Annotated in this window: 53 protein-coding genes (2 of these 53 running past the window's edge); 32 read left to right on the top strand and 21 right to left on the bottom strand. The window is 55.1% G+C overall.

What is annotated here, in order from left to right; genetic code table 11:
• Positions 1-888, bottom strand: the 5' portion of a protein-coding gene (gene leuA, locus EC836_RS22405) for a 2-isopropylmalate synthase (RefSeq protein ID WP_123337264.1). 681 nt of this gene lie to the left of the window's left edge; only the first 888 of its 1,569 coding nucleotides appear in the window; the start codon lies at positions 886-888; the stop codon falls past the left edge of the window.
• A gap of 94 nt (positions 889-982) precedes the next feature.
• A complete protein-coding gene (gene leuL, locus EC836_RS25170) occupies positions 983-1,066 on the bottom strand; it encodes a leu operon leader peptide (protein ID WP_105595400.1) in 84 nt (27 codons plus the stop codon).
• A gap of 725 nt (positions 1,067-1,791) precedes the next feature.
• On the opposite strand from leuL, the gene ilvI reads away from it, so the two are divergent.
• The 19 genes from ilvI (at position 1,792) to lpxC (ending at position 23,581) form a co-directional block, all read left to right on the top strand.
• Positions 1,792-3,516 (top strand): acetolactate synthase 3 large subunit, encoded by a 1,725-nt coding sequence (gene ilvI / locus EC836_RS22395; protein ID WP_123337262.1) that lies wholly within the window; start codon positions 1,792-1,794, stop codon positions 3,514-3,516.
• Positions 3,517-3,518: 2 nt separating this feature from the next.
• A complete protein-coding gene (gene ilvN / locus EC836_RS22390) occupies positions 3,519-4,010 on the top strand; it encodes an acetolactate synthase small subunit (protein WP_123337260.1) in 492 nt (163 codons plus the stop codon).
• A 197-nt stretch (positions 4,011-4,207) separates the two neighbouring features.
• Positions 4,208-5,218 carry a catabolite repressor/activator gene (cra, locus tag EC836_RS22385; protein ID WP_123337258.1) on the top strand — a complete coding sequence of 337 codons (1,011 nt, stop codon included), beginning with the start codon at positions 4,208-4,210 and terminating at the stop codon, positions 5,216-5,218.
• A 563-nt stretch (positions 5,219-5,781) separates the two neighbouring features.
• Complete coding sequence (gene mraZ / locus EC836_RS22375; protein ID WP_123337254.1) at positions 5,782-6,240, top strand: division/cell wall cluster transcriptional repressor MraZ; 459 nt, start codon at positions 5,782-5,784, stop codon at positions 6,238-6,240.
• 2 nt (positions 6,241-6,242) lie between these two features.
• Positions 6,243-7,184: a 16S rRNA (cytosine(1402)-N(4))-methyltransferase RsmH gene (gene rsmH / locus EC836_RS22370; protein WP_123337252.1), complete on the top strand. Its 942-nt coding sequence runs from the start codon at positions 6,243-6,245 to the stop codon at positions 7,182-7,184.
• Positions 7,181-7,501 carry a cell division protein FtsL gene (gene ftsL / locus EC836_RS22365; RefSeq protein ID WP_105595345.1) on the top strand — a complete coding sequence of 107 codons (321 nt, stop codon included), beginning with the start codon at positions 7,181-7,183 and terminating at the stop codon, positions 7,499-7,501. Before rsmH ends, ftsL begins: the two co-directional genes overlap by 4 nt.
• Before the next feature lie 15 nt (positions 7,502-7,516).
• Positions 7,517-9,283 (top strand): peptidoglycan glycosyltransferase FtsI, encoded by a 1,767-nt coding sequence (locus EC836_RS22360; RefSeq protein WP_123337250.1) that lies wholly within the window; start codon positions 7,517-7,519, stop codon positions 9,281-9,283.
• Positions 9,270-10,757 carry a UDP-N-acetylmuramoyl-L-alanyl-D-glutamate--2,6-diaminopimelate ligase gene (gene murE, locus EC836_RS22355; RefSeq protein WP_123337248.1) on the top strand — a complete coding sequence of 496 codons (1,488 nt, stop codon included), beginning with the start codon at positions 9,270-9,272 and terminating at the stop codon, positions 10,755-10,757. Before EC836_RS22360 ends, murE begins: the two co-directional genes overlap by 14 nt.
• Positions 10,754-12,115 carry a UDP-N-acetylmuramoyl-tripeptide--D-alanyl-D-alanine ligase gene (gene murF, locus EC836_RS22350; RefSeq protein WP_123337246.1) on the top strand — a complete coding sequence of 454 codons (1,362 nt, stop codon included), beginning with the start codon at positions 10,754-10,756 and terminating at the stop codon, positions 12,113-12,115. Before murE ends, murF begins: the two co-directional genes overlap by 4 nt.
• Positions 12,109-13,191 carry a phospho-N-acetylmuramoyl-pentapeptide-transferase gene (gene mraY, locus EC836_RS22345; protein WP_123337244.1) on the top strand — a complete coding sequence of 361 codons (1,083 nt, stop codon included), beginning with the start codon at positions 12,109-12,111 and terminating at the stop codon, positions 13,189-13,191. Before murF ends, mraY begins: the two co-directional genes overlap by 7 nt.
• 2 nt (positions 13,192-13,193) lie before the next feature.
• Entirely contained in the window at positions 13,194-14,510 is a 1,317-nt protein-coding gene (gene murD / locus EC836_RS22340) for a UDP-N-acetylmuramoyl-L-alanine--D-glutamate ligase (RefSeq protein ID WP_123337242.1), read from the top strand.
• On the top strand, positions 14,510-15,718 hold the full coding sequence (ftsW, locus tag EC836_RS22335; RefSeq protein ID WP_123337239.1) for a cell division protein FtsW: 1,209 nt from the start codon (positions 14,510-14,512) through the stop codon (positions 15,716-15,718). The genes murD and ftsW overlap by 1 nt, the downstream gene beginning before the upstream one ends.
• A 3-nt stretch (positions 15,719-15,721) precedes the next feature.
• Positions 15,722-16,780, top strand: coding sequence for an undecaprenyldiphospho-muramoylpentapeptide beta-N-acetylglucosaminyltransferase (murG, locus tag EC836_RS22330; protein WP_123337237.1), 1,059 nt, complete (start codon positions 15,722-15,724; stop codon positions 16,778-16,780).
• Between the two features lie 60 nt (positions 16,781-16,840).
• Positions 16,841-18,319 (top strand): UDP-N-acetylmuramate--L-alanine ligase, encoded by a 1,479-nt coding sequence (gene murC / locus EC836_RS22325; protein WP_123337235.1) that lies wholly within the window; start codon positions 16,841-16,843, stop codon positions 18,317-18,319.
• Positions 18,312-19,232 carry a D-alanine--D-alanine ligase gene (locus EC836_RS22320; RefSeq protein ID WP_123337233.1) on the top strand — a complete coding sequence of 307 codons (921 nt, stop codon included), beginning with the start codon at positions 18,312-18,314 and terminating at the stop codon, positions 19,230-19,232. The genes murC and EC836_RS22320 overlap by 8 nt, the downstream gene beginning before the upstream one ends.
• Position 19,233: 1 nt before the next feature.
• Positions 19,234-20,076, top strand: a complete 843-nt coding sequence (gene ftsQ, locus EC836_RS22315; RefSeq protein WP_123337231.1) for a cell division protein FtsQ — start codon at positions 19,234-19,236, stop codon at positions 20,074-20,076.
• On the top strand, positions 20,073-21,329 hold the full coding sequence (gene ftsA / locus EC836_RS22310; protein WP_105595356.1) for a cell division protein FtsA: 1,257 nt from the start codon (positions 20,073-20,075) through the stop codon (positions 21,327-21,329). The genes ftsQ and ftsA overlap by 4 nt, the downstream gene beginning before the upstream one ends.
• A gap of 78 nt (positions 21,330-21,407) precedes the next feature.
• Positions 21,408-22,562 (top strand): cell division protein FtsZ, encoded by a 1,155-nt coding sequence (gene ftsZ, locus EC836_RS22305; protein ID WP_105595357.1) that lies wholly within the window; start codon positions 21,408-21,410, stop codon positions 22,560-22,562.
• A 101-nt stretch (positions 22,563-22,663) separates the two neighbouring features.
• On the top strand, positions 22,664-23,581 hold the full coding sequence (gene lpxC, locus EC836_RS22300; RefSeq protein ID WP_105595358.1) for a UDP-3-O-acyl-N-acetylglucosamine deacetylase: 918 nt from the start codon (positions 22,664-22,666) through the stop codon (positions 23,579-23,581).
• A gap of 12 nt (positions 23,582-23,593) precedes the next feature.
• Here lpxC and EC836_RS22295 read toward each other — a convergent pair whose 3' ends face one another.
• Entirely contained in the window at positions 23,594-24,103 is a 510-nt protein-coding gene (locus EC836_RS22295) for a DUF721 domain-containing protein (RefSeq protein ID WP_123337229.1), read from the bottom strand.
• A gap of 21 nt (positions 24,104-24,124) precedes the next feature.
• Between EC836_RS22295 and secM the strand changes: the two genes are divergently transcribed.
• Together secM and secA are read left to right on the top strand one after the other, a co-directional pair.
• Positions 24,125-24,628 (top strand): secA translation cis-regulator SecM, encoded by a 504-nt coding sequence (gene secM, locus EC836_RS22290; protein WP_123337227.1) that lies wholly within the window; start codon positions 24,125-24,127, stop codon positions 24,626-24,628.
• A gap of 74 nt (positions 24,629-24,702) precedes the next feature.
• Entirely contained in the window at positions 24,703-27,408 is a 2,706-nt protein-coding gene (gene secA, locus EC836_RS22285) for a preprotein translocase subunit SecA (protein ID WP_123337225.1), read from the top strand.
• Between the two features lie 119 nt (positions 27,409-27,527).
• Here the strand turns inward: secA and EC836_RS22280 are convergent, their stop codons facing one another.
• Entirely contained in the window at positions 27,528-28,304 is a 777-nt protein-coding gene (locus EC836_RS22280) for an A24 family peptidase (protein WP_370348397.1), read from the bottom strand.
• A gap of 206 nt (positions 28,305-28,510) precedes the next feature.
• Positions 28,511-29,101, bottom strand: coding sequence for a hypothetical protein (locus EC836_RS22275; RefSeq protein WP_123337220.1), 591 nt, complete (start codon positions 29,099-29,101; stop codon positions 28,511-28,513).
• 412 nt (positions 29,102-29,513) lie between these two features.
• On the opposite strand from EC836_RS22275, the gene mutT reads away from it, so the two are divergent.
• Positions 29,514-29,906 (top strand): 8-oxo-dGTP diphosphatase MutT, encoded by a 393-nt coding sequence (gene mutT / locus EC836_RS22270; RefSeq protein WP_123337218.1) that lies wholly within the window; start codon positions 29,514-29,516, stop codon positions 29,904-29,906.
• A 36-nt stretch (positions 29,907-29,942) separates the two neighbouring features.
• On the opposite strand, the gene yacG is transcribed toward mutT, so the two are convergent.
• From yacG to coaE, 3 genes are read right to left on the bottom strand one after another with little or no spacing between them, the layout of a single operon-like run.
• Positions 29,943-30,146, bottom strand: a complete 204-nt coding sequence (yacG, locus tag EC836_RS22265; RefSeq protein WP_123337216.1) for a DNA gyrase inhibitor YacG — start codon at positions 30,144-30,146, stop codon at positions 29,943-29,945.
• Positions 30,147-30,155: 9 nt separating this feature from the next.
• Positions 30,156-30,899 carry a cell division protein ZapD gene (zapD, locus tag EC836_RS22260; RefSeq protein WP_123337214.1) on the bottom strand — a complete coding sequence of 248 codons (744 nt, stop codon included), beginning with the start codon at positions 30,897-30,899 and terminating at the stop codon, positions 30,156-30,158.
• A gap of 4 nt (positions 30,900-30,903) precedes the next feature.
• Positions 30,904-31,515: a dephospho-CoA kinase gene (coaE, locus tag EC836_RS22255; protein ID WP_123337212.1), complete on the bottom strand. Its 612-nt coding sequence runs from the start codon at positions 31,513-31,515 to the stop codon at positions 30,904-30,906.
• 272 nt (positions 31,516-31,787) lie between these two features.
• On the opposite strand from coaE, the gene EC836_RS22250 reads away from it, so the two are divergent.
• Entirely contained in the window at positions 31,788-32,828 is a 1,041-nt protein-coding gene (locus EC836_RS22250; protein WP_123337211.1) for a GMP reductase, read from the top strand.
• A gap of 40 nt (positions 32,829-32,868) precedes the next feature.
• On the opposite strand, the gene hofC is transcribed toward EC836_RS22250, so the two are convergent.
• The 7 genes from hofC to EC836_RS22215 form a co-directional block, all read right to left on the bottom strand.
• Positions 32,869-34,068, bottom strand: a complete 1,200-nt coding sequence (gene hofC / locus EC836_RS22245) for a protein transport protein HofC (protein WP_123337209.1) — start codon at positions 34,066-34,068, stop codon at positions 32,869-32,871.
• Positions 34,065-35,468, bottom strand: coding sequence for a type II secretion system protein GspE (gspE, locus tag EC836_RS22240; protein ID WP_123337207.1), 1,404 nt, complete (start codon positions 35,466-35,468; stop codon positions 34,065-34,067). Before gspE ends, hofC begins: the two co-directional genes overlap by 4 nt.
• Complete coding sequence (ppdD, locus tag EC836_RS22235; RefSeq protein ID WP_123337205.1) at positions 35,468-35,908, bottom strand: prepilin peptidase-dependent pilin; 441 nt, start codon at positions 35,906-35,908, stop codon at positions 35,468-35,470. The genes gspE and ppdD overlap by 1 nt, the downstream gene beginning before the upstream one ends.
• A gap of 309 nt (positions 35,909-36,217) precedes the next feature.
• Positions 36,218-37,108 carry a carboxylating nicotinate-nucleotide diphosphorylase gene (gene nadC / locus EC836_RS22230; protein ID WP_123337203.1) on the bottom strand — a complete coding sequence of 297 codons (891 nt, stop codon included), beginning with the start codon at positions 37,106-37,108 and terminating at the stop codon, positions 36,218-36,220.
• Positions 37,109-37,251: 143 nt separating this feature from the next.
• Positions 37,252-37,791, bottom strand: coding sequence for a DUF4865 family protein (locus EC836_RS22225; RefSeq protein ID WP_123337201.1), 540 nt, complete (start codon positions 37,789-37,791; stop codon positions 37,252-37,254).
• Positions 37,788-38,186 (bottom strand): tautomerase family protein, encoded by a 399-nt coding sequence (locus EC836_RS22220; RefSeq protein ID WP_123337199.1) that lies wholly within the window; start codon positions 38,184-38,186, stop codon positions 37,788-37,790. Before EC836_RS22220 ends, EC836_RS22225 begins: the two co-directional genes overlap by 4 nt.
• Before the next feature lie 2 nt (positions 38,187-38,188).
• Positions 38,189-38,497: a carboxymuconolactone decarboxylase family protein gene (locus EC836_RS22215; protein ID WP_123337197.1), complete on the bottom strand. Its 309-nt coding sequence runs from the start codon at positions 38,495-38,497 to the stop codon at positions 38,189-38,191.
• Between the two features lie 105 nt (positions 38,498-38,602).
• Here EC836_RS22215 and EC836_RS22210 point away from each other — a divergent pair, with 105 nt between their 5' ends.
• Positions 38,603-39,520 (top strand): LysR substrate-binding domain-containing protein, encoded by a 918-nt coding sequence (locus EC836_RS22210; RefSeq protein ID WP_123337341.1) that lies wholly within the window; start codon positions 38,603-38,605, stop codon positions 39,518-39,520.
• Here EC836_RS22210 and EC836_RS22205 read toward each other — a convergent pair.
• From EC836_RS22205 to EC836_RS22195, 3 genes are all read right to left on the bottom strand, one after another.
• Positions 39,495-40,199, bottom strand: coding sequence for an anti-sigma factor domain-containing protein (locus tag EC836_RS22205; protein WP_123337195.1), 705 nt, complete (start codon positions 40,197-40,199; stop codon positions 39,495-39,497). The two genes, EC836_RS22210 and EC836_RS22205, sit on opposite strands and share 26 nt — an antisense overlap.
• Positions 40,196-40,741, bottom strand: coding sequence for an RNA polymerase sigma factor (locus tag EC836_RS22200; RefSeq protein WP_123337193.1), 546 nt, complete (start codon positions 40,739-40,741; stop codon positions 40,196-40,198). Before EC836_RS22200 ends, EC836_RS22205 begins: the two co-directional genes overlap by 4 nt.
• Positions 40,742-40,811: 70 nt before the next feature.
• Entirely contained in the window at positions 40,812-41,369 is a 558-nt protein-coding gene (locus tag EC836_RS22195) for a fasciclin domain-containing protein (RefSeq protein WP_123337191.1), read from the bottom strand.
• 181 nt (positions 41,370-41,550) lie between these two features.
• Between EC836_RS22195 and ampD the strand changes: the two genes are divergently transcribed.
• Positions 41,551-42,120, top strand: coding sequence for a 1,6-anhydro-N-acetylmuramyl-L-alanine amidase AmpD (ampD, locus tag EC836_RS22190; RefSeq protein ID WP_123337189.1), 570 nt, complete (start codon positions 41,551-41,553; stop codon positions 42,118-42,120).
• 3 nt (positions 42,121-42,123) lie between these two features.
• Positions 42,124-42,978: a beta-lactamase regulator AmpE gene (gene ampE, locus EC836_RS22185; protein WP_123337187.1), complete on the top strand. Its 855-nt coding sequence runs from the start codon at positions 42,124-42,126 to the stop codon at positions 42,976-42,978.
• An 83-nt stretch (positions 42,979-43,061) separates the two neighbouring features.
• Here ampE and aroP (EC836_RS22180) read toward each other — a convergent pair whose 3' ends face one another.
• On the bottom strand, positions 43,062-44,417 hold the full coding sequence (gene aroP, locus EC836_RS22180) for an aromatic amino acid transporter AroP (RefSeq protein ID WP_123337185.1): 1,356 nt from the start codon (positions 44,415-44,417) through the stop codon (positions 43,062-43,064).
• A 1,310-nt stretch (positions 44,418-45,727) separates the two neighbouring features.
• Complete coding sequence (gene aroP, locus EC836_RS22175) at positions 45,728-47,083, bottom strand: aromatic amino acid transporter AroP (protein WP_123337183.1); 1,356 nt, start codon at positions 47,081-47,083, stop codon at positions 45,728-45,730.
• Between the two features lie 501 nt (positions 47,084-47,584).
• Here aroP (EC836_RS22175) and pdhR point away from each other — a divergent pair.
• The 4 genes from pdhR (at position 47,585) to lpdA (ending at position 54,554) form a co-directional block, all read left to right on the top strand.
• Positions 47,585-48,349 (top strand): pyruvate dehydrogenase complex transcriptional repressor PdhR, encoded by a 765-nt coding sequence (gene pdhR / locus EC836_RS22170; protein WP_123337181.1) that lies wholly within the window; start codon positions 47,585-47,587, stop codon positions 48,347-48,349.
• A 190-nt stretch (positions 48,350-48,539) separates the two neighbouring features.
• The gene (aceE, locus tag EC836_RS22165) at positions 48,540-51,203 is read left to right on the top strand and encodes a pyruvate dehydrogenase (acetyl-transferring), homodimeric type (protein WP_123337180.1); all 2,664 of its coding nucleotides are present in this window, start codon (positions 48,540-48,542) and stop codon (positions 51,201-51,203) included.
• Positions 51,204-51,216: 13 nt separating this feature from the next.
• Positions 51,217-52,827 carry a pyruvate dehydrogenase complex dihydrolipoyllysine-residue acetyltransferase gene (gene aceF / locus EC836_RS22160; protein ID WP_123337178.1) on the top strand — a complete coding sequence of 537 codons (1,611 nt, stop codon included), beginning with the start codon at positions 51,217-51,219 and terminating at the stop codon, positions 52,825-52,827.
• A 299-nt stretch (positions 52,828-53,126) separates the two neighbouring features.
• Entirely contained in the window at positions 53,127-54,554 is a 1,428-nt protein-coding gene (gene lpdA, locus EC836_RS22155) for a dihydrolipoyl dehydrogenase (protein ID WP_123337176.1), read from the top strand.
• A gap of 76 nt (positions 54,555-54,630) precedes the next feature.
• On the opposite strand, the gene EC836_RS22150 is transcribed toward lpdA, so the two are convergent.
• Positions 54,631-56,121 carry a UbiD family decarboxylase gene (locus EC836_RS22150; RefSeq protein WP_158612809.1) on the bottom strand — a complete coding sequence of 497 codons (1,491 nt, stop codon included), beginning with the start codon at positions 56,119-56,121 and terminating at the stop codon, positions 54,631-54,633.
• 458 nt (positions 56,122-56,579) lie between these two features.
• Between EC836_RS22150 and EC836_RS22145 the strand changes: the two genes are divergently transcribed.
• Positions 56,580-57,284, top strand: a complete 705-nt coding sequence (locus EC836_RS22145; protein WP_123337172.1) for an SDR family oxidoreductase — start codon at positions 56,580-56,582, stop codon at positions 57,282-57,284.
• Between the two features lie 13 nt (positions 57,285-57,297).
• A protein-coding gene (locus EC836_RS22140; RefSeq protein WP_123337170.1) for an energy-coupling factor ABC transporter ATP-binding protein crosses the window boundary here: on the top strand, positions 57,298-57,671 show its 5' portion. 301 nt of this gene lie beyond the right edge of the window; the window shows 374 of its 675 coding nt (coding positions 1-374); the start codon lies at positions 57,298-57,300; the stop codon falls past the right edge of the window.

The following is a 57,671-nucleotide window of genomic DNA, read 5'->3' as shown; positions in this document are numbered from 1 at the left end:
GGAGTGAGCGAAGGCATTGGAACCGATTACCGCTTTATGCGCCGGGATGGGCATGTTGCAAATCTGGCTGACGGTCTGGCAGGTGCGATAGATTTCCTGGTGGTTAATGCGGGTATGCACGTTCATCAACTGGCCGCGGGTTTTAATCGCCATGATGGTCTCTTCCAGCGCGCAGTTACCGGCACGTTCGCCTAAACCGTTCATTGCGCCTTCAATCTGGCGCGCGCCGGCATTGACGGCGGCCAGCGCGTTGCCGACGGCCATGCCCAAATCGTCATGGGTGTGTACGGACAGGATCGCTTTGTCGATATTCGGCACGCGCTCGCGCAGCTGGGTGAAGATGTTGGCGTATTCGTAAGGCAGGGTATAACCGACGGTGTCCGGGATGTTGATGGTGGTGGCTCCGGCGTTAATCGCGGCTTCCACCACACGGCACAAATCGTCGATTGGCGTACGTCCGCCGTCTTCGCAGGAGAACTCAACATCATCGGTATAGTTACGCGCACGCTTAACCATCTTCACCGCGCGCTCAATCACTTCCGGCAGGGTGCTGCGCAGTTTCGTGGCGATGTGCATAGGCGAGGTCGCCAGGAAGGTGTGAATACGATAGGCCTCTGCCACGCGCAGCGCTTCGTAGGCTGCGTCGATATCTTTTTCCACACAGCGTGCCAGACCACACACGCGGCTGTTCTTGATCTGACGGGCAATCGTCTGGACGGATTCAAAATCACCGGGTGAAGAAACCGGGAAGCCGACCTCCATCACATCCACGCCCATACGCTCCAGTGCCAGGGCAATTTGCAGTTTTTCTTTCACACTCAGGCTGGCCTGTAATGCCTGCTCACCATCGCGCAGAGTGGTATCGAAAATAATGACTTGTTGGCTCATGGGTTAATTCCTTGTCTTGATTACGTCGGGCCTGGCCGCGAGCATAAAAAAACCCGCGCATTGGCGCGGGTTTCTTAGGTCTTGCAGGCCTGAATCAGTGATTGATTCCGCCCACTCGTCTACCGCGCAACGAAGATGCGTTTAGTAGTAGACCGAGTAGGCGGATGGAACGAATCATTGACTCAAACCTCATAAATTCAAAGTGACATTATTGATACCTGATAAGGGGGCGGGCTGTCAACTTTCTCGTTGGGGTTATTCGCGCGCGCCGCACGGCGGCCTAAGGAAAATATTCTGGCGGCTGGCAGCACGTCAGAAGAATAGCCAGCTGAAAGACACTTTCAACCGTGAAATGACGGGGTTAGCGATGGTTTACTGCGTTATTTTAATTTTTATGATTTTGATTTATAAGATGTTTGTTTGTTTTTGTTGGACGTGCGGGCACGATGAAGGTTTCGATTTTTTTGGATTAAAATATTATCTTTAGTTTAAAACTTAGTAGATATAACTAAAAAAACCGAACAGTCAGTGCGGCCCTCCGTGTTTTTTATCCTACCCCGATTTAATAACAAAACGATCGCGCTGATAATTAACTTAACCGCAGTACATTCCGCTTTTATAACGCTTTATGTTCAGTGTTATTGTCGATAGCAGAGGCCAGGGGGCAGAGCCTTAATCATCCCTTTCCGCACCCTGTGTGTGGTTTGTCGTTTGCCTGCCAGGTTTTCTACGGTTATGGTAATCGGCATAACCTCAAACCAAAAAAATGACCGGGGCTCTGCCCTGTACCTGGATTTTGGAAATGACTTCCAATTTTCTAAGCATAAAACACGGGTGTTGAACCTATCCGGCAGAGAGCTTACCTGCTGGATAACTCTGTACCTTGAAAGCCTGGAGGCAAAGATGGAGATGTTGTCAGGAGCCGAGATGGTGGTCCGATCGTTAATCGATCAGGGCGTAAAACATGTATTCGGCTACCCCGGAGGAGCGGTCCTTGATATTTATGACGCTCTGCAAACCGTTGGTGGTGTTGACCATATCCTGGTCCGCCACGAGCAGGGCGCAGTGCATATGGCGGATGGTTATGCGCGCGCAACCGGCGATGTCGGTGTGGTGCTGGTCACCTCCGGTCCCGGCGCAACCAACGCGATTACCGGTATCGCGACGGCCTATATGGATTCCATTCCTATGGTCGTCCTTTCCGGCCAGGTGATGTCCTCGCTGATTGGCTACGATGCCTTCCAGGAGTGCGACATGGTGGGGATTTCGCGTCCTGTCGTGAAGCACAGCTTTATGGTGAAAAGCGTCGAAGAGATCCCGACCATCATGAAGAAGGCGTTCTGGCTGGCGGCGAGCGGTCGTCCGGGCCCGGTCGTTGTCGATCTGCCAAAAGATATGATGAACCCGGCGAATAAACTGCCTTATGTCTGGCCGGAAGAGGTCAGCATGCGTTCTTATAACCCGACAACTCAGGGTCATAAAGGGCAGATTAAACGCGCGCTGCAAACGCTGTTAGCGGCGAAGCAGCCGGTAATTTACGCGGGTGGTGGCGTGATTAACGCCGCCTGTCATGATGAGCTGCGTCAGCTGGCGGAAAAACTTAATGTGCCGGTGACGACGTCGCTGATGGGACTCGGTGCCTTCCCGGGCACGCATCGTCAGTGCGTGGGCATGCTGGGCATGCACGGCACCTACGAAGCGAACATGACCATGCACCATTCCGACGTGATCTTTGCCGTCGGCGTGCGCTTCGATGACCGTACCACCAATAACCTGGCGAAATACTGCCCGAATGCCACCGTGCTGCACATTGATATCGATCCGACTTCAATTTCCAAAACCGTGGCGGCGGACGTGCCGATTGTGGGCGATGCGAAACTGGTCCTGCAGCAGATGCTGGAACTGCTGGCGCAAAGCGACGCGCAGCAGAACTATGACAGCCTGCGCGACTGGTGGCAGCAGGTTGAACAGTGGCGTGCGCGTCACTGTCTCGAATTCGATCGCACCAGCGATAAAATCAAGCCGCAGGCGGTTATCGAAACTATTTGTCGCCTGACGAAAGGCGATGCTTACGTCACCTCCGACGTGGGCCAGCATCAGATGTTCGCTGCGCTTTACTACCAGTTCGACAAACCGCGTCGCTGGATCAACTCAGGCGGTCTGGGCACGATGGGCTTCGGCCTGCCTGCCGCGCTGGGCGTGAAGCTCGCGCTGCCGCAGGAAACCGTGGTGTGTGTGACCGGTGACGGCAGCATCCAGATGAACATTCAGGAGCTGTCAACCGCGTTACAGTACGGCATTCCGGTGCTGGTGCTGAACCTTAACAACCGTTTCCTCGGCATGGTGAAACAGTGGCAGGATATGATTTATTCTGGCCGCCACTCACAGTCATACATGGAATCGCTACCTGATTTCGTCCGTCTGGCGGAAGCTTACGGCCACGTGGGCATCTCCATCAACCGTCCGGAAGAGCTGGAGTCGAAGCTGGCCGAGGCGCTGGAGCAGGTGCGCAATGAGCGTCTGGTGTTTGTGGATGTGAATGTGGATGGCACCGAGCACGTCTACCCGATGCATATTCGCGGTGGCGCTATGGATGAAATGTGGCTGAGCAAAACGGAGAGGACATAATTATGCGTCGTGTATTATCGGTTCTGCTGGAAAACGAATCCGGCGCATTGTCCCGCGTGGTGGGTCTGTTTTCCCAGCGCGGCTACAACATTGAAAGCCTGACCGTTGCCCCTACGGACGATCCAACCCTTTCTCGTATGACGATCCAAACCGTCGGCGACCAAAAAGTGCTGGAGCAGATTGAGAAGCAGCTGCACAAACTGGTGGATGTACTGCGCGTCAGCGAGCTGGGTCAGGGCGCGTTTGTTGAGCGCGAGATCATGCTGGTGAAAATCCAGGCGACCGGCTACGGCCGCGAAGAGGTTAAACGCAGCGCGGAAATATTCCGTGGCCAAATCGTGGATGTGACACCTTCGCTTTACACGGTTCAGCTTGCCGGCACCAGCGATAAGCTCGACGCCTTCCTCAGCACCGTACGCGAAGTTGCGGAAATTGTTGAAGTTGCGCGTTCAGGTATCGTTGGCGTGGCACGCGGCGAGCGCATCATGCGCTAGTCGTCGCTGATGATTTTACAGACAGTCTGCTAACCCGGCGTAATGCCGGGTTTTTTTATTTTTTGTTCAATTCCCCCCGCCGCTGATGAAAAGCTGTTGCCCACTAAACTATTCTGCGGTTAGATGTTATAAACGACTTATCCATAGATGTACTGTGGCTATTGGCCGCAGATACGCGACAGAAGTGTGGGGTTATTGTGAAACTGGATGAAATTGCGCGCCTGGCCGGTGTATCACGCACGACAGCAAGCTATGTCATCAACGGCAAAGCAAAGCAGTATCGTGTCAGCGATAAAACCGTTGAGAAGGTGATGGCGGTGGTGCGTGAGCATAATTACCATCCGAATGCGGTGGCGGCGGGGCTTCGAGCCGGTCGTACCCGATCAATAGGACTGGTTATTCCTGATTTGGAGAATACCAGCTATACCCGAATAGCGAATTACCTGGAACGCCAGGCGCGTCAGCGCGGCTACCAGCTGCTGATTGCCTGTTCTGAAGACCAGCCCGATAACGAGATGCGCTGCGTTGAGCACCTGCTTCAGCGGCAGGTTGACGCGATTATAGTCTCCACGTCGCTGCCGCCGGAGCATCCGTTCTATCAGCGCTGGATCAACGATCCGTTACCGATTATTGCCCTGGACCGCGCCCTGGACCGCGAGCACTTTACCAGCGTGGTAGGTGCCGACCAGGATGATGCCCAGGCGCTGGCGGCGGAACTGCGCAAGCTGCCTGTTAACTCGGTGTTGTTCCTCGGTGCATTGCCGGAGCTGTCGGTTAGCTTCCTGCGAGAGCTGGGATTCCGCGATGCGTGGAAGGGCGATGAACGACAGATTGACTACGTTTATGCCAACAGTTTTGAACGTCACGCCGCCGCGGCGCTGTTTGAAAAGTACCTCGAAACGCACGACATGCCGGAGGCGCTGTTCACCACCTCCTTCGGTCTGTTGCAGGGGGTGATGGACGTGACGCTGAAATCTGAAGGGCGGCTGCCGCAGGATCTGGCGATCGCCACATTCGGTGACCACGAACTGCTCGATTTCCTGGAATGCCCGGTACTGGCCGTGGGCCAGCGGCATCGTGACGTTGCGGAGCGGGTTCTGGAACTGGTATTAGCCAGCCTTGATGAGCCGCGTAAACCGAAACCCGGACTGACGCGTATTCGGCGTAATCTTTATCGCCGTGGGCGCTTAAATCGTAAAACTCTCTAACTATTCAGATTGGATAAGGCAGCCCCGGCTGCCTTTTTCATATCCCTGCATTTACTCTGCGTTACTCTGTTTACATGTCACATTCGCTGGCAAAAATTATCTTGTATTTGAGATTCATCTTATAGGTATTGAGTAAATATAAGTAAAAGGGCCTAAAAATGTTGCGCCGCTGATTATATAAGCTAGCGAATAATAATAACCCTGTGAACCTGTCGCGTTAAGAGTCCCTGTATCGCCGCATCGTGCTGGGAAAACCCTCGGAAATGCCCTAAAATGCAGCCCGCGTCGCAAAGCTGAGCACTTATTTTCTTTGACCTTAAAGTGGTATATTTTTGAGCAATTGAACGGTCCGAGCCAATTTCCTGCCACTATTCATTAGTTTATTCTCTGCATATCTCTTCAGGTAGTTTGTTTTTAAGTTCTCCGCTTTTTATTCCTCCAAGAAATAATGCCTTTCTGCCATGACTGCGGCTTGACAATGTTTTCCTTCGCTCCGTAAACTCTTTTAGTGGGAATTTGTGGTGTAAAGTGGTGTTTTGGGGAATCTGGAGGGGCAGACTGGCATGTTCCGCGGGGCAACGTTGGTTAATCTCGACAGCAAAGGGCGGCTTGCCGTACCAACGCGATATCGCGATACGCTGATCGAAGAGTCTCAGGGGCAAATGGTTTGTACCATTGACCTCCACCAGCCATGCCTGCTGCTTTACACGCTGCCCGAATGGGAAATTATCGAACAAAAGCTGTCTCGGTTATCCAGTATGATCCCGGCAGAGCGGCGCGTGCAGCGCCTGTTGTTGGGGCATGCCAGTGAATGCCAGATGGACAGTGCAGGCCGTTTACTGTTGGCGAATACCCTTCGTCAGCATGCGGCACTGACTAAAGAAGTGATGCTGGTTGGACAGTTCAACAAGTTTGAGCTGTGGGATGAACAGACCTGGTATCAACAAGTCAAGGAAGATATAGACGCAGAGCATGCCTCTCAGGAGCCTTTGTCTGAGCGGTTGCAGGATTTGTCGTTATAGCTATGCAGGATACTTTTAATCACACCACGGTGCTGTTGGATGAGGCGGTTAACGGCCTCAATATTAAATCTGACGGCATCTACATTGATGGCACCTTCGGGCGCGGCGGGCACTCACGCCTGATCCTCTCCCATCTGGGTGAGCAGGGACGTTTGTATGCCATCGACCGCGATCCGCAAGCTATTGCAGCCGCTGCTGAGATTACCGATCCGCGTTTCAGCATTATTCATGGTCCATTTTCAGCGCTGGCGGAGTACATGGCCGAGCGCGGTCTGAGCGGTAAGATCGATGGGATTTTACTCGATCTTGGCGTGTCGTCCCCGCAGCTGGATGATGCGGAGCGCGGTTTTTCGTTTATGCGTGACGGGCCGCTGGATATGCGTATGGACCCAACGCGCGGTCAGTCAGCGGCAGAATGGCTGCTGCAGGCTGACGAGAGCGATATCGCCTTCGTGCTGAAGACCTTTGGTGAAGAGCGCTTTGCCAAACGCATCGCCCGGGCGATTGTTGAACGTAACCGCCTTGAACCGATGACCCGAACCAAAGAGCTGGCCGATGTGATTTATGCCGCCACGCCGGTGAAAGACAAATTCAAACATCCGGCAACGCGCAGTTTCCAGGCCATCCGTATCTGGGTTAACAGCGAGCTGGAAGAGATTGAACAGGCGCTGAAAGGGGCGCTCAGCGCGCTGGCACCGGGCGGTCGTCTGTCGATTATCAGCTTCCATTCGCTGGAAGATCGTATCGTGAAGCGCTTTATGCGCGAGCAGAGTCGCGGACCTCAGGTGCCACACGGCCTGCCAATGACCGAAGCGCAGCTCAGCAGCCTTGGCGGACGTCAGTTGAAGGCGCTGGGGAAAATGATGCCGGGTGACGCGGAAACCGCTGAAAACCCACGCGCGCGCAGTTCCGTTCTGCGTATTGCGGAGAGAACAGCGTCATGATCGGCAATGAGCGCCACAGTTTACCCGGCGTTATCGGCGGTGACCTGTTACGCCACGGTAAGATCCCGCTGATCCTGCTGATTTCGGTGCTGGTTTCATCGGTTCTGGTCGTCACGACCGCACACAAAACGCGTCTGCTGACCGCTCAGCGCGAGCAGCTGGTGCTGGAGCGTGACGCGCTGGATATTGAATGGCGCAACCTGATCCTTGAAGAGAATGCGCTGGGCGATCACAGTCGTGTGGAGCGGATAGCAACAGAGAAACTTCAACTGCAGCACGTTGATCCTTCTCAAGAAAACATTGTGGTACAGCAATAAGGAAACACGGACTCAATGAGAGCCGCAGGCAAAACGCAGAAACTGAAACGCACGGAAGATAAGGCCAGCTTCGTTAGCTGGCGTTTTGCGTTGCTGTGCGGCGGTATTTTCCTGGCGTTAGTCGGACTGCTGCTGCGTGTTGCCTATCTGCAGGTGATCAATCCTGACCGGCTGGTGCGTGAAGGGGATATGCGTTCCTTGCGCGTGCAGGCGATCCCCACCTCCCGTGGCATGATCAGCGATCGCGCCGGCCGCCCACTGGCGGTGAGCGTGCCGGTTAATGCGATCTGGGCCGATCCGAAAGAACTGCACGACAAGGGCGGCATCACCCTCGACAGCCGCTGGAAAGCGCTTTCCGATGCGTTATCCATTCCTCTTGACCAGATGGCCACACGCGTTAACGCCAATCCTAACGGGCGCTTTGTTTATCTGGCGCGCCAGGTGAATCCGGCGATTGGCGACTACATCAAAAAACTCAAGCTGCCGGGTATTTATCTGCGCGAAGAATCCCGCCGTTACTACCCGGCAGGGCAGGTGACCTCCCATCTGATTGGCTTTACCAACATTGATGGCCAGGGCATTGAGGGCGTTGAAAAAAGCTTTGATAAGTGGCTGACCGGCCAGCCCGGTGAGCGAACGGTGCGTAAAGATCGTAAGGGCCGGGTGATTGAGGATATTTCCTCTGTGGACAGTCAGGCGGCCCATAATCTGGCGCTGAGTATTGACGAACGTCTTCAGGCACTTGTGTACCGCGAGCTGAACAACGCGGTGGCGTTTAACAAGGCCGAATCGGGTACGGCGGTACTGGTCGATGTGAACACCGGTGAAGTGCTGGCGATGGCCAACAGCCCGGCGTACAACCCGAATAATCTTGCCGGTACGACCAAAGATGTGATGCGTAACCGGGCGATTACCGACATCTTCGAACCGGGCTCCACCGTGAAACCGATGGTGGTGATGACCGCGCTGCAGCGTGGCGTGGTGCGCGAAAACAGCGTACTGAATACCATACCTTATCGAATTAACGGCCACGAAATCAAAGATGTGGCGCGTTACAGTGAACTCACCCTGACCGGGGTGCTCCAGAAATCGTCTAACGTCGGGGTTTCTCGCCTGGCGCTGGCGATGCCATCCAATGCGCTGGTAGACACTTACGCGCGCTTTGGTTTTGGCAAAGCGACCAATTTGGGGTTGGTCGGAGAAAGCAGTGGCTTATATCCTCAAAAACAACGGTGGTCTGACATAGAGAGGGCCACCTTCTCTTACGGCTATGGGCTAATGGTAACGCCGTTACAGTTAGCGCGAGTCTATGCAACCATCGGCAGCTATGGCGTATATCGCCCGCTGTCGATCACCAAAGTTGACCCGCCAGTCGCGGGTCAACGCGTCTTCCCTGAAGCGACCGTGCGCACCGTGGTGCATATGATGGAGAGCGTGGCTCTGCCGGGCGGCGGCGGGGTGAAGGCGGCCATCAAAGGCTATCGTATTGCGATTAAAACCGGTACGGCGAAAAAAGTCGGCCCGGATGGCAAATACGTCAATAAATACATTGCTTATACCGCTGGTGTTGCACCGGCAAGCAACCCTCGTTTTGCGCTGGTGGTGGTGATTAACGATCCGCAGGCCGGCAAATATTACGGTGGTGCGGTTTCTGCACCGGTATTTGGCGCGATTATGGGTGGCGTACTGCGCACCATGAACGTTGAGCCGGATGCGCTGCCGACCAGTGACAAAAGCGAGATGGTAACTAATAAGAGTGAGGGATCGCGTGACCGATCGTAATCTGCACGACTTACTGGCGCCCTGGGTTGCTGGTTTGCCTGCGCGCACGCTGAATGAAATGACACTGGATAGCCGCGTCGCGGCTTCCGGCGATCTCTTTGTTGCGATTAAAGGACATGCGGCAGATGGCCGTCGTTTTATCCCCCAGGCGATTGCCCAGGGTGTGGCGGCGGTGATTGCTGACGCGGATGGTGAAGCGGAAGACGGCAGCGTAGTGGAAATGCACGGCGTGCCGGTAATTTACCTGTCGCAGCTTTCCCAGCGCCTGTCCGCGCTGGCCGGGCGCTTCTATCAGCAGCCCGGTGAGAAACTGAAGCTTATCGGCGTAACCGGGACCAACGGTAAAACCACCACCACCCAGCTGCTGGCACAGTGGGCACAGCTGCTGGGCGAAACCGGTGCGGTGATGGGGACCGTCGGTAACGGCCTTTACGGCCAACTGGCCGCCGCTGAAAACACCACGGGTTCGGCGGTTGACGTTCAGCATCAGCTGGCGTCGCTGCTGGAAAAAGGCGCGACGCTGGCGGCTATGGAAATTTCTTCTCACGGTCTGGTGCAGCACCGCGTTGCCGCACTGCCGTTTGCCGCAGCGGCATTTACCAACCTCAGTCGCGATCACCTCGACTATCACGGAGATATGGCGCGCTACGAAGCGGCAAAATGGCTGCTTTTCTCCGAGCATCAGGTTGGTCAGGCGATCATCAACGCTGACGATGAAGTTGGCCGCCGCTGGCTGCAGCAGCTTCCCGACGCCGTTGCCGTGACCATGGAAAACAATCTGCAGTCTGACTGCCACGGGCGCTGGCTAAAAGCGACCGACGTGAACTATCACGACGGCGGCGCGAGCGTGAAGTTTGCCTCCAGCTGGGGCAACGGTGAGTTTGAAAGCCGCCTGATGGGCGCCTTTAACGTCAGCAACCTGCTGGTGGCGCTGGCAACGCTGCTGTCGCTGGATTATCCGCTGGCTGTGCTGACCGCAACGGCAAACCAACTGCTGCCGGTGACCGGACGTATGGAAGTGTTTACCGCGCCGGGCAAACCGACGGTGGTGGTGGATTACGCCCACACCCCGGATGCGCTGGAAAAAGCGCTGGCTGCGGCGCGCCTGCACTGTAAAGGCAAACTGTGGTGCGTGTTCGGCTGCGGCGGCGACCGCGATAAAGGCAAGCGTCCGCTGATGGGAGCCATTGCTGAGCAGTTTGCCGATGTGGTGGTGATTACCGACGACAACCCGCGCAGTGAAGATCCGGCGGCGATTGTGGCCGATGTACTGACCGGCCTGCTGGATCCGAGCCGTGCCCGCGTTGTTCTCGGGCGTGCGCAAGCGGTCACTAACGCCGTAATGCAGGCGCAGGAAGGCGATATCGTGCTGGTGGCGGGGAAAGGCCATGAAGATTATCAAATCATTGGTCAGCAGCGCTTTGATTATTCCGACCGGGTCACCGTCGCGCGTCTGCTGGGGGTGGTGGCATGATCGCCTTTACCCTGAAACAGCTGGCGGACATCACCGGTGGAACGCTGTTCGGTAACGATGCCACCATCGATGCCGTCACCACCGACACCCGTAAGATTACCGCCGGTTGCCTGTTCATTGCCCTGAAGGGTGAGCGCTTCGACGCGCATGACTTCGCGGAGGAGGCAGTTAAAGTCGGTTCTTCGGCACTGTTGGTGAGTAAGCGCTTACCAGTAGAAGTCGCCCAGGTGGTGGTTGAAGACACGCGTATCGCGCTTGGCCGCATTGCTGGCTGGGTGCGCCAGCAGTCTTCGGCCCGCGTAGTGGCGCTGACCGGCTCCTCCGGTAAAACTTCCGTGAAAGAGATGACCGCCGCGATCCTGCGCGCGTGTGGTGAAACGCTGTACACCGCAGGCAATTTGAATAATGACATCGGCGTGCCGCTGACGCTGCTGCGCCTGACGGCGGAACATCAGTATGCGGTCATTGAACTGGGCGCAAACCACCAGGGTGAGATCGCTTACACCACCGAATTAACCCGCCCGGAAGCGGCGCTGGTCAATAATCTGGCGGCGGCGCATCTGGAAGGCTTTGGCTCCCTGGCCGGGGTAGCGAAAGCCAAAGGCGAAATCTTTAACGGGCTGCCGCTGCACGGCACCGCCATTATCAATAGTGACAGTAACGACTGGCCGCACTGGCAGGCATCGCTTCAGGGCAAAACCGTCTGGCGCTTTTCGCCGGAGCCGCAGGCCGACAGCGACTTCTATGCCAGCAACATCAGCTTCAGCACCCGTGGAACGCTCTTCGTGCTGCATACGCCGCAGGGCGAGATTGATATCACCCTGCCGCTGCCGGGCCGCCACAATATTGCCAATGCGCTGGCCGCCTCGGCACTTGCGTTGTCGGTAGGCGCACCGCTCAGTGCCATCCGTCAGGGGCTGAGTTCGCTGCAGGCCGTTCCGGGCCGCCTGTTCCCCATTGTGCTTGATGAGGATCGGCTGCTGCTGGACGACAGCTACAACGCCAACGTCGGATCCATGACCGCGGCCGCACAGGTGCTGGGTGAAATGCCGGGCTACCGCGTGATGATCGTCGGTGATATGGGCGAACTGGGGGCGGAAGCCGCCGAATGCCATCGTCAGGTCGGTGAAGCGATTCGCATGGCCGGGATCGATAAAGTATTAAGTACAGGCAACCTCAGCCATGACATCAGCGATGCCAGCGGCGTAGGGGAGCATTTTAGTGATAAGGCATTACTTAGCGCTCGCGCGCTGGCGCTGCTTTCTGAACATCAAAAGATAACCGTATTAGTCAAAGGATCGCGTAGTTCTGCAATGGAGCAGGTCGTACGCGCCTTACAGGAGAAAAGCGCATGTTAGTCTGGCTGGCCGAGCATTTGGTCTCTTTATATTCTGGCTTTAACGTCTTTTCGTATCTGACGTTTCGCGCCATTGTCAGCCTGCTGACCGCGCTGTTTATCTCGCTGTGGATGGGTCCCCGGATGATTGCCCGTCTGCAGGAAATGTCATTTGGCCAGGTGGTGCGTAACGATGGCCCGGAGTCGCACTTCAGCAAGCGCGGCACGCCGACCATGGGCGGGATTATGATCCTGACCTCGATCACCATTTCCGTTCTGCTATGGGCGTATCCTTCGAACCCGTACGTCTGGTGCGTGCTGTTTGTGCTGGTAGGCTACGGCGCCGTTGGTTTCGTCGATGATTACCGCAAGGTGGTGCGTAAAGACACTAAGGGCCTGATCGCCCGCTGGAAGTACTTCTGGCAGTCGGTTATTGCCCTGGCCGTGGCCTTTGCGATGTATGCGATTGGTAAAGACACGCCTGCGACTCAGCTGGTGGTGCCGTTCTTTAAAGACGTGATGCCACAGCTGGGCCTGCTCTATCTGCTGCTGACCTACTTCGTCATCGTCGGCACCAGCAACGCCGTCAACCTGACCGATGGTCTGGACGGGCTGGCGATTATGCCAACGGTGTTTGTTGCCGCAGGCTTTGCCCTGGTCGCATGGGCCACCGGTAACGTGAAATTTGCTGAATATCTGCATATTCCTTATCTGCGCCACGCCGGTGAGCTGGTGGTTGTCTGTACCGCTATTGTCGGTGCCGGTCTTGGCTTCCTGTGGTTTAACACCTATCCGGCCCAGGTCTTCATGGGCGATGTCGGTTCTCTGGCCCTCGGTGGTGCGCTCGGTACAATCGCCGTACTGCTGCGTCAGGAGTTCCTGCTGGTGATTATGGGCGGCGTGTTCGTGGTCGAAACCCTGTCCGTTATCCTGCAGGTCGGCTCGTTTAAATTACGCGGCCAGCGTATTTTCCGCATGGCGCCGATTCATCACCACTACGAACTGAAAGGCTGGCCGGAACCACGCGTGATCGTGCGCTTCTGGATTATTTCACTGATGCTGGTGCTGATTGGCCTGGCAACGCTGAAGGTACGTTAATCATGGCTGACTATCAGGGTAAAAAAGTCGTCATCATCGGGTTGGGCCTGACCGGTCTTTCCTGCGTTGATTTCTTTTTAGCGCGCGGCGTCACGCCGCGCGTGATGGATACCCGCGTCGTACCGCCAGGGCTGGAAAAACTCCCGGCGGAAGTTGAGCGCTGGCTGGGATCGCTGAACGACCGCTGGCTTCTGGACGCTGACCTGATAGTCGCCAGCCCGGGTATGGCACTGGCGCATCCGGCACTGATGGATGCGGCGGAAGCGGGCGTTGAGATTGTTGGCGATATCGAATTGTTCTGCCGCGAGGCGCAGGCACCGATCGTCGCCATTACCGGCTCTAACGGTAAAAGCACCGTCACCACGCTGGTGGGTGAAATGGCACAGGCCGCCGGCTGGCAGGTGGGCGTCGGTGGCAATATCGGCCTTCCGGCGCTGATGCTGCTGGATAAACCAGCGCAGCTGTACGTGCTGGAGCTTTCCAGCTTCCAGCTGGAGACAACCAGCAGCCTGCACGCGGCGGCGGCCACGATCCTCAACGTCACTGAAGATCACATGGACCGCTACCCGCTCGGCATGCAGCAGTATCGTGCCGCTAAGTTACGGATTTATGAAAACGCGGCGGTTTGCGTGGTCAACGCGGATGACGCCATGACTATGCCGGTACGCGGCGCTGACCAGCGCTGCGTCAGCTTTGGCGTGGACGTGGGTGACTATCATCTTAATCGCCAGCAGGGCAACACCTGGCTGCGGGTTAAAGGTGAGAAGGTGCTGAACACCGCTGAAATGAATCTGACGGGCCAGCATAACTACAGCAATGCGCTGGCCGCGCTGGCGCTGGCGGATGCCGTAGGCCTGCCACGCGCAACCAGCCTGAAAGCCCTGACCACCTTTGCTGGCCTGGCGCATCGCTTCCAACTGGTGCATGACAATAACGGCGTGCGCTGGATTAACGATTCCAAAGCCACCAACGTCGGCAGCACCGAGGCGGCGCTGAATGGTTTACAGGTTGCCGGTACGCTGTGGCTGCTGTTGGGCGGCGACGGTAAATCAGCCGATTTCAGCTCGCTGACCCGCTACCTGCAGGGCGACAACATTCGCGTTTACTGCTTTGGCCGCGACGGTGAGGAACTGGCGGCACTGCGGCCGGACATTTCCGTGCAAACGGACACAATGGCTGAAGCGATGGTGCAGATTGCCGCTCAGGTTAAATCGGGCGATATGGTGCTGCTGTCACCCGCCTGCGCCAGCCTCGACCAGTTTAAAAACTTTGAGCAGCGCGGCGACCTGTTTGCCCAGCTGGCACAGGAGATGGGCTGATGCGTTTACCCGGTCTGAGCCTTGCCGGTGGCATTTCCGATCGCCTGAAGGGCTGGGTGATGGGATCGCGCGAAAGCGATACCAACTCGATGGTGCTGTACGACCGGATGCTGCTGTGGCTGACCTTTGGCCTGGCGATTATCGGTTTTGTGATGGTAACGTCGGCATCGATGCCGGTGGGGCAGCGCCTCTCGGACGATCCGTTTTATTTCGCCAAGCGTGATGCGTTCTATATTGCGCTGGCGTTCGGTATGTCGCTGGTCACGCTGCGGGTGCCGATGGCCGTCTGGCAGCGCTACAGCAACATCATGCTGATGGTCACGATTGTGATGCTGCTGGTGGTACTGGTCGTCGGCAGCTCGGTTAACGGTGCGTCGCGCTGGATTGCCCTCGGGCCGCTGCGCATTCAGCCGGCGGAACTGTCAAAGCTGGCCCTGTTTTGCTATCTGGCCAGCTATCTGGTGCGCAAGGTTGAAGAGGTCCGCCATAACTTCTGGGGCTTCTGTAAGCCGATGGGCGTGATGGTGGTGCTGGCCGTGCTGCTGCTGGCGCAGCCCGACCTCGGAACCGTGGTGGTACTGTTTGTGACCACGCTGGCGATGCTGTTTCTTGCCGGGGCGAAATTATGGCAGTTCCTGGCGATTATCGGCTCTGGAATCTTTGCCGTTTGCCTGCTGATTGTGGCGGAACCGTATCGTATGCGACGCGTCACGTCGTTCTGGAATCCGTGGGAAGATCCGTTCGGCAGCGGCTACCAGTTGACCCAGTCGCTGATGGCCTTTGGTCGCGGTGAATTCTGGGGCCAGGGCCTTGGGAACTCGGTGCAAAAACTGGAGTATTTACCCGAGGCACATACCGATTTTATCTTCTCGATTATTGGGGAAGAACTGGGTTATATCGGTGTGGTTTTCGCGTTGTTAATGGTATTCTTCGTCGCTTTTCGCGCGATGTCCATCGGGCGCAAGGCGTTAGAGATCGATCAGCGATTTTCGGGCTTTCTGGCGTGCTCAATTGGCGTCTGGTTCAGCTTCCAGGCTCTGGTTAACGTTGGCGCTGCGGCGGGCATGTTACCGACCAAGGGTCTGACGCTGCCGCTGATCAGTTACGGTGGATCGAGTCTGATTATTATGTCGACCGCTATCGTGCTGTTGTTACGTATTGATTATGAAACGCGTCTGGCAAAAGCCCAGGCGTTTACGCGAGGTTAGTCGATGAGTGGAAAGCGACTGATGGTGATGGCCGGTGGAACCGGAGGGCACGTTTTCCCCGGGCTGGCAGTTGCGCACCATCTTATGGCACAGGGCTGGCAGGTACGCTGGCTGGGAACCGCAGATCGGATGGAAGCGGACCTGGTGCCAAAGCACGGAATCGACATCGAGTTTATCCGCATTAGCGGACTGCGCGGTAAAGGCATCAAGGCACAGCTGGCGGCACCGCTGCGTATCTTCAACGCCTGGCGCCAGGCCCGGGCGATTATGAAGCGCTGGCAGCCGGATGTGGTGCTGGGAATGGGCGGCTATGTTTCCGGCCCCGGCGGCCTGGCCGCGTGGAGCTGCGGTATTCCGGTCGTGCTGCATGAACAAAACGGTATTGCCGGGCTGACCAACAAATGGCTGGCAAAAATTGCCAAAAAAGTGATGCAGGCGTTCCCGGGCGCGTTTCCGAATGCGGAAGTGGTCGGCAACCCGGTGCGAACCGACGTGCTGGCGCTGCCGTTACCGGCAGAACGTCTGACCGGACGCGAAGGCCCGGTTCGCGTACTGGTCATTGGCGGCAGCCAGGGCGCGCGCGTGCTGAATCAGACTTTGCCAGAAGTGGCCGCGATCCTCGGCGATCGCATTACGCTGTGGCATCAGGTGGGGAAGGGCGCGCTGGACAGCGTTAATCAGGCTTATGCTCAGGTCGGGCAGACCCAGCATAAAGTCGCAGAATTTATTGATGATATGGCGGCAGCCTATGCCTGGGCGGACGTTGTGGTATGTCGTTCCGGCGCACTGACCGTCAGCGAAGTCGCGGCGGCGGGATTACCGGCGATTTTCGTACCATTCCAACATAAAGATCGCCAGCAGTACTGGAACGCGCTGCCGCTGGAACAGGCAGGTGCCGCAAAAATTTATGAGCAGCCGCAGTTTACCGCTGAAACGGTGGCTTCAACGCTGGCAGGCTGGGACCGTGCAACGCTGCTGCAGATGGCCGAAAAGGCCCGCGCCGTTGCTATCCCGGATGCAACAGAGCGCGTCGCTGCTGAAGTCAGCAAAGCGGCGCGGTAAACACTATTTGCTGAAGTGGGCGTACCCGCTTCATAGAAACACAGGTGTGGCAAAGAAGAGATGAATACACAACAACTGGCAAAACTGCGTTCTATCGTGCCCGAGATGCGTCGCGTCCGGCACATCCACTTTGTTGGCATCGGTGGTGCCGGCATGGGCGGTATTGCCGAAGTGTTGGCGAATGAAGGTTATGAAATCAGCGGCTCTGACCTGGCACCGAACGCGGTGACTCAGCATCTGAGCGGGCTGGGCGCAACGATCTATTTCAACCATCGCCCGGAAAACGTCAGCGACGCCAGCGTGGTCGTGGTTTCGACGGCGGTGGCGCAGGATAATCCGGAAGTGCTGGCCGCACGTGAGGCGCGTATCCCGGTGATCCGTCGCGCGGAAATGCTGGCCGAACTGATGCGCTTCCGCCACGGTATTGCGATTGCCGGCACGCACGGGAAAACCACCACCACGGCGATGGTGTCCAGCATTTATGCCGAAGGCGGGCTGGATCCAACGTTCGTGAACGGAGGCCTGGTTAAGGCTGCGGGCACCCATGCGCGCCTGGGCAGCAGCCGTTATCTGATTGCTGAAGCGGATGAGAGTGATGCGTCATTCCTCCATCTGCAGCCGATGGTGGCGATTGTCACCAACATTGAAGCCGACCATATGGACACGTACCAGGGCGACTTTGAGAACTTAAAGCAGACGTTTATTAACTTCCTGCACAACCTGCCGTTTTACGGCCGTGCGGTGCTGTGTATTGATGACGCGGTGATCCGCGATCTGCTGCCGCGCGTCGGGCGCCAGATTACCACTTACGGCTTCAGTGAAGACGCCGATGTGCGGGTTGAGAATTACGAACAGCGCGGCGCGCAGGGCCTGTTTACGCTGGTGCGCCACGACAAGCCGTTAATGCATGTGACGCTGAACGCCCCGGGCCGCCATAACGCGCTGAACGCCGCGGCCGCCGTGGCGGTTGCCACAGAAGAAGGCATTGAGGATGAAGATATCCTCAGCGCGCTGGAGAGCTTCCAGGGCACCGGACGTCGCTTTGACTTCCTCGGCGAATACCCGCTGGCAGAAGCCAACGGTCAGCCGTCGGGCACGGCGATGCTGGTTGATGACTATGGACATCATCCGACCGAAGTTGACGTGACGATTAAAGCCGCACGCGCAGGCTGGCCGGACAAACAGCTGGTGATGATTTTCCAGCCGCACCGCTATACGCGCACTCGCGATCTGTATGACGATTTCGCTAACGTGCTGTCGCAGGTCGATGTGCTGCTGATGCTGGATGTCTATTCTGCCGGTGAAACCGCTATCCCTGGAGCCGACAGCCGTTCGCTGTGCCGCACGATCCGCGGCCGTGGCAAGGTCGATCCGATTCTGGTTTCCGATCATGACGCCGTACTGGAAACCCTGCTGCCGAAGCTTTCCGGCAATGATTTGATCCTGGTTCAGGGTGCAGGAAACGTTGGGCGTATTGCCCGCAAACTGGCAGAGCTGAAGTTACAACCGCAGACGAAAGAAGAGGAATATCATGGCTGATAAAGTAGCGGTATTGCTGGGTGGAACGTCCGCAGAGCGTGACGTATCCCTGTTATCGGGTGCGGCCGTACTGGCCGGACTGAAAGAAGCGGGCGTGGATGCACATCCGGTAGATATTCGTGATGTTCCTGTACTGAGCCTGAAAGAACAGGGCTTTACCAAAGCATTTATCGCGTTGCACGGTCGTGGCGGTGAAGACGGCACGCTGCAGGGCGTTCTTGAGTTCCTGGATATTCCTTACACCGGTAGCGGCGTGATGGCATCGGCTATCACGATGGATAAGCTGCGCAGCAAGTTCCTCTGGCAGGGCTGTGGGCTGCCGGTGTCGCCTTATGTGGCGTTGACCCGCAAGCAGATGGATGCCGGTATCGACGGTGACGTTGCCGACAGCATCGCTGCCCTGGGCATGCCGCTGTTTGTGAAGCCAAGCCGCGAAGGCTCAAGCGTGGGGATTTCCCGCGTGAATCATGCGTCGCAGCTGCACGCGGCGCTGGTGGAAGCCTTCCGCCACGATGATGAAGTGCTGGTTGAAGCGTTCCTCAGTGGCCCGGAGTACACCGTTGCGGTAATCGGCGACCAGATTATGCCGTCTATCCGTATTCAGGCGGCGAGCGAATTTTATGATTATCAGGCGAAGTACATCTCTGATGATACGCAATATTTCTGCCCGTCAGGGCTCAACGACGAGCAGGAAGCCGAATTAAGCCAGCTGGTGATCGCTGCATGGCGCGCACTGGGATGCAGCGGCTGGGGCCGCGTCGACGTGATGATGGGCGGCGACGGGCGCTTCTACCTGCTTGAGGTGAACACCTCGCCGGGAATGACCAGCCACAGTCTGGTGCCGATGGCAGCAAAACAGGCAGGTCTGAGCTTCTCGCAGCTGGTAGTACGCATTCTGGAACTGGCCGACTGATATGTCTCAGGCGGCGTTAAATGTTCGAAATCGTGAAGCGCAGCAGGAAAAAGCGCGAACCGGGCGTAGCAATGGCTCGCGCCTGGCCGGGATCCTGTTTTTGCTGATGGTTATCGGCACCATGCTGGCGGGTGGTTTTGTTGTTCTGAAATGGATGGACGATGCATCAAGGCAGCCGTTATCGAAGCTGGTGGTGACGGGGCAAACCCACTACACCAGGAACGATGATATTCGTCAGGCGATTTTATCGCTTGGCGAACCCGGCACCTTTATGTCGCAGGATGTGGACATCATCCAGCAGCAGATCGAACGCCTGCCGTGGATCCAGCAGGTGAGCGTGCGTAAGCAGTGGCCGGACGAATTAAAGATTCATCTGGTTGAGTATGTGCCGGTTGCGCGTTGGAATGATGTGCACATGGTTGACGCCGAAGGGAAATCGTTCAGCGTTCCGGCCAGCCATCAGGATAAAGAAGTGTTACAGCTGCTGTATGGCCCGGAAGGAAGCGAAACGGAAGTGTTGACCGGCTACCACCAGATGCGGGACGTGCTGGCAGCGAACAAATTTAAGTTAAAGGCTGCTTCAATGACCGCGCGGCGTTCATGGCAGCTGGTGTTAGATGATGATATCCGTCTGGAGCTGGGACGTAACGAAGATATGAAGCGGTTGAAGCGCTTCATCGCTCTCTACCCGACTCTGCAACAGCAGGGCCAGACGGAAAATAAGCGTATCAGCTACGTGGACCTGCGTTATGACTCTGGCGCGGCAGTAGGATGGACACCCGAACTCATTACTAGCGCTGACAGTCATCAGCAACAGAATCAGGTACAGGCTAAACAACAATGATCAAGTCGACGGACAGAAAACTGGTAGTTGGACTCGAGATAGGCACCGCGAAGGTTGCCGCCCTGGTAGGAGAAGTCCTGCCCGATGGCATGGTCAATATTATCGGGGTGGGCAGCTGCCCGTCTCGCGGCATGGATAAAGGCGGCGTGAATGACCTTGAATCGGTAGTGAAGTGCGTTCAGCGCGCTATCGATCAGGCTGAGCTGATGGCAGATTGTCAGATTTCTTCGGTTTATCTGGCGCTGTCGGGCAAACATATCAGCTGCCAGAACGAAATAGGGATGGTTCCTATTTCAGAAGAGGAAGTAACGCAGGAAGATGTGGAAAACGTGGTTCACACCGCGAAATCCGTCCGTGTTCGTGATGAACACCGCATCCTCCATGTTATTCCGCAAGAATACGCGATCGACTATCAGGAAGGGATCAAAAACCCGGTTGGATTATCCGGCGTGCGCATGCAGGCAAAAGTGCATCTGATCACCTGCCACAACGACATGGCGAAGAACATCGTCAAAGCGGTTGAACGCTGTGGCCTGAAAGTCGATCAGCTGATTTTCGCCGGCCTGGCCTCAAGTTTTGCCGTGTTGACCGAAGACGAGCGCGAACTGGGCGTTTGTGTTGTTGATGTCGGCGGCGGCACGATGGATATCGCGGTTTATACCGGCGGCGCGCTGCGCCACACCAAAGTTATCCCTTATGCGGGGAACGTGGTCACCAGCGATATCGCTTATGCTTTCGGTACGCCGCCAACGGATGCCGAGGCAATTAAAGTTCGTCACGGTTGTGCACTCGGCTCAATCGTTGGCAAAGATGAAAACGTCGAAGTGCCGAGCGTGGGTGGCCGACCACCGCGCAGCCTGCAGCGTCAGACGCTGGCTGAAGTCATTGAGCCGCGTTACACAGAACTGCTGAATCTGGTGAATGACGAGATCCTGCAGCTGCAGGAACAGCTTCGCCAGCAGGGCGTTAAACATCACCTCGCGGCCGGTATCGTTCTGACCGGCGGCGCGGCGCAGATTGAAGGATTAGCGGCTTGTGCCCAGCGTGTTTTCCACACGCAGGTGCGCATCGGACAGCCGCTGAACATTACAGGATTAACGGATTACGCGCAGGAGCCGTACTACTCAACGGCGGTTGGCTTACTGCACTACGGAAAAGAATCTCACCTCAGCGGTGAAGCAGAAGTAGAAAAAAGAGCCTCAGTGGGTAACTGGTTCAAGAGAATCAACAGCTGGCTGAGAAAAGAGTTTTAATTTTTACCAGAGAGATCATGCTAGTCTTATTAGTATTAGCGATCTCCAGGCGAACAGGCACATAAACGGAGAGAAATTATGTTTGAACCTATGGAATTAACCAATGACGCGGTGATTAAAGTCATCGGCGTCGGCGGCGGCGGCGGTAATGCCGTAGAGCATATGGTGCGTGAACGTATCGAAGGCGTTGAGTTCTTCGCGGTAAATACAGATGCTCAGGCCCTGCGCAAGACTGCAGTAGGCCAGACAATTCAGATCGGTAACGGAATCACCAAAGGTCTGGGTGCGGGTGCAAACCCGGAAGTCGGCCGTAACTCCGCCGAAGAAGATCGTGAAGCACTGCGTCAGGCGCTGGATGGTGCTGACATGGTGTTTATCGCTGCCGGTATGGGCGGCGGTACTGGAACAGGTGCTGCACCTGTTGTTGCCGAAGTGGCAAAAGAACTGGGCATCCTGACGGTTGCTGTGGTGACCAAGCCATTTAATTTTGAAGGCAAAAAACGCATGGCGTTTGCCGAGCAGGGTATCGCCGAGCTGTCTAAGCACGTCGATTCACTGATCACTATTCCTAACGACAAGCTGCTGAAAGTGCTGGGTCGCGGTATTTCACTGCTGGATGCCTTCGGTGCGGCTAACGACGTGCTGAAAGGTGCAGTGCAGGGTATCGCTGAGCTGATCACCCGTCCGGGTCTGATGAACGTTGACTTTGCTGACGTGCGCACCGTGATGTCCGAAATGGGCTACGCGATGATGGGCTCTGGCGTGGCATGCGGTGAAGACCGTGCGGAAGAAGCGGCAGAAATGGCGATCTCCAGCCCGCTGCTGGAAGATATCGACCTGTCTGGTGCGCGCGGCGTGCTGGTTAACATTACCGCTGGCTTCGATCTGCGTCTTGATGAATTCGAAACCGTGGGTAACACCATCCGTGCCTTCGCATCCGACAATGCTACCGTGGTTATCGGCACATCACTGGATCCGGAAATGAACGACGAACTGCGCGTCACCGTGGTGGCAACCGGTATCGGCATGGACAAACGTCCAGAAATCACGCTGGTGACCAACAAGCAGTCTTCTCAGCCTGTAATGGACCATCGTTACCAGCAGCACGGTATGTCGCCGCTGCCTCAGGAACAGAAACCTGCTGCAAAAGTGGTTAACGATCAAAGTCCTCAGACCAACAAAGAGCCAGATTACCTGGATATTCCTGCTTTCCTTCGTAAGCAGGCGGATTAAGAATTTACCTAAAAAGTGGGAAAATTCACTCTTTGTGTTAAACTATTCGCCCGCCAGTGCAGTAAACTGGCGATCGGATAGAATTTTTGCGAGATAATGCGATGATCAAACAACGGACTCTAAAACGTATTGTTCAGACGACTGGCGTCGGTTTACACACCGGCAAAAAAGTCACGCTGACGTTACGCCCTGCGCCGGCTAATACCGGGGTCATCTATCGCCGCACTGACTTGAATCCACCGGTAGATTTTCCGGCCGATGCAAAATCCGTGCGTGATACCATGCTCTGTACTTGCCTGGTGAATGAGCATGACGTGCGTATTTCGACAGTCGAACATCTGAACGCAGCCCTTGCCGGCCTCGGTATCGATAATATTGTGGTGGAAGTTAACGCGCCTGAAATTCCAATTATGGACGGCAGCGCAGCACCCTTTATCTATCTGCTGATGGATGCCGGTATTGAAGAACTGAACAGCGCCAAGAAGTTTGTCCGCATCAAACAGCCTGTCCGGGTTGAAGATGGTGACAAATGGGCCGAGCTTTCGCCGCATAATGGTTTCTCTCTGGATTTTACCATTGATTTTAACCATCCGGCCATCGACTCCAGCTCTCAGCGCTACCGCATGGACTTCTCTGCAGAAGCCTTTGCTCGTCAGATCAGCCGTGCTCGTACTTTCGGCTTTATGCGTGACATCGAAGCGCTGCAGTCTCGTGGCCTGTGCCTGGGCGGCAGTTTCGACTGTGCAATCGTGGTGGATGACTACCGCGTATTGAACGAAGACGGTTTACGCTTCGAAGACGAATTCGTACGTCACAAAATGCTCGATGCGATCGGTGACCTGTACATGTGTGGCCATAACATCATTGGTGCGTTTACCGCATTCAAATCGGGCCATGCACTGAATAACAAGCTGCTGCAGGCGGTTCTGGCTAAGCAGGAAGCGTGGGAATGGGCAACGTTTGAAGACGAAGCTGAACTCCCGGTGACATTCAAGGCACCAAACCTGGTTCTGGCGTAAGCCATAACCACTCTAACGACTGGTTGAGCTGGTACTCTCTCCGGCCAGCGAGGCCAGTCGTTCTAATATCTTCTTCAGTTTTTCCGGGCTCTGGTTCGCGACGCTGCGTAAAATCTCTGCACTATGTTCACTTAACTGCCTGATCGGCGGTTGTTCTGCTTTTAGCTTCTGAATGCTGCTTTCTTGAACGGATTCATGTCCTTTTACCGCAAGGGAAGGATTAATCCTGATGTCGATCGACGTCAATGATGGTAATATTTGTGCACGTAAAGCTGACAGCAGGCTGGATTGTTCATAGCGTAAACGCATCAACCAGCTGGCGTTAGCCGTTTCGATCACCAGAATTCCCTGGCGGAAATTAGCCACACGGCACCAGGGATGCAGCTGAGCGGGAATAACCCCTTGCACTGCGCGATTAAGCTTGTTCAGAGCAATAGCTCGCTGCTGAATATTTTGCAGCATGCTTTTATCCTGGGCCTGGTCGAAATAACTTTCAATTGATTGTGGGCGACTATCACGCATAGCTAGCTCCGGCGGAACACAGTGATCGGTATTCTAAATCGTTGGCGACAATTTGGCAGACGCTATTTCTGGCCGCATCTCCTGTTGGGGATGGTCGCGGCGAGTCTCGGCTTGCCTCAGGCGTCAGCGCATGACCGCACTACCTTAGCAGAAACCTCTTCACGAAGCCTTAATATCGGTACCGCCGCGCGTTTTGATAGCCTGGCACTGCTGCAGGAAAGCGTTCGCCGCCCTTCATTCAGCGTAGACTACTGGCACCAGCATGCGATTCGCACGGTGATCCGCCATCTATCGTTTGCACTGACGCCATCTGTTGTCCCGGTTGCCGAAGAAGTTCAGCCACTGCAGGCGCAAAAGTTGGCGCTGCTTGATACGCTTAACACACTGCTGACGCATGAGGCGCGGCCTCCGGTTATCATTCGCCGTACCGTTCCGCGCGAAGCGACCGCTCTTCCTTCTCATCATATCGGCCTGTGGCTGGCCCAGGTTCGCGGCATTCGCGCCGGACCCTCACTTCTCAGCTAAAATTAAATAAAAATCGTTAATAATCAAATAGCATGACCGTGGCAAGAGGCCGTGGCTGAGAGAAATTACTTATTATGTTTACAAAAATACTGACTAAAGTTTTTGGTAGCAGCAATGACCGCACCCTGCGTCGTATGCGCAAAGTTGTTGAGCAGATCGGAAAAATGGAGCCGGACTTCCAGAAGCTGACCGATGAAGAGCTGAAGGCGAAAACCGGCGAATTCCGTGCCCGTCTGGAAAAAGGCGAAGTGCTGGAAAACCTGATCCCTGAAGCGTTCGCCACCGTGCGTGAAGCCAGCCGTCGCGTGTTTGGGATGCGCCACTTCGACGTCCAGCTGCTGGGCGGTATGGTACTGAACGATCGCTGTATTGCCGAGATGCGTACCGGTGAGGGTAAAACCCTGACGGCGACTCTGCCAGCCTACCTCAACGCCCTGAGCGGCAAAGGGGTTCACGTGGTCACCGTCAACGATTACCTGGCCCAGCGTGACGCCGAAAACAACCGTGGACTGTTCGAATTCCTGGGCCTGAGCATCGGTATTAACCTGCCGGGTATGCCATCACCGGCCAAGCGTGCCGCCTACGCTGCGGATATCACCTACGGTACCAATAACGAATACGGCTTTGACTACCTGCGTGACAACATGGCGTTCAGCCCTGAAGATCGCGTACAGCGCAAGTTGAACTATGCGCTGGTGGATGAGGTGGACTCGATTCTGATCGATGAAGCTCGTACGCCACTGATCATTTCCGGCCCGGCGGAAGACAGCTCAGAGCTGTACATCAAAGTAAATAAAATCATTCCTGGACTGATCCGCCAGGAAAAAGAAGACTCCGACACGTTCCAGGGCGAAGGCCACTTCTCGGTTGATGAGAAATCGCGTCAGGTTCACCTGACCGAACGCGGTCTGGTGACGATTGAAGGGCTGATGGTCAGCGAAGGCATTATGGAAGAGGGCGAGTCTCTTTACTCGCCGGCTAACATTATGATGATGCACCATGTCACTGCCGCGCTGCGTGCCCATGTGCTGTTCACCCGCGACGTTGATTACATCGTAAAAGATGGCGAAGTGATCATCGTTGACGAACACACCGGTCGTACCATGCAGGGGCGTCGCTGGTCTGATGGTCTGCATCAGGCTGTAGAAGCGAAAGAAGGCGTAGAAATTCAGAACGAAAACCAGACGCTGGCTTCAATCACCTTCCAGAACTACTTCCGCCTGTACAACAAGCTGGCCGGTATGACCGGTACGGCGGACACGGAAGCCTTCGAATTCAGCTCAATCTACAAGCTGGATACTATTGTGGTGCCAACCAACCGTCCGATGGTGCGTAAAGATCTTCCTGACCTGGTCTATATGACCGAGAAAGAGAAAATTGATGCGATCATCGAGGATATCCGTGAGCGTACCGCCAACGGACAGCCGGTGCTGGTCGGGACCATCTCGATTGAAAAATCGGAAGTGGTTTCCAACGAGCTGACCCGTGCGGGGATTAAACACGAAGTTCTGAATGCCAAGTTCCACGCCCGCGAAGCGGATATCGTGGCGCAGGCGGGCCAGCCGGGCGCGGTCACTATCGCCACCAACATGGCCGGTCGTGGTACCGATATCGTGCTGGGCGGCAGCTGGCAGACTGAACTGGCCGAGCTGGAAGCGCCAACCCAGGAGCAGATCGACGCCATTAAGAGCGCATGGCAGATCCGTCATGATGCGGTGCTGGCTTCCGGTGGTCTGCACATTATCGGTACCGAGCGCCATGAATCGCGCCGCATCGATAACCAGCTGCGTGGCCGTTCCGGTCGTCAGGGTGACAACGGTTCATCCCGTTTCTATCTGTCGATGGAAGATGCTCTGATGCGCATTTTCGCTTCGGACCGCGTGTCTAACATGATGCGTAAGCTGGGAATGAAGCCTGGCGAAGCCATTGAACACCCGTGGGTTACCAAAGCGATCGCCAACGCACAGCGTAAGGTAGAAAGCCGTAACTTCGACATCCGTAAGCAGCTGCTTGAATATGATGACGTGGCAAGCGACCAGCGCCGCGCAATCTACACCCAGCGTAACGAACTGCTCGACGTGTCCGACGTGTCAGAAACTATTGTCAGCATTCGCGAAGACGTCTTTAAAGCGACCCTCGACAGCTATATTCCACCGCAGTCGCTGGAAGAAATGTGGGATGTTCCTGGTCTGCAGGAGCGTCTGAAAACCGATTTCGATCTCGACCTGCCGATTGGCGACTGGCTGGATAAAGAGCCCGATCTGCATGAAGAGACGCTGCGCGAGCGTATTATGGAACAGGCGAACGAGCAGTATCGCCGTAAAGAAGAAGTCGTTGGCGCAGAGATGATGCGCAACTTCGAAAAAGGCGTGATGCTGCAGACGCTAGACTCGCTGTGGAAAGAGCACCTTGCCGCGATGGACTATCTGCGTCAGGGCATCCATCTGCGCGGCTACGCGCAAAAGGATCCGAAGCAGGAGTACAAACGTGAATCCTTCGCTATGTTTGCCGCCATGCTGGAGTCGCTGAAGTATGAAGTTATCAGCACGCTGAGCAAGGTTCAGGTACGTATGCCGGAAGAAGTTGAGCAGATGGAAGAACAGCGCCGTCAGGAAGCTGAACGCCTGGCTCAGCAGCAGCAGCTCAGCCATGTCGATGATGAAACCGAAGCCGCTCAGGAACTGGCTGCTCAGACCGGTGAGCGTAAAGTCGGTCGTAACGACCTCTGCCCGTGCGGTTCAGGTAAAAAATACAAACAGTGTCATGGCCGCCTGGCGTAATCTGCCAGCCAGCTAAGATCTGCATCAGGGCCGGGTAAATACCCGGCCTTTTTTTATACTTGAAAGAAAAAGAAAGGACAGCAAACAGCAAAAAGACAGCGAAGGCATGGGCAGGATACTCATTTCGCGTTTCCGACAATAAACAGAACCAGTCCAGCAGCGGCCAGTCCGGGACCAAACGGAAAAGGCGTGGTGAGAGAGCGCTGGGAAATCAGGCGGCTGGCGCAAAGCCAGATAAGACTGCCGAGCGATGCCAGCAATAACAGCATTGGTAACGCCTGCCAGCCCAGCCATGCGCCTAAGGCGGCCAGCAGCTTGGCATCACCCATACCTAGCACCTCTTTCCCCCGCAGCAGGCGATAGCCATGCGCAGGTAACCAGAGCGCCAGATAACCACTCAGTGCTCCGATCACGCTCTGCTGTAATGAAATATGCGGCAGGCAGTGGAGAATTTGAAACAGCATCCCCAGCCATAACAGCGGCAGAGTCAGTAAATCAGGCAACAGCAGGTGCTCTATATCGATCAGGGCCAGTGCCAGAAGCAGCCAGACCAGCGTCCAGGAAGCAATCAGCGCACCGCCTGTCGGCAGCAGTGCCGCCATCATCAGACACAACAGCGTACTGGTTAATTCGACCAGCGGATAGCTGCGAGAAATGGCGTGCGAGCAATAGCGGCAGCGGCCTCGCAGTATCAGCCAGCCAATCAGGGGAATATTGTCCCTGCAGGCAAGCAGATGGCCACAGTGAGGACAGTGGGACCGCGGCAGACAGAGATTATAGCTAACCTCCCCCTGCCTTATCATCCGTGGAAGGCGGTAAATCACTACGTTGAGCATACTGCCGAAGCAGGCCCCCAGCAGTGCAGCGAAAAAGAACAAAGCGGCATGGTTCATCAGGTAACTCCTTTTACCCTTTACCTGTTATCTGAGCAGCCTGTAACTGGGTGCAACTGCTACGGTACGTTCGTAACGTGCGAGTATCGATTCACGTTAACGCTGTTTGAGGCTATCGCCATTTATCAGTCTCGTACAGTCTCAGTGCTGGTGTAATGATGGTTATGGAAGCCTGCCCGCAGTTTCTCTGCGTCTTTACATCCGCTTTGTCAGATAAACATAACCAGAGCCACAAACATACACAGGATGAAGGCATTCTGTGCAATAGACGATTGAGTAAAATAAGGATGCCGCATAAATTTTTCCGTCAATGAAATACCGCTGTGTTTAACATTCTCTGTGTTCATTACCGTATTTTTCACGGCATTGTCGGTATCAGTTATTGGATCGTTTAGGGATGTTCCCTGTTTTAATGATGTAAAGTCCTCAGTGTGGGGTTTTGCAAGGATTCCCCACTGTTTCTCATTTAATTTTAAACCGTAATACGGTACGGTAACCAGCAAGTTAGCGGGAAGTTTATTACGATTTAACAAAGCCCTGAGTTGAAACGTCAGTTGATGATAGTTATTGTCACTTATCCGCTGGTGATTTTCGTACCATACAATATTGATAATATCCCGCTTGGTGTAAACTTTCTTTAGAAGACATACAAATAAACGTTTTTGTGATTCATTCAGAGCAATGCTCTGCTTTCGTGCTGATATTTCAAGCGTGTTGTTGTTGCAGTCAATGAATACGCCTTCTGATAACTCCAGCATGTCGTGATTAAGTATTTCTATGCATTCTTCAGTGCTAAACATTCTTCAATCCTTATTATTTGGTGTTTTCAATGGCAATAATGCTAATTTTAAGAGGTGCTGTTTGCAACGGGGTAAAGTTATTAAGGTATGATTAATAATAAATTAATTCTCTTATCCTGTTGTTTTTGAAGAAATTAATAGAGAAAATATAATGTTTATTAATAACAAATTAAAAACGAAAATATTGATATTAATCATTTGTCTTGATGGTTCCATACCCTGTGGGTTGTAAGCTTTAACGAGTTTTTTAATTCTAAAGACTGCCTGTGGGGGAATTTAATAACGCAGGACTTATCTTAAAGCTGAATGCTTTATGGACAGTGAGTTTCCGTAGTAGGAGTGAAAGGAGTGTTGCGGATACACCACGGTAAATGCTAATGTTTAAACTTATCTTTCTATCAGAGTGACAATGATGAAGTATCTGCATATTGCTGTGGGCATTATACGCGACGCACAGAAGCGTATTTTTCTGACTCAGCGTTCGGCTGATTCTCATATGGCGAATAAATGGGAGTTTGCCGGTGGGAAACTGGAGTTGGGCGAAACGGCCGAACAGGCATTAAAGCGTGAACTGAATGAAGAGGTGGGGATTGATGCGGTTAGTTTTCTACCCTTTATGACAATAAAGCATCAATTTGACGATCGGCACGTGACAATTGAATTTTTTATTGTGGAAGAGTGGCTGGGTGAGCCTTATGGCAGGGAAGGACAGCCACAGCGTTGGATTGCCCAGAGTGAACTAGTGGCTGAAGAATTTCCTCCGGCCAATGCCGAAGTGATTGCCCGTCTGAAAGCCAGCGCATGAACGCAGGTCGCTTTAAACGGGCCATGAATTAAACCGTTACCGAAATTCGTCTTGCTGTTCGCTCCAGTCATCGCTGTCATTCATGTCGCGATGGCTGGGGATATATTTCTCTTCAGCGGCCCATTCACCTAAATCAATTAGCTGGCAGCGCTTACTGCAGAAAGGGCGCCAGGTACTTTGTTCGGCCCAAACTACCTGCTTACCGCAGGTCGGGCAATCCACCATCGTTACATCATTCATTTTATAACCTTAACAACAGGCCAGCTCGAAATCGAGACGGGCAGGAACTTCACCATTTTCACTGTCCAGCGGCAGGAAGCGAATAGCATAACGGCTCTTATGGCCGGAAACCTGAGGATACAGTGAATCCTCAAGCCTTAACTGTAAACGCAACAGATCGGCGTTTTCTGCGTTGTCCTGAAAGAAGCCATTCAGGCTGGTGTGATTACGGAAAATCCCGGCCTGGCGAATCAAATCAAGAATGGTGGTAAGCGCAGAGCGAATAGGGTCCAGCGAACTTAGCCACAGGCTTACCTGACGATCGCGTACCGATTGATCAACGTGCAGCCAGATATGCAATGTGGGAAGGTCAAAGCTACAGCATCCGCCGGGAATGCTTAAACGCTGACGGACCAGTCCAATCATTCTGTCTTCACGCAGCGTCTGCCCCATACGCGGTGCCGCCATCAGCGCATCGTTGCGCTTTCTGAGGTCGCTGCTCAGCGCATTGACCAGGGTGATATCTACACCCGGCAGCTCAGCCCATGAGCGCAGCTTTTGTTGCTGCCGCTCCAGCTCTTTCAAAATTTCGGTTCTTAACTCACCGCGTTCAAAAACGTCCAGCAACTCCGCCGCATTGCGAAAAAAAGTCAGTGCGCCCAGATGGTCAACAATATTCTGGCTGGCGGACAGCTGCTTGAGTAAGAACTCAATCCGTAACCAGGTGCGCATTTTTTCATTCAGTGGATATTCAAAAAGAACCGTTGTGCTCATGCTGTTAATCCCGATCGCTTGCCGTAGCCAGTGCGCTGTAGCGCTGGTTGAGTAGGGCAACGCGCGCTATCACCTCATCCGGTGACGCGCTGTTATCAATAATGTCATCAGCCACCGCCAGGCGCGCTTCGCGTGAAGCCTGGGCAGCCAAAATGTTTTCAGCCTGTTCGCGACTGATACTGTCGCGAGCCATAGTGCGGATCAGCTGAGTTTCTCGATCCACATCAACAACCAAAACCCGGTCAGCCAGGCGTTGCAGTCCATTTTCTACCAGTAGCGGGACAACCCACAAACACCATGCAGAATGTGCTAATGCTAACTGTCGTTGCGTCTCTGCGTGGATAAGAGGGTGTAACAAATTGTTAACCCAATTTTTCTCTTCGGCAGAGCTAAAAATGATATGACGCAGCCCGGCGCGGTTCAGCGCACCATTCGGTAGCAGGACATCATCACCAAATCTTTTATGCAGGGCTAACAGCGCGGGTTGACCCGGCTCAACCACCTGCCGGGCAATGATATCGGCATCAATAATGTCAACACCCAGCCGGGCAAAGGCATTCGCCACGGTACTTTTTCCACTGCCGATTCCTCCGGTCAGCGCCACGGTATAAGGCATAGACTTTATTCTCGCTGTCCTGTCACTGCGCATCTGCAACGTTACCGGGGTTTTTCCGTACGGAAGACGGCAAATATGAGGCACAGATCACAAGAGATTTATTCAGGTATATTTACCGGATTGTAGCGTAAATATTTCATGTTTCGCAGTCTTGTCGGCGCGTTTTTAGCGCGTATGATAACGTCACTGGAACTGGCATTCAGCCTGTGATCGGAGATCGCTCCCATTAATGGGTCGTTTCTGAATCAACGCCATAAACCAGGAAAATCGTTATGCGTATTGAAGAAGATATCAAGTTAGGCTTTAAAGATGTCCTTATCCGGCCTAAGCGTTCAACGTTGCAAAGCCGTTCTCAGGTGGAACTGGAACGTCAGTTTACCTTCAAGCATTCGGGTATTGCCTGGTCAGGCGTACCGATCATTGCCGCAAATATGGATACCGTTGGTACCTTCAGCATGGCGGAAGCACTGGCTTCTGTCGATATTCTTACGGCGGTACATAAGCACTACAGCGTTGAGCAGTGGCGCCAGTTTATCGCCCGGGTACCGCAGTCGGTACTGCAACACGTTATGGTGTCGACCGGCACCTCCGCAGACGACTTCATCCGACTCCAGCAGATCCTCGCCCTTTCGCCACATTTGAACTTCATCTGCATTGACGTTGCTAACGGTTACTCAGAGCATTTTGTTACGTTTCTTAAACGCGCACGCGAAGCCTGCCCCGGTAAAACGATCTGCGCCGGCAATGTGGTCACCGGTGAAATGGTGGAGGAACTGATCCTTTCCGGAGCCGATATTGTAAAAGTGGGCATCGGACCTGGCTCCGTCTGCACCACACGGGTAAAAACCGGTGTGGGTTATCCGCAGCTTTCCGCCGTTATTGAATGTGCCGATGCCGCGCACGGCCTGGGCGGGCAAATCGTTAGCGATGGCGGCTGTTCAGTGCCGGGCGATGTGGCTAAAGCCTTTGGCGGCGGTGCGGACTTCGTTATGCTGGGTGGTATGCTCGCCGCTCACGATGAATGCGAGGGCGAAATTGTCGAAGAGAACGGCGAGCAGTTTATGCTGTTCTACGGCATGAGCTCTGAGTCTGCAATGAAGCGCCACGTTGGCGGCGTAGCACAGTATCGTGCGGCAGAAGGCAAAACGGTTAAGCTGCCGCTGCGTGGCCCGGTTGAGCTGACCGCTCGTGACATCCTTGGTGGACTGCGTTCAGCATGTACCTACGTTGGTGCAGAACGGCTGAAGGAGTTAACCAAGCGTACGACCTTCATTCGCGTTGCCGAGCAGGAAAACCGCGTTTTTAACCGCTAGCTGCCGAAGCCGAACGGACCCACGTTGTTTGTGGGGCCGTTCAGCCCAGCGCATCCCCAAGACGGAACACCGGCAGATACATCGCCACCACCAGTGCTCCCACGATGGCGCCAATCACCACCATCATCATTGGTTCCAGTGCCGCCGCAAGCGTATCGGCCAACTGATGGGTTTGGGCCTCATGCCAGCTCGCAAGCCGCGCCAACAGGGCATCCAGCGATCCGGACTCCTCACCCACCTTGACAAGCTGATAGCACAAAGGCGTAAACAGATCGTGGGATTTCAGTGCCTGGTGCAGTGGGTTACCTGCAGCAATATGCTGCTGAAGCTTAACGATGGCTTCCTGCCATAGCCGCGCACTGACCGTTTTCTCCACCGCCTGCAGGCTTTGCAGTAATGTCAGGCCCGCCTGCTGAGTGAGCGCCAGCGTTGTGTAAATCTGGCTAAGCTGGCTGCCCCGATACAGCGGTGACAATAGCGGAATTTTCAGCAGCAGTTTTTGCTCTGCCCTTTGCCAGTTCGGCGCATTTTTACGCTGTCGGCGGTAAAACACGCCTGCGGTAATCAACGGTACCATCAGCAGCGGAGCCTGATACTGTAGTAGCGCAGAAAAGCTAATCACCGCAGCGGTAAAGGCGGGCAGCGGCGCATCAAACGTCTGATAGATCGCCACAAATTCCGGCAGCACAAAAACCAGCATGCCAATGCTGACCAGCAGTGCTACCGCCAGAATAAACAGCGGGTAGCGCAACGCTTTCTTCACTTTTTGCTGCAGTAACTGCTGCCGCTCCTGCTGCTGAGCAAGCCGCAGGCAGCATTCATCCAGTTCCCCGGTCAGTTCACCGATATGAATCAGCGCGGGATAGAGTGGTGAGAACACTTCCGGCCACTCCTGTAACGCTGTTGAAAAGGGTTCGCCGGTGGTGATCCTCTCCTGCAGACGCAGCAGGAGTGCTTGCCAGCCAGAGTCGGGATGACCCTCTGCCAGTAACTGGAGGCTGCCGACCAGCGGCATTCCCGCTTTTAACAGCGTTGCAAGCTGACGGACGAAGGCGATCTTATGCTGCCACTGCCAGTCACCCGGTCGATAACGGCGGCCACGGGAAATTTTCAGCGGCAGCTGTTTCATCCCGACGATGTCATCAACGATCTTGCCGGAATCTGCCGCAAAACCGCAGCCGCTATGGACGGTGCCATTATCGTCTATCGCCTGCCAGCGAAACAAATAGCGCTTATTCATCCCGGCCCTCCGGTGACACGCGTCAGCTCTTCCAGCGTTGTCTCTCCTCTATTTACGCAGTGCAGACCGCCGACGAACAAAGGCTCCATGCCCTGCTGGTGGGCTAACTTTGCCAGCGCTTCCGGGCTGGCATTTTGCGCAAGGGCATTTTGCAGCGCCGGAAAAACCGGCAGCATCTCAAACAGCGCCAGACGCCCGTAATATCCTGAAAAGCAACGCTCACATCCGACGGCCCGCCAGTTCTGCACCGTTCCCGGCCAGATATCGCTGGGAAAATGCGCCAGCGCTTCAGCCGGCTCGCGGCAGTGCGTGCACAGCTTTCTCACCAGGCGCTGCGCAACGATCAGTTTGAGTGCCGAGGCCAGCATGTAACCGGGTACGCCCATTTGCCCCATACGCACCAGCGTTTCCGTCGTGGAGTTAGTGTGCAGGGTAGAGAGCACCAGATGCCCGGTTTGCGCAGCCTTTACGGCGATCTCAGCCGTTTCACCGTCGCGGATTTCTCCCAGCATTATCACGTCCGGGTCCTGGCGAAGCAGTGCGCGCAGCACAAGCTGGAAGCTCAACCCCGATCGCGTGTGAATTTGAGTCTGGTTGACTCCCGCTAACGGGATCTCCACCGGATCCTCAACGCTGCACAGATTGCGGCTGGGGGCATTAAGCCAGCTCAAGCCGCTGTAGAGCGTAAACGTCTTGCCGCTGCCGGTGGGGCCGGTCACCAGAATCAGCCCCTGTGGTTTAGAAAGCGCGCTGCGATAGTGCTTCAGCAATGTTGCCGGCATACCGAGTTTTTCCAGCGATATCGCCTGCTCGTCGCTCTGTAATAATCGGATTACCGCTTTTTCACCTAAGCGGTTTGGCAGGGTCGACAGCCGAAAAGACTCGGTTTTATCGCCAAGCACCAGCGAAAACTGACCATCCTGAGGGACGCGCCGTTCAGCGATATCCAGGTTGGCAAGTATTTTAAGCCGGGCTATTATCGGTGCGCTGCCCTCACTGAGGACCATCACCTGCTGTAAAACGCCGTCCACCCGTATTCTGATCCGCAGGCCGCGTTCCTGAGGTTCAATATGCACATCGGAAGCGCGTTTCTGCAGCGCCAGATTCAGCAGGTGGTTGACTCTTTCCACTGCGCCTGCGCCGACTTCATCAGAACTTTCAGCACGACGTTCTGTGCCTTCCAGGGTCTCTCTGCCGCGATGTAAATGCTGCTCAAGGCGCGCCTGTGGCCAGCATTCCACGTCAATAACGCCGGGCGTGATGAAGCGTAATTCGGTCATCATCTCGTGGGGGGGCGTTCCGGCCATTGCAATGTGCAGGCGCTGGTTGCTGAACTCAACAACGGCAGCCTGATAGTGCTGACAAATCGCCTCAACGGCTCGCTGGCTGGCGGTAGTCATTATTTCTGTTCCTCATCGAAGCGGAACAGGTCCTCGCAGGCTTCTTTTAATCCGCTGCTGTCGCTGGTGCAGCTGCGTTGCCAGTTGAGGTAGCCGTCGTTGCTGTCCCACTGAGGCGTCAACGCCACGTTCAACCCTTTCAGACTTTCCTGCCCGGTTAGCGAGACAACGCCTGCTTTTACCGTCATCGCAGAAACGTAGCGAGATGTACGTGTTGCAGGCACGCCCTGGCTACCTGCGTCACAGCCGGTAATGCCGCCGTGCTCAATAGCACACAGTTCAACGCCGGTTTTATACGGCATAGCCGTTTGCAGCATATCGGTCAGTGCGGCTTTTTGTAGATAGCTCTGGTAGGCGGGCAGGCCGATCGCACTCAGGATGGCGACAATGGCAATAACGATCATCAATTCAATCAACGTAAATCCCTGCTGCTGGCTCATGGTAAACCTCCTTGTGGTTAACAGGGAGGCACCATAGCCCTGAAAAAATGCAGGGAGTACGGGGAAATCAGGTAATTCAGTGACCGATTCATAACAATTTATCAGGACGACAACATTGCATAAAAGGTTTGCGGCGAATGCCGCAGTTTGCCACACAGGGGCTTATTTTTGACGGGGGCCAGGCGTATCTTTCTTCACTGCTGGCCATATACGCCATGTCAGCAAGGTGTTCTTCGGCAGGGATTGCAGTAATAAAAAGGTCAGCGCTAAAGGCTGACCCTGGAGGCGAATATGGAAAGAGGACAGGCCTTAACGAAAACGCATCGACAGATCCAGTGCCCGAACGTGCTTGGTCAGTGCGCCAACCGAAATGTAGTTCACCCCGGTTTCTGCAAAGGTGCGCAGCGTTTCATCGGTGACGTTGCCCGAAACTTCCAGCAACGAGCGGTTATTGCTCAGGGCAACGGCTTCGCGCATTTGCTCGACGGTAAAGTTGTCCAGCATGATGATGTCTGCACCGGCGTTCAGTGCCTGTTCCAGTTCGTTAAGGGATTCCACTTCGACTTCCACCGGAACGTCCGGATGCAGCCAGAAGGCTTTTTCAACCGCTTTAGCAATCGAACCACAGGCGATGATGTGGTTCTCTTTAATCAGGAATGCATCGGACAGGCCCAGGCGATGGTTGGCACCGCCGCCGCACAGCACGGCGTATTTCAGCGCGGTGCGCAGCCCCGGCAGCGTTTTGCGCGTGTCCAGCAGTTGCGTATGCGTGCCTTCCAGCAGAGTAACGTATCGGCTGACCTCCGTTGCCACACCGGACAGCGTCTGAACGAAGTTCAGCGCGGTGCGTTCCGCCGTGAGGATCAGCTGCGCCGGGCCGCTAACCTCAAACAGCGTCTGGTCGGCGGTAAGCGTATCCCCGTCGGCAACGTGCCAGGTAATTTGCGTCTTATTACCCAGCTGGATAAACACCTCTTCAACCCAGCGTTTGCCGCAGAAGATCCCCGGTTCGCGGGTGATTACCACCGCGTGAGCCTGAGTATCTTCTGGCAACAGGCCAGCTGTGATGTCTTTGCAGGGATCGACTTCGCCGCCAAGATCTTCACGCAGTGCCTGCGCGACGGCAGGGGGAATATCGTCCTCAATACGCTCCATCAACTCGATACGGCGATTATCGGGATCGTAACGGCGGGATGTCATGATTTAACTCCGAAAAGGTCGGGTAACAGATATCGCCATGCTAGCCTGTTTTTCCCCCGTTTGTCAGCCATCTGCGGGTCTGCGTCCCGACATTTTCTTCGCTTCTCCTGCCGGAAGAATAAAGCCCGGGTTTTAACGCCCTTTTATGAACGTGCAGGCAGGGAGATATGCCCAACCCGATAGCGTTCCGCGCCCGGGGCATCGTCAAACGGCAGGTCGCTAAGCTCAAAACAGACCCGCTGCCACTGCCGGACATCCCAGGCCAGGATGCGGGTGATACCGGCTGCCGGAACGGACATGCTGCCGATATGGCTTAAATCGCTGCATGAGGTAATCGGTACGATCTCGCGGCGGGCAAAGGCAGAGTGTTGCAGGTTGCTGCCTGGCCGATATTCCAACACCGGCCAGCAGTCGATAGCGGGCCTGCCGAAGTCCGTTACCAGTTTTTTAAACCCGTCGCTTTGTAAAAAAGCGGCCATGCTGGCGCTGTCCTGCCACAAATAGAACGGCGCGTAGAGCGGTTCGCTGGCTGTATGTGTGTCACTGCTGCTGGTATAGCACCAGGCTTTCAGAACGAGGCCGGGGAAATTATCCAGCCGGTGGCCGTTTTCCCGCACGCGATTTTCGATAATGGTCATGTCGTAGTCAGAGGGCAGGCGAAAGCGATATTGCATGGCGATCATAACGGCTGTTCCTGTGGCCAGTTGAAAGGGTTGCCGCTGGCAAATGACCAGTCCTCTGGCTGGCTAAAGCTCAACGTTATCATCACATCTTCCGGCCGCACCGCCAACTCGGTAGCGAGCCGCCGGGCAAAATGCTGATAAAAGCGATGTTTCTGCTGCAGACTGCGTGGCCGGCCTGCGGTGATATGGAACCAGATGAATCCCTCTGAACGCGGGCCGCCGAGATAGTGACGCGGGTAAATGCGCATTCCCGGGGCGTATTCATCAAATAGCTGGAAGCAGTCATCCTGCGGCACATCAAATTCATCGACCAGCGTCTCATGCAGCAGGGTTGAAAGCGTCTGGCGAAACTCCGCGGTTTTTCCGGCGGGCAGGGCGATACGGGTAAAGGGCATGGTTATTCCTCCGGAAAATGTAAATGACCGAGCGCAGTGGCGGCTGCGGGCCAGCCGCAGTAGAACGCCAGATGGGTGATGACTTCAGTCAGTTCATCGCGGCTGAGGCCATTTTCACCGGCAAAATTCAGGTGCCACGGCAACTGCTGGTGGCGGCCTGCGGCAATCAATGCGGCAACGGTGATCAGGCTGCGATCGCGTCGGCTTAGTTCGCTGCGCTGCCAGATATCGCCAAACAGTATTTCTTCGGTAATCGCAGCAAATCGCGGCGAAACCGCGGCCAGATCGTCGCGAGTAAGAGAATGAGGCATAGTAACTCCCTGTGGGTGGTGATGGGTTAATGCCAGCATAGGGGGAAGTAATCATTTAAAAAATCGCATATATTTGGATTAACAATCCCGAAAAGCAGGATGATTATGTCGCAAATAAGACGCGTGACTTTTGACCTTGAGGCGCTGCGCAGCCTGGTAACCGGTATCGAGCTGGGCAGCTTTGCATTGGCTGCCGTACGGCTCAATCGTTCGACGTCGGCGGTCAGCGCCCAACTGAAAAAGCTGGAGCAGCAAAGTGGCCTGCCGCTGTTGCAAAAAGCCGGACGTCGGCTGGAACTGACCGCCCACGGTGAACTGCTCATGGCCTATGGTCGCCGCCTGCTGGCGCTCAATGACGAGGCCGTCAATGCGTTGAACGGCCGTCATCTTGCAGGCAGCGTAAGCCTCGGGCTGCAGGAGGATTTTGGTGAGGCACTGCTGCCGGAGCTACTGGGGCAGTTTTCACGCGCTTTTCCGCAGGTTGAGGTATCCGCCCGCATTGGCCGCAATACTGAACTGCTGCAGGCGATGCGCCAGGGTGAACTTGATCTGGCGCTGTGCTGGCAGGGGGAAGAAAATACGCGATCAATGCAGGCGTTGCCTGCCGTACCGCTGCACTGGATTGGGCGCTCCGATGCCGATCTGGCGCGCTGGCTTACGGGGGAGGAGACGCTGCCGCTGCTGCTGTTTGATGCGCCCTGCCTGATGCGCACCTGCGCCATTGATGCGCTTGACCGCGCGGCTATCCCCTGGCGGATCGCTTTTACCAGCAGGAGCCTGAGCGGTATCTGGGCCGCCGCGTCGGCCGGGCTGGGCATTACGCTGCGCAGTCGTTTCGGTCTGCCTGCCGGGCTGCGGATAATGGAGCATTCGCTGCTGCCACCACTGGGTGAACTGGGCATGGCGCTGCATTCTGCAGAAGAGCTGAATCCTGCTGCGGAGCGCCTGCGCGAGATCCTACTGGAACGGTTGGCCATTCCAGTAGCAGAGTCGTCTTCTACAGCAGAGATATTTTACCGCTGAACAGGACGGGACCTGTTGGCTGGCCGGTAGGTGAACCGCCCGGCGGCTCCAGACTGATAGCGAGGACTGGAAGAGCACCCGCTTGAAGTGGGGCGATGTCTACCCGACGATTGCCTGAGACATCCAACAGCCCTAACGACTGCGGCTTGCCGCCTGGCGGGATCAGCCAGAGCTGCAGGCTATGGTCAGTGCCGATAGCCGGTGGTACTGCCGTCTGCACGGTTAGTCTGTTTTGTGCCGGGTTAATGCCGATAACCCAGATCCCCTGTTGCTGGCTGTTGCTCAGAACGGCGATGGCCTGAGGGGGCGCAGGTGCAGGGACTAACTGGGTATACAGCAGTGCGCCAGCAAACGAGGCCGCCAGGCCCCAGCCAAGCCACATCGGCCAGGTGCTGCGCGGTATTTTTACCGGCTGTCCGACAGGCGTAGGCGACAACGCGTTGTGCTGCGGCTCCGCGGGCAGTTCGCCCAAAATACGCGGCCACAGCGTTTCCGGCGGGGCGACCGGGATCACTTCCCGATCCAGCTCGGCCAGCGCGTTTTGCCAGCGGCGGACTTCTGCCGCCAGTTTGGGTTCCTGTTCGATACGCCGCATAAAACGCTGGCGAGCCGCACCGCGTAGCGTACCGAGTGCAAACTCTGCGGCAAGGGCGGAATCGAAATCGTGTTTGGTTTTCATATGCCCACGCAGCCTTTTAAATGCATTAAGGCCCGGCGGATCCAACTTTTAACGGTACCGGCAGGCTGTTGCAGATGCAGCGCGATTTCACTGTGCGACAGCCCATGGTGATAAGCCAGAACAACACTTTGCCGCTGTTCAGCGGGGAGTGCGTCCATGCAGGTCAACAGCCTGCGTGACTCGGTCGTTGTCGGGGGATGATCGTGCTCATTTTCGCCCGCTACCGTATCATTTTCATCGTCCAGTTCCAGAACGCGGTTGTCCTGCAAACGGAGATAATCAATAGCGCGATGGCGAACAATATTGGTAAGCCAGGTTTTGGGCGCGCTCAGCGTTGGATCAAAGGTGTCAGCCCGCTGCCACAGCGTCAGAAAACTGTCGTGCAGCACCTCTTCGGCCCAGCCGCGCCGATGCAAAAGACGTAACGCGATGGCAAACAGATAGGGTGAGTAGCTGCGGTAAAGCGCTTCGAAAGCGCGTTTGTCACCGGCCGCCACTGCCCGAATCAGTAAAACCTGACTGTCGATTGATTCTTCCGCCATGAACCGTCCTGAAGAGGTGCAGAGGTGAACAATGCGTTCCCCCTGCACAGTGTATAGACGCTTTTTAACGTTATGGCATTAGCACCGTATCAATAACGTCGATTGCGCCATTTTTCTGCTGCACATCATAGGTACTGATGTTCGCGACGTTGCCCTGATTATCTTTCAGCTGAAGGTTGTGTGGCCCATTCTGCATTACCCATAACGACGCGCCGTTAACGGTTTTCAGCTCGGCACGGCCATGGCCCTGTTTGACCTTCTTCTCCAGCGCTTTCATGTCGTATTTCCCGGCCACCACGTGATAGGTGAGCACGGCGGTCAGTTTGCTCTTATTTTCAGGTTTCAGCAGCGTATCCACGGTGCCCATCGGCAGTTTGGCGAACGCCGCATTGGTGGGAGCAAATACGGTGAAAGGCCCCGGGCCCTGTAATGTATCGACCAGCCCGGCGGCTTTAACGGCGGCAACCAGCGTGGTGTGATCCTTCGAATTCATCGCATTTTCAACGATGTTTTTAGACGGGTACATCGCCGCTCCCCCCACCATCACGGTGTTTTGTGACATCTCAGCCAGAGCGGCAGCGCTAAACAGGAAAGACGCACACAGAGCAGAACGAATGATAGTTTTCATGCTGAATTCCTCGGATAAGAGAAGGCGTATTTGCCTCACAGTGCTATCTACGTTCGGCGATGAGAAACGGATGCAGAAAAATGAAAATATTTTTTGCGTGGGAAACGCGCGGTGAGAAGTTTGCCAGCGCCAAAATAAATCATGCTAATCTGAGGGAATTCTGATGACAGGAGAGCAGGGCATGCAGTTGCAACAGGGCTGGATTACCGAGGCCAGAAAGGTACCGTCGCCGCATTTCAACCAGCGGCCGGACAATGAAAAACCCTCGCTGCTGGTGATCCACAACATCAGTCTGCCGCCCGGCGAATTTGGCGGCCCGTGGATTGACGATCTGTTCACCGGCCAGCTCGATCCCACCGCACATCCTTATTTTGCCGATATCAGTCATCTGCAGGTTGCCGCCCATTGCCTGATCCGTCGCGACGGGGAAGTGGTGCAGTACGTCCCGTTTCAGCAGCGGGCCTGGCACGCTGGCGTGTCAAATTATCAGGGGCGTGATGCCTGTAATGATTTTTCAGTCGGTATTGAACTCGAGGGCACCGATACGCTGCCCTACACCGATGCGCAGTACCGTTCGCTGCATGCCGTTACCCAGCTGCTGATTGCTGAGTATCCGGCCATGGCCCTGAATATTACCGGGCACAGCGATATCGCACCGCAGCGTAAAACCGATCCCGGCCCGGCGTTCGACTGGGCCCGATTCCGCACCGCTCTGGCGCAGCCAATCCAGGGTCAAAAAGAGGGGAGTTAAGGCATGACGTTATTTAGCCTGTTGTTGGTTCTCGGATGGGAGCGTCTGTTTAAAATGGGCGAGCACTGGCAGCTGGATCATCATTTGATGCCGGTGTTTCGTCGTTTGAAGCATTTCTCTCTGCTGCGAACCCTGCTGATGACGGTGCTGGTGATGGCCGTAGTCGCTGCGGTGATGCTGGCTCTGAAAGGCTGGTTTTTCGGCGTGCCGCAGCTGCTTTTCTGGATCCTCGTTGGCCTGCTGTGCATCGGAGCGGGCTCGGTACGTCTTCACTATCATGCCTATCTTAAGGCTGCCAGCCAGAACGATGTGCATGCGCACGATGCGATGGCGGAAGAACTGACCTTGATCCACGGTGTGCCGGGCGAGTGCAGCGAGCGTGAGTATCTCGGCGAGCTACAGAACGCGCTGCTGTGGATTAACTATCGCTTCTATCTTGCGCCGCTGTTCTGGTTTGTCGTCGGCGGTCCGTGGGGGCCGGTGCTGCTGGTGGGTTACGCTTTCCTGCGCGCCTGGCAAAGCTGGCTGGCGCGGCAGCGGGCTCCGCTTATCCGTTCCCAGTCCGGCGTGGATGCGCTGCTGCACTGGATTGACTGGATCCCTGTGCGTCTGGCCGGTGTGGCTTACGCGCTGCTGGGGCACGGCGAGCGTGCATTGCCCGCCTGGCTGGCATCACTGGGCGATCGCCACACGCCGCAATATCAGGTGTTGACTCGTCTGGCCCAGTTCTCGCTGGCACGTGACCCGCATACGGATAAGGTTGAAACGCCACGGCTGGCGGTATCGCTGGCGAAGAAGGTGTCGCTGGTGCTGGTGGTGGTGGTCGCGTTACTGACGATTTACGGTACGCTGGTCTAGGGACCGGCCGGAAACGGCAGAGGATACAGTAGAAAAAAATCAGGCCAGCTTATGCTGGCCTGATTGCGTTTTGCCCGCACAGATTAGGCTTTCTGAGAGCGATTCTTCAGCCAGTAGCCGATGGCCAGAATCAAGATCCATACTGGGATCAGCCAGACGGAAATCGCCATGCCCGGGGTGATTGCCATCAGCACCAGAATACCCGCGAGGAACAGCAGGCAGATCCAGTTACCCAGCGGGTAGAGCAGCGCCGGGAAGCGGGTTTTCACACCCTGCTGATCTTTCTTACGGCGGAACTTGATGTGCGCCATGCTGATCATCGCCCAGTTGATCACCAGAGCTGAAACCACCAGAGCCATCAGCAGGCCAAAGGCTTCGCCCGGCATCAGATAGTTCAACAGTACGCACAGTGCGGTGGCGATAGCGGAGAACAGAATCGAAATCACCGGCACGCCGCGGCTGTCAACTTTCAGCAGCGCTTTAGGGGCATTGCCCTGCTGAGCCAGACCAAACAACATGCGGCTGTTGCAGTACACACAGCTGTTATACACAGACAGCGCGGCGGTCAGAATAACGACGTTCAGCGCATTAGCCACCAGAGCGTCGCCCAGCTCGTGGAAGATCAGCACGAACGGGCTGGTATCGGCGGTGACGCGTGTCCACGGCAGCAGCGACAGCAGCACGGCCAGTGAACCGATATAGAAGATCAGGATGCGCCACAGCACCTGGTTAGTGGCTTTAGGAATGCTGGTTTCCGGATTATCCGCTTCTGCCGCGGTTATCCCCACCAGTTCCAGACCGCCGAAGGAGAACATAATGATCGCCATCATCATGACCAGGCCGCTAAAGCCGTTGGGCAGGAAGCCGCCCTGTTCCCACAGGTTGCGTACGGTAGCCTGCGGACCCGCGTTGCCGCTGAACAGCAGCCAGCCGCCAAACAGAATCATGCCGATGACCGCAACCACTTTGATAATGGCAAACCAGAATTCCATCTCGCCGAACACTTTCACGTTGGTCAGGTTGATGGCGTTGATCAGCACAAAGAAGGCGGCGGCGGACATCCAGGTTGGTACTTCCGGATACCAGAATTGAATATATTTTCCGACGGCCGTCAGTTCGGCCATGGCAACCAGCACGTACAGTACCCAGTAGTTCCAGCCGGAGGCAAAACCGGCGAAATTACCCCAGTACTTATAGGCAAAGTGGCTGAATGAACCGGCGACCGGCTCTTCCACAACCATCTCTCCCAGCTGGCGCATAATCAAAAATGCGATAAACCCGGCAATCGCGTAACCCAGAATAACCCCAGGCCCGGCCGATTGAATAACAGACGCACTTCCCAAAAACAGGCCGGTACCCACGGCCCCGCCCAACGCGATCAGCTGAATGTGGCGGTTTTTCAGGCCACGGTGCAGCGTTTCGCCCTGCTGTTGTCCCATGTCTAACCTCATGATGTTTTATTATTTTTTCGTCTTTTCAGCAGGCCCTGTCGCCATGCTGTTTCGAAAAGTTTACGATTGTTGTGTGAGTAAATATGAGCCAGAACGTAGCCTCAGGAAGAGAATAGTGCTAAGCGCAGAGGTTTGCACTCGCTTTCTGCTCTACACACGCAGAAATGACTAAAAAATCAGCGTGCTGTCTCATTTTTTACTGTCTATGTTTTGTCACAAATTGGTGCAAATGACGAATAACATTCTCTTATGGCTGGAGGGTCGGATGCCGGCTTTGCGGCATCGGGCTTTGCGTAAGGGTTGGCTGGTGGTTGGGAGATCGGGAACCCGTCTCCGCGGCTGCCGGGCGGTCCTCGCGCCCTGCTGTGCAGGGTGCCTTCGTCTTCGGCTTCGGGTCTTGCGGATCGGCCCGGAGCGGGCGTCCTGCCCGCGCCAGGCCTGAGCCCGGCATCCCTGCCAGGCTCTCCGGTCCTGCTGCCTGCGCCTCAGCGCTGCGGATTACCCGGCCGCCGCAGAGGCGGGTTCCCCTTTGACTCAATCACTCGCTGTAAGTAATGGAAAGAGAGGGGCGGTTTTTCTGGTGAGCTTGGGTGGTGTTTTCGGCTGCTATCTATTTATCAGGCAATACCGATACTAGAAAGCGACCGATTGCAGACCCGAACGGGCTATCCACGGCACTAAAGGGAATAGGGAAAAGGGAACAAGCTTGTGACCAGATTTACCTGTTCGTCAGGCAATCTCGATATCTGAAAGTGAACTGATTTCTGTCCAACTTGGTTAACCATTCCGCAGATTGGTGAAAGACGCTGAGTTCGCGAAAAAACCGATCTTATTCTCAGGCAAAACTGACATCAAAAATCGGTCTGTCTGCTTCCCCGGGAGCTAATTGCAGTGCGGAATGGACAAGGAGAAAAGCCTGCGAACGGACCGATCTTTATATCAGGCAATACCGATATCAGAAAGCGGACTGGCTGCTGCCCCGAACGGGCAATCCGCAGCGCTGAACGGAGAGAGGAAGCCAGGATTCGCCCACAGGGAAGTGGGCTAAAGGGACAGCCGCGCAGGACGCGCGTCTGTACCGGTCCGTCAGGCTGACGAGCGAAGTGAAGGCACCGCAAAGCGGCGCGAGGACCCGCCCGGCAGGGGCAGCAGCCAGTCAGCGCCGCCACCGTTATCCCAGAGATCACCAGCAACATTAACCTGTCAGCGCAGCCATCGTTATCCCAGAGATCACCAGCAGCATTAACCTGTCAGCATTGCCACCGTTATCCCAGAGATAACCAATCCCCTGAAATGAATTAAATCTTCACCGAACGGCGCTTAAACGCATAGCCGATCGCCAGAATGCCAATCCACACCGGAATCAACCACACGGAAATCGCCATCCCCGGCGTCATCGCCATAATCACCAGCACACCGGCCATAAAGGCCAGACACAGCCAGTTGCCGAACGGATAGAACAGCGCCTTAAAGCGTGGCTCAATCCCCTGCTGGTTAGCGCGCTTGCGGAAACGCAGATGCGCCAGACTGATCATCGCCCAGTTAATGATCAACGTGGAAACGACCAGCGACATCAGTAGAGAGAATGCCTCGCCCGGCATCAGATAGTTGATCAGAACGCCGATAGCGGCGGCGGCGGCGGAAATCAGAATGGCGTTCACCGGCACGCCACGACGATCGACCTTCATCAGCGCCTTCGGCGCGTTACCCTGCTGCGCCAGACCAAACAGCATGCGGCTGTTGCTGTAAACGCAACTGTTGTACACCGACAGGGCAGCGGTCAGGATCACCACGTTCAGCGCATTCGCGACAAACGCATCACCCAGCTCGTGGAAAATCAGCACGAACGGGCTGGTATCTTCCGAAATGCGAACCCACGGCATCAGCGACAGCAGCACGGTCAGTGAACCGATATAGAAGATCAGAATACGCCACAGCACCTGATTAATGGCTTTCGGAATGCTCTTCTCCGGGTTCTCGGCTTCCGCTGCGGTCAGGCCAATCATCTCCAGCCCGCCGAATGAGAACATAATGATCGCCATCATCATCACCAGCCCGTGCAGGCCGTTCGGCATAAAACCGCCGTGATCCCACAGGTTGCTGACCGTCGCCTGTGGGCCGCCGTTGCCGCTGAATAGCAGCCAGCAGCCAAAGGCAATCATTGCGACGACCGCAACGACCTTAATGATCGCGAACCAAAATTCCAGCTCGCCGAAGACCTTTACGTTGGTCAGGTTAATCGCGTTGATCAATAGAAAGAACACCGCTGCACTGACCCAGGTGGGGATTTCGGGATACCAGAACTGAATATATTTACCGACGGCGGTCAGTTCGGCCATGGCGACCAGTACGTACAGCGCCCAGTTGTTCCAGCCGGATGCCAGCCCGGCAAACGGGCCCCAGTATTTATGCGCAAAGTGACTGAAGCTGCCGGCTACCGGCTCTTCAACGATCATCTCACCCATCTGACGCATAATCAGAAAGGCAATAATACCGGCGATGGCATAGCCCAGAATAACGGCGGGTCCGGCCGATTTAATGACCGATGCGCTGCCCAGAAACAGGCCGGTACCGACGGCGCCGCCTAATGCGATAAGCTGAATGTGGCGGTTTTTTAACCCGCGATGCAGCGTCTCGCCCTGCTGATGTTCCATACTCTTCCTCGTGATACTTGTTTTTATTTATGTCTGCCAGCGTGGTTAAATCTAATAACGTACTGAAATATTTACGCTTATCGATAAAGTAAAACCTGGCTTAATCTGGCGTCGCGCAGAGAATAGTGGTAGGCGGGATGCTTTGCACTTTCTTTCTCATTCCGTGCGCCAGTGCGGTCAAAAAAACAACGATCGCACCGAATAGACGCATAACGATTTCAGGGGGCAGCATAAAGGAAATCGGACATCGCATAGGGTGCTTTTAGTGGGGTGCTATTTAACTAAGCTGCTGCCGTGTTTCAAAAAAGTTTTAAAATTTAACATTTATTATGCATTCGAGGCGGATCGAAAAATGCCGTTAACCCCTTGCCAGGAACGAGACGGGGGTCTGGTTTCGCCGGGTTGTCATATAGACATCAGGTGAATACTTTGTTACTTTACGGGCACCTTTTTTAAATTGGTATTACCAATTAACTCTGGCACATCGTAGAAGAAGGGATAATGGCCTACAGTAAGATCCGCCAACCAAAGCTCTCTGACGCCATCGAGCAGCAGCTTGAGTCCCTGATTATGGAAGGGACGCTGCGTCCTGGAGAGAAATTACTGCCCGAGCGCGAGCTGGCCGTGCAGTTTGATGTCTCCCGTCCTTCCCTACGAGAAGCAATCCAGCGTCTGGAAGCAAAAGGTCTGCTGCTTCGCCGTCAGGGCGGTGGCACCTTCGTCCAGAAAACCCTGTGGCAAAGCCTGAGCGATCCGCTCATTGAACTGCTTGCCGGCCATCCTGAATCCCAGTTCGACCTGCTGGAAACGCGTCATGCGCTGGAAGGGATTGCCGCCTATTATGCCGCGCTTCGCGGGACCGACGACGATATTGCACGTATCCGCCACTGCCATCTGCAAATTCAGACCGCCCAGGACAGCGGCGATCTGGACGCAGAAGCCGATGCGGTGATGCAGTATCAGATTGCTGTCACAGAAGCCGCGCATAATGTGGTGCTGCTGCATTTGCTACGCAGTATGGGTCCAATGCTGGAACAGAACGTAAGACAGAACTTCGAGTTACTCTACTCGCGTCGGGAGATGCTGGTGAAAGTGAGTGAACATCGCGCCAGTATTTTTCAGGCGATTGTGGCACGCGAGCCGGAACAGGCCCGTGAAGCCTCACACCGCCACCTGGCGTTTATCGAGGAAATATTGCTGGACAGAAGTCGGGAGCAGAGCCGTAGAGAGCGTTCCCTGCGACGTTTACAGCAACGTAAGGAATAACGTAAGTAAAACGCGTAACTATAACGCGGCACTATACCCAAAACCATTGGCGTAACGGCTAGCATAGCGCCAGCACCAGGGCTAAAGGGTATAAACGACGAGCCTGTCTCTGTGTGTTCTGAACGACAGAATGCAAAGAGACAGGCTCCAGACAATTCAACGTATTAGACACAGATAAGGAATACCCCCCATGTCAGAACGTTTAAACAATGACGTGGATCCGATCGAAACTCGCGACTGGCTACAGGCGATCGAATCGGTCATCCGTGAAGAAGGTGTTGAGCGCGCACAGTATCTGATCGATCAGGTTCTGAGCGAAGCACGTAAAGGCGGCGTGAAAGTGGCTGCAGGTGCTGGAGCTAACAACTATATCAACTCTATTGCTGTTGAAGATGAGCCGGAATACCCGGGCAACACATCTTTAGAACGTCGTATCCGTTCTGCTATTCGCTGGAACGCCATTATGACCGTTCTGCGCGCATCGAAGAAGGATCTGGATCTGGGCGGCCACATGTCCTCCTTCCAGTCTTCTGCCACTATCTATGAAGTGTGCTTCAACCACTTCTTCCGTGCGCGTACGGAAAAAGACGGCGGCGATCTGGTTTACTTCCAGGGTCACATCTCTCCGGGCGTTTATGCTCGTGCCTTCCTGGAAGGTCGTCTGAGCGAAGATCAGATGAACAACTTCCGTCAGGAAGTTCACGGTAAAGGTCTGTCTTCTTACCCACACCCTAAACTGATGCCTGACTTCTGGCAGTTCCCGACCGTATCAATGGGTCTGGGTCCATTGGGTGCGATCTATCAGGCTAAATTCCTGAAATATCTGGAACACCGTGGCCTGAAAGATACCTCTCAGCAGACCGTTTACGCCTTCCTGGGCGACGGTGAGATGGATGAGCCAGAATCTAAAGGTGCGATCACTATCGCTACCCGTGAAAAACTGGATAACCTGGTCTTCATCATCAACTGTAACCTGCAGCGTCTGGATGGCCCGGTAACCGGTAACGGTAAGATCATCAACGAACTGGAAGGCATCTTCGGTGGTGCTGGCTGGGAAGTGTTGAAAGTGATCTGGGGCGGTCGTTGGGACGAACTGCTGCGTAAAGACACCAGCGGTAAGCTGATCCAGCTGATGAACGAAACCGTTGACGGCGACTATCAGACCTTCAAATCCAAAAACGGCGCGTACGTGCGTGAGCACTTCTTCGGTAAATATCCGGAAACCGCTGAGCTGGTGAAAGATCTGAGCGACGACGAGATCTGGTCTCTGAACCGTGGTGGTCACGATCCGAAGAAAGTTTACGCCGCACTGAAAAAAGCGCAGGACACCAAGGGCAAACCTGTGGTTATCCTGGCTCATACCATCAAAGGTTACGGTATGGGCGACACCGCGGAGGGCAAAAACATTGCTCACCAGGTGAAGAAAATGAACATGGACGGCGTGCGCTATATCCGCGACCGCTTCAACGTGCCGGTTGACGATGCTGCCATCGAAAAACTGCCGTACGTGACCTTTGCTGAAGGCTCAGAAGAGCACACCTACCTGCACGCACAGCGTCAGAAACTGGGTGGCTACCTGCCAACTCGCGAACCTAAGTTCAGCGAGAAGCTCGAAATGCCAACGCTGGAAGATTTCCGCCAGCTGCTGGATGAGCAGAACAAAGAAATCTCCACCACTATCGCTTTCGTACGTGCCCTGAACGTGATGCTGAAGAACCCGTCGATCAAAGATCGCCTGGTGCCAATCATCGCCGATGAAGCCCGTACCTTCGGTATGGAAGGCCTGTTCCGTCAGATCGGTATTTACAGCCCGAACGGCCAGCAGTATACCCCGCAGGACCGTGAGCAGGTTGCTTACTATAAAGAAGACGAAAAAGGTCAGATCCTGCAGGAAGGCATCAACGAACTGGGTGCAGGCGCATCGTGGCTGGCGGCGGCAACGTCCTACAGCACCAACAATCTGCCAATGATCCCGTTCTACATCTACTACTCCATGTTCGGTTTCCAGCGTATCGGCGACCTGTGCTGGGCAGCAGGTGACCAGCAGGCTCGCGGCTTCCTGGTGGGCGGGACTTCCGGTCGTACAACGCTGAACGGTGAAGGTCTGCAGCACGAAGATGGCCACAGCCACATTCAGTCTCTGACTATCCCTAACTGTATCTCTTACGATCCAGCTTATGCGTACGAAGTGGCAGTCATCATGCATGACGGTCTGGTGCGTATGTACGGTGATGCACAGGAAAACGTGTACTACTACATCACCACGCTGAACGAAAACTACCACATGCCAGCAATGCCGGAAGGCGCTGAAGAAGGTATCCGTAAGGGTATCTACAAGCTGGAAACTATCGAAGGTAGCAAAGGTAAAGTTCAGCTGCTGGGTTCAGGCTCTATCCTGCGTCACGTGCGTGAAGCGGCAGAAATCCTGGCGAAAGACTACGGCGTTGGCTCTGATGTTTACAGCGTGACCTCCTTCACCGAACTGGCCCGCGACGGTCAGGACTGTGAGCGTTGGAATATGCTGCATCCAACTCAGGAAGCACGCGTGCCTTACATCGCGCAGATCATGAGCGATGCACCGGCAGTAGCATCTACCGACTATATGAAACTGTTCGCAGAACAGGTTCGCAGCTACATCCCAGCCAGCGACTATCGCGTTCTGGGTACTGACGGCTTTGGTCGTTCAGACAGCCGTGAGAACCTGCGTCACCACTTCGAAGTGGACGCATCTTACGTTGTCGTTGCAGCACTGGGCGAACTGGCTAAACGCGGCGAAATCGATAAGAAAGTGGTAGCGGACGCTATCGCCAAGTTCGACATCGATGCCGATAAAGTTAACCCGCGTCTGGCATAAGAGGTAAAGAGTAATGGCTATCGAAATCAATGTACCGGACATCGGCGCGGACGAAGTTGAAGTCACCGAAATCCTGGTGAAGGTTGGCGACACTGTGGAAGTTGAACAGTCGCTGATCGTGGTCGAAGGCGATAAGGCTTCTATGGAAGTCCCTTCTCCGCAGGCGGGCGTGGTTAAAGAGATCAAAGTGGCTACCGGCGATAAAGTCGAAACCGGCAAGCTGATCATGATCTTTGAAGCCGCAGGTGGCGCAGCGGCGCCATCCGCACCGGCTGAAGAGAAGAAAGAAGAAGCGGCTGCACCAGCTGCTGCGGCCCCGGCTGCGGCCAGCGGCCCGAAAGACGTGAACGTACCGGATATCGGCGGCGATGAAGTTGAAGTCACCGAGATCATGGTCAAAGTGGGCGACACCGTGGAAGCGGAACAGTCGATCCTGACCGTTGAAGGCGACAAAGCCTCAATGGAAGTGCCGGCTCCGTTCGCGGGTACCGTGAAAGAGATCAAAGTAGCAACCGGCGACAAAGTCAGCACCGGTTCACTGGTGATGGTCTTTGAAGTGGCAGGCGCTGCGCCAGCCGCTCCGGCTCCGGCTGCGAAAGCGGAAGCTCCGGCTGCAGCTGCACCGGCTAAGCAGGAAGAGAAAGCGGCTCCAGCTGCTGCCCCTGCGAAAGCTGATGCGAAATCCGACTTCGCTGAAAACGACGCTTACGTTCACGCGACTCCGGTTATCCGCCGTCTGGCGCGCGAGTTTGGCGTAAACCTGGCCAAAGTCAAAGGCACCGGTCGTAAAGGGCGTATTCTGAAAGAAGACGTTCAGACCTACGTTAAGGACGCGGTAAAACGCGCCGAAGCGCCAGCCGCAGCCGCGGGTGGTGGTCTACCTGGCATGCTGCCTTGGCCGAAAGTGGACTTCAGCAAGTTTGGTGAGATTGAAGAAGTTGAACTGGGCCGTATCCAGAAAATCTCTGGTGCGAACCTGAGCCGTAACTGGGTGATGATCCCGCACGTTACGCACTTCGACAAAACCGATATCACCGAGCTGGAAGCCTTCCGTAAGCAGCAGAACGATGAAGCGGCCAAACGTAAGCTGGACGTGAAATTCACTCCAGTGGTCTTCATCATGAAAGCCGTTGCGGCGGCCCTGGAGCAGATGCCTCGCTTCAACAGTTCACTGTCCGAAGATGCTCAGAAGCTGACGCTGAAGAAGTACATCAACATCGGTGTGGCGGTTGATACGCCAAACGGTCTGGTGGTTCCGGTGTTCAAAGACGTGAACAAGAAAGGGATTACCGAACTGTCTCGCGAGCTGATGGCTATCTCCAAGAAAGCGCGTGATGGCAAGCTGACCGCTGGCGAAATGCAGGGCGGCTGCTTCACCATTTCCAGCCTGGGCGGCATCGGGACAACTCACTTCGCGCCGATTGTTAACGCGCCTGAAGTGGCTATCCTGGGCGTCTCCAAGTCTGCTATGGAGCCGGTCTGGAACGGTAAAGAGTTCACTCCGCGTCTGATGATGCCGATGTCGCTCTCCTTCGACCACCGCGTAATCGACGGTGCAGATGGTGCACGCTTCATCACCATTATCAATCAGGCACTGGCTGACATTCGCCGTCTGGTGATGTAACAGCAGACAAGGCCGGCGCAAGCCGGCCTTGTTATAAGGGATGTAGATATTCGTGGCACTGCGGTTTGCAGATTTTTAACAATTCTGTAAACTCTTGCGGTGAACGCGTCCCGGTGGAAGAAGGGCGTAGCAATTGATATACCCTAAATAATTGGAGCGGCATCAAGGCGGCAAGGGAACGAGCCCAATGAGCTTACATCGGTAAGTGATTCGGGCGAGCGAGTGCAGCCAATACAGATGCAGTTTCAAGTATGACGGGTATCTGTCTGACCCGCCGGACTATCAAATAAGAGGTCATGATGAGTACAGAAATTAAAACTCAAGTCGTGGTACTTGGGGCAGGTCCTGCAGGCTATTCTGCAGCCTTCCGTGCAGCGGATTTAGGTCTGGAGACCGTCATCGTTGAGCGTTACAGCACCCTTGGTGGTGTTTGTCTGAATGTCGGCTGTATCCCTTCTAAAGCCCTGCTGCACGTGGCGAAGGTGATTGAAGAAGCGAAAGCGCTGGAAGCTCACGGTATCGTGTTCGGCAAGCCGCAAACCGACGTTGACAAGATCCGCGCCTGGAAAGAGAAAGTCATCACCCAGCTGACCGGCGGTCTGTCCGGTATGGCGAAAGGCCGTAAAGTTAACGTGGTTAACGGCCTGGGTAAATTTACCGGTGCAAATACTCTGGTTGTTGAAAATGAGAAGGGTGAAACCACCACGATCACTTTCGACAATGCCATCATCGCGGCGGGTTCACGCCCGATTCAGCTGCCGTTCATCCCGCACGAAGATCCACGCGTCTGGGATTCCACCGATGCACTGGAACTGAAATCCGTTCCGGATCGTCTGCTGGTTATGGGCGGCGGTATCATCGGTCTGGAAATGGGTACGGTTTACCATGCCCTGGGTTCACAGATTGATGTGGTCGAGATGTTTGACCAGGTGATCCCTGCTGCAGATAAAGACGTGGTGAAAGTGTTCACCAAGCGTATCTCCAAGCAGTTCAACCTGATGCTGGAAACCAAAGTCACCGCCGTTGAAGCAAAAGAAGACGGTATCTATGTGACGATGGAAGGCAAAAAAGCGCCTGCGGAACCACAGCGTTACGACGCGGTGCTGGTGGCTATCGGCCGCGTACCGAACGGTAAAGGTCTGGATGCCGGTAAAGCGGGCGTGGAAGTGGACGATCGCGGCTTTATCCGCGTTGACAAGCAGATGCGCACCAACGTACCGCACATCTTTGCTATCGGCGACATCGTGGGTCAGCCAATGCTGGCACACAAAGGCGTACATGAAGGCCACGTAGCGGCAGAGGTGATTTCTGGTAAGAAACATTACTTCGACCCGAAAGTGATCCCATCTATCGCCTACACCGAGCCAGAAGTTGCCTGGGTTGGTCTGACCGAGAAAGAAGCGAAAGAGAAAGGCATTAGCTATGAAACCGCCACCTTCCCGTGGGCTGCTTCTGGTCGTGCTATCGCTTCCGACTGCGCAGACGGCATAACCAAACTGATTTTCGACAAAGCCACTCACCGCGTCATCGGTGGTGCGATTGTCGGTACTAACGGCGGCGAGCTGTTGGGTGAAATCGGCCTTGCGATCGAAATGGGCTGCGACGCTGAAGACCTGGCGCTGACCATCCACGCTCACCCGACTCTGCACGAATCGGTTGGCCTGGCGGCTGAGATCTTCGAAGGCAGCATCACCGACCTGCCAAACCCGAAAGCGAAAAAGAAATAATTCGCTGACGGCGTAAGCATAAAAACGGCCCTTTTTAAGGGCCGTTTTTTTTGCGTTAACTATCAGGTAAAAGCCATTACGCTTTTCTGCCCGATGTCTGGCTGCTGAATGCCGCGATCACTTTTTCCTTCAGGGCCTGTGGATACAGGGTATTAAAACCGCACGGCAGGACCGGATCTTTCGCGCTGTTCGGATTGGCTCCCAGCAGGCCGACGTGGATTGCCAGCCGCGCCTTGTGGATTTTGCGCTCTGCAGGGGTGAATACCGGTGGCATATCGGTGATGTAGCGTGGTTTGGTGATGCGGGTGCCGGTTTCAGGATGCACACGCGAACTCCAGGCCCACAGCACGTCGCCGGGATGAGTCGGATCGATATCCGTATCAATGACCAGCGCATGGGCGATGACGTAGCTCATCGGCGAGCTAAGGATCGCGGCTTCCAGCGCGTCAATGAACTCATGAACGTTTTTGTACTGCTGCTGCCATTCCGGTTTGACCCTGACCACCAGCAGATGCAGTGCGGTTTCGGGTGCCATCCACGCATCCAGAACCGGCATGCCGGCCTCTTTTAGCGCCAGAGTAAACGTGCTGGAACCGCCAATACCGATAATGGCGTGGTCGTCATCCAGCGGTTTACCCGCCGGAATAGTGCCGATAACGGGCTTATCAACGTGCGCAATGGTCAGCACCTCACCGACCAGCTCATTGCATTTATCGGCGAGCAGATAGCCGTGATATTCACCGAATGGCCCCTCCTCATGCAGCGTATCGATGGACATTTCTCCTTCAATCACCATCTCGCAGCTGGCGGGAACCTCCAGTTTTCCCCCCGGACTGGTAGCAACCTCAATCCCTTCACCAAACCAGCCGCCAAGCACATCGGCTTCATCCACTTCCGCCGGAACGCGAATACCGGAGATGGCGGTCACCGCCGGTTCAGGAGCCAGTGCAATTGCGAAAGGCATTTTCTTATTCAGCTTTTTCCATTCTTCATGAATCATCGCAAAGTGCTGATGCTGACGGGTCCACACGGTAAGATGGTTCTTATCCACACGCATGACGCGGCAAATATGCCAGTTGGTCCAGCGATTATCGGGTGTTTTTACGACCATGGTCCCGATGGTATTAAGATAATCGCCGCCATCACCCTGATGTAAATACGGGCAGGGAATATTGAATAGATCAACCTTGTCCCCTTCAATCACATTTTTCATAAAACCGGGGGAATTAATCTTAACCGGTTTAACACGTTTTTCATGTGAAAATCCGCCCAGTTCTTTAATCATTTCCAGCGGATGGATAAAGGGATCGAAACCTAACGCGGTGGCCATTCGGGAATAGGGGTGAGTAAAGAAGGAACTGCAGGCTAAAACGCCGGTAGTCATTGAATAATCTGGATAACCTTTGATGTTGTCCATGACCGCCATCGGCAGGCGCTGCTCGATGACGTAACGGGAAATGGCACCAATTTCCAGATGAGGATCAACCTCTTGACTGTATTTTTGTAAGTCTCCCTGTTTGTTAAGAATATCCAGGTATTCTCGGAAACTTTTGATATGTCTTCTCAAAATAATGCTCCTTTTTAATACTGTGAAGAAATAAACAGACAACCGTCCGCCGGGTATGTCACGGCGAGGTGATTAACAGGATGGAGAAGGAATTCATTCAGATTAACGATTTAAAAAATACGCTTGCCAGCGTGAGGATCTTGTCATTCCGTGCCGGATTAATTATTTTCGTAATAAGAATGAATTATTCTGTGCAGTGTTTACACGGTGTCTTTTTATATCCGATTCATTGTTATTTAGTTTTTTTCAGAGTTACCAGGGTCATCATTAATGCCTACAATTCCCCTGCTATGATGTCTGGCCTGTCGGAGAGTGGAGCCGGAAGTCCCCGCACTTCTCAACCCGAACGGCTGGCGTAAAGCTGTTTTTTTGAGTCACCGTAAACCAAAATCGGTTTTTTATTTTGACGGGAAATAGCGTATCTTTGCTGCTGGTTTTTTTTGAACAACAGGTTAACCGTGTCGAATAACGTTGCCCTGATCACCGGTGCCAGCCGGGGGATCGGTCACCAGCTGGCCCGCCATTTTTACGCGCGTGGCTATCATCTGATTTTACTGGCCCGCGATGCACAAACCCTGAACCGCTTCGCCTCAACCCTTGATCCGGCGCGGGTGCAGGTGCTGGCGGTTGACGTCTGCGACCATGCCGCCGTCGCTGCGCAGGTACAGCAGGTGCTGCACACTCACGGGCAGTTAAATGTGCTGATTAATGCCGCCGGCATTTTCCGCGCTGGCTCCACGCAGACGTCGCTGGATGACTTCAGCGCGCTGCTGACCACCAACGTCACCGCCATTCATCATCTCTGCCAGCTGTGCACGCCGTGGCTGCAAAAGTCTGAGGATGCCCGCATCTTTAATCTGGCTTCGGTCAGCGGCGTACAGCCCTACGGCAGCGTGGCCAGCTACGCCGCCAGCAAACACGCGCTGGTCGGCTACAGCCGTTCCATTGCCCGTGAGCTGGGCGCTCTGGGGATTAAAGTCACCACGCTCTGCCCGGACGTGGTGGATACCGATATGGCCGTCGGCTCCGGGCTGTCCGCAGAAGAGATGCTTAGCACGGAAGATATCTGCCGCGCGGTGGATTTTGTGATGTCGCTGTCACCGGCCGCCGTCATTGAACAGTTGACGATTGGCCGCCAGCAGCGTCCGCGTAAACCATCCTGAGCGAGGCCGCCCAATGATTGAACTGAAAGGGGTCTCCCACGCGTACGGCGATCGCAAGGTGCTGAAGGATATCAATCTGCAGCTCACCGAGAAGCGTATCGGCATTGTTGGCAGCAACGGCTGCGGTAAAAGCACCTTCGTTCGCCTGCTGAACGGCTTGCTGTTGCCTGCCCAGGGCGATGTGCTGATCGATGGCCTGAATACCCGCCAGCAGGGTAAGGCGGTACGGCGCAAAGTCGGCTTTGTTTTCCAGAACCCGGACAACCAGATCGTGTTTCCTGTAGTGGAAGAGGATCTGGCCTTCGGTATGAAAAACCTCGGACTGGATAAAGCCACGATCCGTGAACGCACCGAGGCGGCGCTGGCCCGTTACGATATGCAGGATCT

Source organism: Erwinia sp. JUb26, assembly GCF_003751505.1.
Lineage (GTDB): Bacteria > Pseudomonadota > Gammaproteobacteria > Enterobacterales > Enterobacteriaceae > Erwinia.
The sequence above is the reverse complement of the archived record's forward strand: the minus strand, read 5'-3'. Positions and strand labels throughout refer to the sequence as shown.

Excerpts from the sequence above, each read along its gene's own strand:
- leuL (WP_105595400.1), bottom strand. The coding sequence starts at position 1,066 with ATGATTCGTTCCATCCGCCTACTCGGTCTACTACTAAACGCATCTTCG.
- ilvI (WP_123337262.1), top strand. The coding sequence starts at position 1,792 with ATGGAGATGTTGTCAGGAGCCGAGATGGTGGTCCGATCGTTAATCGAT.
- ilvN (WP_123337260.1), top strand. The coding sequence starts at position 3,519 with ATGCGTCGTGTATTATCGGTTCTGCTGGAAAACGAATCCGGCGCATTG.
- mraZ (WP_123337254.1), top strand. The coding sequence starts at position 5,782 with ATGTTCCGCGGGGCAACGTTGGTTAATCTCGACAGCAAAGGGCGGCTT.
- rsmH (WP_123337252.1), top strand. The coding sequence starts at position 6,243 with ATGCAGGATACTTTTAATCACACCACGGTGCTGTTGGATGAGGCGGTT.
- ftsL (WP_105595345.1), top strand. The coding sequence starts at position 7,181 with ATGATCGGCAATGAGCGCCACAGTTTACCCGGCGTTATCGGCGGTGAC.
- EC836_RS22360 (WP_123337250.1), top strand. The coding sequence starts at position 7,517 with ATGAGAGCCGCAGGCAAAACGCAGAAACTGAAACGCACGGAAGATAAG.
- murF (WP_123337246.1), top strand. The coding sequence starts at position 10,754 with ATGATCGCCTTTACCCTGAAACAGCTGGCGGACATCACCGGTGGAACG.
- mraY (WP_123337244.1), top strand. The coding sequence starts at position 12,109 with ATGTTAGTCTGGCTGGCCGAGCATTTGGTCTCTTTATATTCTGGCTTT.
- murD (WP_123337242.1), top strand. The coding sequence starts at position 13,194 with ATGGCTGACTATCAGGGTAAAAAAGTCGTCATCATCGGGTTGGGCCTG.
- ftsW (WP_123337239.1), top strand. The coding sequence starts at position 14,510 with ATGCGTTTACCCGGTCTGAGCCTTGCCGGTGGCATTTCCGATCGCCTG.
- murG (WP_123337237.1), top strand. The coding sequence starts at position 15,722 with ATGAGTGGAAAGCGACTGATGGTGATGGCCGGTGGAACCGGAGGGCAC.
- murC (WP_123337235.1), top strand. The coding sequence starts at position 16,841 with ATGAATACACAACAACTGGCAAAACTGCGTTCTATCGTGCCCGAGATG.
- EC836_RS22320 (WP_123337233.1), top strand. The coding sequence starts at position 18,312 with ATGGCTGATAAAGTAGCGGTATTGCTGGGTGGAACGTCCGCAGAGCGT.
- ftsQ (WP_123337231.1), top strand. The coding sequence starts at position 19,234 with ATGTCTCAGGCGGCGTTAAATGTTCGAAATCGTGAAGCGCAGCAGGAA.
- ftsA (WP_105595356.1), top strand. The coding sequence starts at position 20,073 with ATGATCAAGTCGACGGACAGAAAACTGGTAGTTGGACTCGAGATAGGC.
- ftsZ (WP_105595357.1), top strand. The coding sequence starts at position 21,408 with ATGTTTGAACCTATGGAATTAACCAATGACGCGGTGATTAAAGTCATC.
- lpxC (WP_105595358.1), top strand. The coding sequence starts at position 22,664 with ATGATCAAACAACGGACTCTAAAACGTATTGTTCAGACGACTGGCGTC.
- EC836_RS22295 (WP_123337229.1), bottom strand. The coding sequence starts at position 24,103 with ATGCGTGATAGTCGCCCACAATCAATTGAAAGTTATTTCGACCAGGCC.
- secA (WP_123337225.1), top strand. The coding sequence starts at position 24,703 with ATGTTTACAAAAATACTGACTAAAGTTTTTGGTAGCAGCAATGACCGC.
- EC836_RS22275 (WP_123337220.1), bottom strand. The coding sequence starts at position 29,101 with ATGTTTAGCACTGAAGAATGCATAGAAATACTTAATCACGACATGCTG.
- mutT (WP_123337218.1), top strand. The coding sequence starts at position 29,514 with ATGAAGTATCTGCATATTGCTGTGGGCATTATACGCGACGCACAGAAG.
- yacG (WP_123337216.1), bottom strand. The coding sequence starts at position 30,146 with ATGAATGATGTAACGATGGTGGATTGCCCGACCTGCGGTAAGCAGGTA.
- zapD (WP_123337214.1), bottom strand. The coding sequence starts at position 30,899 with ATGAGCACAACGGTTCTTTTTGAATATCCACTGAATGAAAAAATGCGC.
- coaE (WP_123337212.1), bottom strand. The coding sequence starts at position 31,515 with ATGCCTTATACCGTGGCGCTGACCGGAGGAATCGGCAGTGGAAAAAGT.
- EC836_RS22250 (WP_123337211.1), top strand. The coding sequence starts at position 31,788 with ATGCGTATTGAAGAAGATATCAAGTTAGGCTTTAAAGATGTCCTTATC.
- hofC (WP_123337209.1), bottom strand. The coding sequence starts at position 34,068 with ATGAATAAGCGCTATTTGTTTCGCTGGCAGGCGATAGACGATAATGGC.
- gspE (WP_123337207.1), bottom strand. The coding sequence starts at position 35,468 with ATGACTACCGCCAGCCAGCGAGCCGTTGAGGCGATTTGTCAGCACTAT.
- ppdD (WP_123337205.1), bottom strand. The coding sequence starts at position 35,908 with ATGAGCCAGCAGCAGGGATTTACGTTGATTGAATTGATGATCGTTATT.
- nadC (WP_123337203.1), bottom strand. The coding sequence starts at position 37,108 with ATGACATCCCGCCGTTACGATCCCGATAATCGCCGTATCGAGTTGATG.
- EC836_RS22225 (WP_123337201.1), bottom strand. The coding sequence starts at position 37,791 with ATGATCGCCATGCAATATCGCTTTCGCCTGCCCTCTGACTACGACATG.
- EC836_RS22220 (WP_123337199.1), bottom strand. The coding sequence starts at position 38,186 with ATGCCCTTTACCCGTATCGCCCTGCCCGCCGGAAAAACCGCGGAGTTT.
- EC836_RS22215 (WP_123337197.1), bottom strand. The coding sequence starts at position 38,497 with ATGCCTCATTCTCTTACTCGCGACGATCTGGCCGCGGTTTCGCCGCGA.
- EC836_RS22210 (WP_123337341.1), top strand. The coding sequence starts at position 38,603 with ATGTCGCAAATAAGACGCGTGACTTTTGACCTTGAGGCGCTGCGCAGC.
- EC836_RS22205 (WP_123337195.1), bottom strand. The coding sequence starts at position 40,199 with ATGAAAACCAAACACGATTTCGATTCCGCCCTTGCCGCAGAGTTTGCA.
- EC836_RS22200 (WP_123337193.1), bottom strand. The coding sequence starts at position 40,741 with ATGGCGGAAGAATCAATCGACAGTCAGGTTTTACTGATTCGGGCAGTG.
- EC836_RS22195 (WP_123337191.1), bottom strand. The coding sequence starts at position 41,369 with ATGAAAACTATCATTCGTTCTGCTCTGTGTGCGTCTTTCCTGTTTAGC.
- ampD (WP_123337189.1), top strand. The coding sequence starts at position 41,551 with ATGCAGTTGCAACAGGGCTGGATTACCGAGGCCAGAAAGGTACCGTCG.
- ampE (WP_123337187.1), top strand. The coding sequence starts at position 42,124 with ATGACGTTATTTAGCCTGTTGTTGGTTCTCGGATGGGAGCGTCTGTTT.
- aroP (WP_123337185.1), bottom strand. The coding sequence starts at position 44,417 with ATGGGACAACAGCAGGGCGAAACGCTGCACCGTGGCCTGAAAAACCGC.
- aroP (WP_123337183.1), bottom strand. The coding sequence starts at position 47,083 with ATGGAACATCAGCAGGGCGAGACGCTGCATCGCGGGTTAAAAAACCGC.
- pdhR (WP_123337181.1), top strand. The coding sequence starts at position 47,585 with ATGGCCTACAGTAAGATCCGCCAACCAAAGCTCTCTGACGCCATCGAG.
- aceE (WP_123337180.1), top strand. The coding sequence starts at position 48,540 with ATGTCAGAACGTTTAAACAATGACGTGGATCCGATCGAAACTCGCGAC.
- aceF (WP_123337178.1), top strand. The coding sequence starts at position 51,217 with ATGGCTATCGAAATCAATGTACCGGACATCGGCGCGGACGAAGTTGAA.
- lpdA (WP_123337176.1), top strand. The coding sequence starts at position 53,127 with ATGAGTACAGAAATTAAAACTCAAGTCGTGGTACTTGGGGCAGGTCCT.